Raw genomic sequence first — 55890 nt, forward strand, 5'->3', positions numbered from 1 at the left:
GAAGTTGAGGCGCACCACGTCGACGCCGGCGGCGATCATCCGCTCCAGCACGCCCTCCCGGTCGCTGGCGGGGCCCAGGGTGGCGACGATCTTGGTGCGGCGAATCGGCTCGTGGATCGGAGCATGGGGCGGCAGTCGCGTCATGAGCGCCTCGGCAGTATCAGGATGGCACGGAAATCGTTGACGTTGGTGCGCGTCGGCCCGGTCACGACCAGGTCATCGAGCGCCTCGAAGAAGGTATAGGCATCATTGCGTGACAGATAGGCCGCCGGGTCAAGGCCGAGCGATGCCATGCGCGCCCAACAGTCGGGGCCGAAGATGGCACCGGCGTTGTCCTCGGAGCCGTCGATGCCGTCGGTGTCGATGGCCAGGGCGTGGATCCCCTCGGCGCCCTCGAGGGACGTGAACAGCCCCAGCAGATACTCGACGTTGCGCCCGCCGCGGCCATCACCGGCGACCGTCACGCTGGTCTCGCCCCCGGACAGGATCAAGAGCGGACGCTCGAGCTCGGCTTGAGCGGCGAGCGCCATGCGCCCGTGCTCGCCTCCCAGCTCCCGGGCCTCACCCTCGAGATCATCGCCCAGCAGGCGCACCTCGACCCCATCGGCCTCGGCGGACTCGCGGCCGGCCGCCAGGGCATCCCGGGCGCGGGCCAGGATCTCGTGGACATCGCGGGAAAAGCCCGGATCTTCCGGGCGCGGCGCCTCATGATTGGCTTCCAGCTGATGGCGCACCGCCGCGGATACCACGATGCCGTAGCGCTCGAGGATCGCCAGCGCCTCGGCCGGCTTGGTGGCATCGGGCAGGGTCGGCCCGGAGGCGATCAGCGAGGCCTCGTCGCCGGGCACATCGGAGATCAGCCAGGTCAGCACCTGGGCCGGGTGCGCGGCCGCGGCCAGGCGCCCGCCCTTGATCGCCGACAGGTGCCGCCGCACGGCGTTGATCTCGCGGATCGGTGCACCGCTCCTCAGCAGTGCCTTGTTGATGGCCTGCTTCTCGTCAAGCGGGATACCCGGCGCCGGCAGGGTCATCAAGGCCGAACCGCCGCCGGAGACCAGCGCGATGACCCGATCCTCCTCACCCAGCGTCTCGACGGCCTCGAGCATGCGTCGGGCGGCTCGCTCGCTCAGGTCGTCGGGCATCGGGTGCGCGGCCTCGAGGACCTCGATATGGCGACACTCGGTGCCCCGACCTTGAGGACCATGGCCGTAGCGGGTCACCACCAGGCCGGACAGCGGCGCCTCGGGCTGACGCGCCATCCATGCACGCTCCAGGGCGCTTGCCATGGCCGCCGCCGCCTTGCCGGCCCCGACCACCAGGGTGCGGCCGGCCGGGGGATCGGGCAGCCGGTCGGGCAGCAGGGTGTCGGGATGCACGGCCGCCACGGCGGTATCGCCGAGCCGCCTGAGCCAGGCGCGCGCCGTCTCGGGGCGCACACGGGGAAACGGAGGGGAAGGGGCATTCATTCGGGGGTCTCCTTGGCAAAAGGGCCCGGTGACGAGCCAGGGTCTATAGGGGAAGGCTCGATACCGGGCAAGGGACCGTCAAGCGACGATCCAGGTAGACGACGACCCGACGCCTACCCGCAGGGAGCAGTCACCTCCCCTGTCTCCCGCCGAGCATCGCTCGATGCACGGCGGGACAAACTCAGTGGCTGCCGATCTCATGGTCGGCGAGCCGCTCCAGGGCACGGGCGATGCCGGCGTGATCCCAGTCGGCGCCGCCGTTGGCGGCACAGGCCTGGAACAGCTGCTGGGCATTGGCGGTGCCGGGCAGCGCGAGGTCGAGGCTGCGCGCGCCTTCGAGTGCCAGGTTGAGGTCCTTCTGATGCAGCTTGATCTTGAAGCCGGGATCGAAGGTGCGGTTGATCATGCGTTCGCCGTGCACGTCGAGGATCTTCGACTGGGCCAGGCCGCCGAGCAGCGACTCGCGAACCTTGGCCACGTCGGCGCCGGCCTTGGAGGCGAACAGCAGGCCCTCGGAGACCGCCTCGATGGTCAGCGCGACGACGATCTGGTTGGCCACCTTGCAGGTCTGGCCGGCGCCCTGATCGCCGATGTGGGTGATGGTCTTGCCCATGATCTCGAGCAGCGGCTCGGCCCGAGTGAAACCTTCCGGGGTCGCGCCGACCATGATGGTCAGGGCGGCGTTGATGGCGCCGCCCTCGCCGCCGGAGACCGGGGCGTCGACGTACTCGCCGCCGGCGTCCTGGATGCGCTTGGCGAACTCCTGGGTGGCCAGCGGGGCGATCGAGCTCATGTCGATCACCAGGGTGCCGGGCTGGAGGCCCTCGATGACGCCGCCCTCGCCGAACAGTACCTGCTCGACGTCGGGGGTGTCCGGCACCATGGTGATGACCACTTCGGAGGCCTCGGCGACCGCCTTGGGATCATCGAGTTCCTGCATGCCCTTGGAGGCCAGGGTCTCGTCCAGGCTGCCACGCTTGACGGTGGCGAGGGTGTGGCCGGCGTCCAGCAGGTGGCCCGCCATGGGGCGGCCCATGATGCCAAGGCCGATAAAACCGATCTTGCTCATGATGATTCTCCTGTCACTTGCGTGGTGCGTCGCATCGTCTCTCGATCTGTCCTGGTGCGAAACGCGTTACGCGCGATGGCGGGTCGGTCGCCGCCGGCGCGGAGGAGCCGGCATATACGTCCGTACATGAGGACTCCGAGCACCGCCGGCGATCGAGATGCCGAGCGCCGTCGCGTTTCAGCGTACGGCATCCAGCCAGCCCAGGCCTTCCTGGGTCGAGCCGGCCGGCTTGTACTCGCAGCCGATCCAGCCCTGGTAGCCCAGGCGCTCGAGGTGGCCGAACAGGAAGGGATAGTTGATCTCGCCGGTGCCCGGCTCGTGACGGCCCGGGTTGTCGGCGATCTGAACGTGGGCGATGCGATCGAGGTGCTTCTCGATGGTCGGCGCCAGGTCCCCTTCCATGATCTGCATGTGATAGATGTCGTACTGCAGCTTGAGGTTGCTCGAGCCCACCTCGTCGAACAGCGCCAGCGCCTGCTCGGTGCGGTTGAGGTAGAAGCCCGGGATGTCGCGGGTGTTGATCGGCTCGGCGATCAGCAGCAGGCCGGCGGCCTCGAGCTTCTCGGCGGCGAAGCGCAGGTTGTCGACCAGCGTCTTGCGGGCCTCGTCATCGCTCACGTCCTGCGGCTGGATGCCGGCTAGGCAGTTGACCTGGGTGTTGCCGAGCACCTTGGCGTACTCGATGGCGCGATCGACCCCGGCGCGGAACTCCTCGACGCGATCCGGATGGCAGGCGATGCCGCGCTCGCCGGCGCCCCAGTCACCGGCCGGCAGGTTGAACAGCACCTGGGTCAGGCCGTTGTCGTCGAGGCGCTGCTTGATCTCGGCGGCCTCGAAGTCGTAGGGAAAGAGGTACTCCACGCCCTTGAAGCCGGCCTGGGCGGCGGCCTGGAAGCGGTCGAGGAAGTCGACCTCGGGGAACAGCATGCTGAGATTGGCGGCAAACTTGGCCATGTGAATCTCCCTGTGTCTTCTCGTGTATGTCAGCGTACGTCGCGGGCCGCCCGGCCACCGGTCCCCACCGATGGCCGGGCGACCACCGTCCTCAGCGCAGGGCGGCGATGGAGCTCGGGGCGTCGGCTTCGTTCTCGGCCAGCGCCTCGAACTCGTTGACGGTGCTCAAGTCCTTGCCGCTCATCGAGATGTTGGTGACCCGCTCGAGGATCACCTCCACCACGACCGGCACCTGGTGCTGGTCCTTGAGCTGCTTGGCCTCCGCCAGTGCCGAGGCGATTTCCTCGGGGTCGGTCACGCGGATCGCCTTGCAACCCAGGCCCTCGACCACGGAGACGTGATCCACGCCGTAGCCGTTGATCTCCGGGCAGTTGATGTTCTCGAACGACAGCTGGACCTGGTAGTCCATGTCGAAGCCGCGTTGGGCCTGGCGGATCAGCCCCAGGTAGGAGTTGTTCACCAGCACGTGGATGTAGGGCAGGTTGAACTGCGCCCCCACCGCCAGCTCCTCGATCATGAACTGGAAGTCATAGTCGCCGGACAGCGCCACGATGTCAGCCTGCGGATCGGCGCGACGCACCCCCAGTGCGGCCGGGATGGTCCAGCCCAGCGGGCCGGCCTGACCGCAGTTGATCCAGTGGCGCGGCTTGTAGACGTGCAGGAACTGGGCGCCGGCGATCTGCGACAGGCCGATGGCCGTCACGTAGCGGGTGTTCTTACCGAACGCCTGGTTCATCTCCTCATACACACGCTGCGGCTTGACCGGCACGTCGTCGAAGTGGGTCTTGCGTAGCATCGTGCGCTTGCGCTCCTGGCACTCCTCGGCCCACTGGCTGCGATCCTTTAGCTTGCCTTCGGCCTGCCATTGCTTGGCCACCTCGACGAACAGCTCGAGGGCCGCCTTGGCGTCGGAAACGATGCCGAGATCCGGGCCGAAGATGCGGCCGATCTGGAACGGCTCGATATCGACGTGAACGAAGGTTCGGCCTTCGGTATAGGTGGCCAGATCCCCGGTGTGACGGTTGGCCCAACGGTTGCCGATGCCCATCACGAAGTCGGCTTCGAGCATGCTGGCATTACCGTAACGGTGCGAGGTCTGCAGCCCCACCATGCCGGCCATCAACTTGTGATCGTCGGGAATGGTGCCCCAGCCCATCAGCGTCGGGATGACCGGCACCCCGGTGATCTCGGCGAACTCGGTGAGCAGGTCGCTGGCATCGGCGTTGATGATGCCGCCCCCGGCCACCAGCAGCGGTCTGTCGGCCGCGTCGAGCATGCCCAGCGCCTTCTCGACCTGGCCACGGGTCGCGGCGGGCTTGTAGCCCGGAAGCGGCTCATAGGTATCCGGGTCGAACTCGATCTCGGTCATCTGCACGTCGATCGGCAGGTCGAGCAGCACCGGTCCCGGGCGGGAGCTACGCATGATCTGGAAGGCCTGCTGGAAGGCCCGCGGCACCTGGGCCGGCTCACGCACGGTGATCGCCCATTTGGTGACCGGGTCGGCGATGGCCTGGATGTCGACCGCCTGGAAGTCCTCCTTGTGCAGCTTGCTGGCCGGCGCCTGGCCGGTGATGCACAGGATGGGGATGGAATCGGCGATGGCCGAATAGAGCCCGGTGATCATGTCGGTGCCGGCCGGGCCTGAGGTGCCGATGCACACGCCGATGTTGCCAGGCTTCGTGCGGGTGTAGCCCTCGGCCATGTGCGAGGCCCCCTCGACGTGGCGCGCCAGCACGTGATCCACACCACCGACCGTGCGCATGGCGGCATAGAAGGGATTGATGGCGGCGCCGGGCAGGCCGAAGGCGACATCGATACCTTCCTTGCGCAGCACGTGAACGGCGGCTTCCGCAGCAGTCATGCGAGCCATGGCGAGCTCCTCCAGTCGATTGTTATGTTTTTGGAAACATTTTCTGTATACAAAGACTAGGCGGATGGGCGACATTTCGTCAATGGCCTATGGAAAATTTTTCCAATTTATTTATCGACTACAAAAAACCATTATTTTCAGCATCTTGAAGGAAAAAGCCATGTTTCCCTAAGGAACGACCCAAGGGCTCGCCCCTGGCTGCCACCACTCGCCGGCCTCGAGCCGCCCCCTGCGCGGCTCGAGGCCACCAACGACGACACCCGCCGAAGGGCGGGTGTCGTCTGGATGCAGCCTCTTTCCGCGCGGGGCATGTCACGCGCCCGAGCGATGCCGTTGTGTGACGCGCCGACTCAACGACGCTGGCTGTAGGGCAACGCCATGTGCCGATTCACGTCCTTGTACAGCAAGTAACGGAAGGGCCCCGGACCGCCGGCATAGCAGGCCTGCGGGCAGAAGGCGCGCAGCCACATGTAGTCGCCGGCCTCGACCTCGACCCACTGCTGATTGAGATGGTAGACCGCCTTGCCCTCGAGCACGTAGAGGCCATGCTCCATCACATGGGTCTCGTCGAAGGGGATCACGCCACCCGGCTGGAAGGTGACGATGGTCACGTGCATGTCGTGGCGCAGATCGTCTTGGTCGACGAAACGCGTGGTCGCCCAGACCTCGTCGCAGTCGGGCATCACCGTGGGCGCGATGTCGTTCTCGTTGGTGACGAAGGCCTCCGGCACCTCGATCCCGTCGACGAACTCGTAGGCCTTGCGGATCCAGTGGAAGCATACCGGGGCATCGGCCTCGTTACGCAGCTGCCAGTCGCTGCCCGGCGGGATGAAGGCATAGCCCCCCGGCACCATGCGATGCGCTTCGCCGTCGAGGGTCAGCGTCATCTCGCCGTCGACCACGAACAGCACGCCCTCGGCGCCGGGGTCGGTCTCCGGCCGCTCGCTGCCGCCACCGGGGGAGACCTCCATGATGTACTGGGAGAAGGTCTCGGCGAAGCCGGACAACGGCCGCGACAGCACCCACAGCCGAGTGTTCTCCCAGTGCGGCAGCTTGCTGGTGACGATGTCGCGATACACGCCCTTGGGGATCACCGCGAAGGCCTCGGTGAACATGGCCCGGTCGGTGGTCATCACCTGCTGGCTCGGGTGACCGCCCCGGGGGGCGTAGTACTGATGAGAGGACTGGCGTGGCTGACTCATGGAGTGGGCTCCTGTGCGCGGTGGCTCGGTGCGACGGCCTCGCCTGGTGGCAGGGTCACGCGGAGTTCGATCGGATGTTCATCGCAGTTGTTGCCCTCGCCGCCGCGGTCGACGACCAGGAACTCGCCCTCGCGCTCGAGCACCGATTGGATGGCGTGCCAGGTGCCGGCCGCATAGTTGACGCCCTGGCGGCCGTCGGTGACGAAGGCCCGCACCTCGGCGGGATCGATGGCCTCGCCCGCTGGCGCCACCACGACGATGAAGCGCTCCTCGTGCAGCGGCATGAAGGCCTGGCTGCCCTGGGGATGGCGCTCGAGGAAGGCGAGCTCCAGCGGCACCGCGACCGGCTGGCTGACGAAGATGCTGATCAGCGTGCGCGCCTGTTCGCCGAGGGTCTCGACCCGGGCCAGGTCATGGTGGCGCCGCGTGCGGCCGGCATTGATGGGAAAATGATCGGACGTGCGAGCATCGAGCACCTCGCCGAACGGGGCGAAGGCCTCCGGCGTCAGGGGCCGAGCTTGGAGGTCGAACATGCGGATGTCTCCTGCTGAAACGCCTGGCGGGGAGGCGCGATGCTCTGCCCCGACACGCATCGGATGACTCAGGTGGCCGAATGATGCTCGGCCCAGTGGCGGGCGATGTCCACGCGGCGGGTGACCCAGACGCGATCGTGGGCCTCGATGTGGTCGAGGAAGCGCTGCAAGGCGCGGAAGCGACCGGGGCGCCCCAGCAAGCGGCAGTGCATGCCCACGGAAAGCATCTTCGGCGTGTCCTCGCCTTCCGCGTAGAGCACGTCGAAGGCATCGCGCAGGTAGCTGAAGAAGTGGTCCGCGGTGTTGAAGCCCTGGGGCGCGGCGAAACGCATGTCGTTGGTATCCAGGGTGTAGGGCACCACCAGGTGGCGATGCTCCTGGCCCTGGCTGTCGGCCTCGCGGGTCCAGAACGGCAGGTCATCGCCATAGTAGTCGCTGTCGTAGAGGAAGTTGCCTTCGTCGAGCACCAGGCGGCGGGTGTTGGGGCTGTCGCGCCCGGTGTACCAGCCCAGCGGCTTCTCGCCGTAGAGCGACTGGAAGATCTCGATGGCACGACGCATGTGCTCACGCTCGACGCTTTCCGGCACGTTCTGGTAGTGGATCCAGCGATAGCCGTGGCAGGCGACCTCGTGACCCAGCTCCTTGAAGGCGTGGGCTACCTCGGGGTGGCGCTCCAGCGCCATGGCCACGCCGAACACCGTCAACGACAGGCCACGCCGCTCGAATTCACGCAGGATCCGCCACACGCCGGCCCGCGAGCCGTATTCGTAGATCGACTCCATGCTCAGATGGCGATCGGGGAAGGCCGGGGCGCCGATGATCTCGGAGAGGAACTGCTCGGAGCCCTCGTCGCCATGCAGCACGCAGTTCTCGCCGCCCTCCTCGTAGTTGAGCACGAACTGCACGGCGATCCGCGCCCTGCCCGGCCACTTGGCCTCGGGCGGCGTGCGGCCGTAGCCGATCAGGTCGCGCGGATAGTCGCGTGTCGGGGTCATGGCGAGGCCTCTTGTTGTTGTCGAGAGTTATCGAGAGTGGCGGCCGACCGCTGTCGCGAGATGACAACCGATGGCGAGCGCGCGGCGTCCACGGCCCGGACAAGCATCGATGCGGGGCACCCTCATGAACGACATGAAGTGTATACAATAAGATTGTAGAGCTGTACCCAATCGACTTGCAAGCCACTCGATAGTCGACCCCGATAGCGTCACGCGCAGCCAGCCTCATGGCGGTCGCTCAGGCCAGCGGGCGCCGACCTCGCAGGCGGCATACACGCCACCCGCGGCTCGCCAAGGGGCTCAGTCGGAGAAGATCTCGTAGAGGTCCGGCGCTTCATCCTCGGGCTCATGGATCGCGAGCGAGGCCTCGATCGCCTGGAGGTGACGGCTCATGAAGTCGCGGGCCCGCTCGCCATCGCCGCGCTCCAGGTGGCGCAGCAGGCTCTCGTGGTCGTGAGTCTCACAGCCCAGATGGCCGGCATTGCCGTAGACGGCGAGGATCAGCGAGGAGCGTGAACAGAGCTGCTCGACGAAGGCCGCCAGGGTGGCGTTGCCGGAGAGCTTCGCCAGCACGCCATGGAAGGCGGCGGACAGCTTGATCGCGGCGCTCTGCTCGCCGGCCTCCAGGGCCTCGCGCTCGCGACGCTCCATGTCATGCAGTCGCTCGAGGTCGGCGGCGTCGATGCGTCGCGCCACGTCCGGCATCAACCCGCACTCGACCATCTGACGCGCCGCGAAGACATCTCGGGCCTCCTCGGCGGTGGGCCGTGTCACGCTGGCACCGCGCCGTGGGGTCAGCGTAACCAACTGCTCCAGGGCCAGTTGCTGCAGGATCTTGCGGATGCCCGTACGGCTGATGCCGAAGATCTCCGACAGGGCATCCTCGCGCAGCCGCGCCCCCGGCTTGAGACGATGCTCGATGATCGCATCGCTGATCGAGCGATGGATCGCCGCGTGGCGTTCGTCGCCGTGCTGCCCGGATGACTCGTTACCCGAAGCCGGCTGGCTCGCGGCGTCGACCTGACGCTGACTCATGGATGACTCACCTTGTGACGATTCCCGAGCCTCATTGTATACGCCTTGCTTGCCACGACACGACCGGCGCATGGCGGCGGCGGGCTCAGGGGGCCCAGCCGGCGATCGTCGCACGCTCCTCGTCGGTCATCTGGGTCATGTTGCCAAGCGGCATGTAGCCGCTCGCGATCACCTGCTTGACCTGCGCGGCCTGGCGCCGCAGCTGGTCCTCGGTCTCGAGGCTGACCCCGGCGGGCGCCGCCGCGAAGCCTGCATGCTCGGGGTGCTGGGCATGGCAGGACACGCAGCGCTCCTCGATGATCGCATGAACCTCGCCCATCGCCCCCTCGGCCGCGATCTCGCTACCGCTCCCGGCGGCCTCATCGCCGCCGGGAGCGGAGGCTTCTTCACCGACCGTGGGCGACTCGGTGCTGGCGCTGGCGGCGTCGTTGCTGCCGGACGGCGCCCCGATCCACACCGCCACCAGGATCAGCGCCACCCCGGCGGCCGGATAGGCCGGCTTCGTCTGGCCGGCGTGCATCAGCACGAAGAACTGGCGGATCAGCGCCCCGGCGAAGATGAACAACACCATGATCAGCCAGGACAACTCATGGGTGTAGGCGAAGGAATAGTGGTTGCTGAGCATCAGCAGTACCACCGGCAGGGTGAAGTAGGTGTTGTGCACCGAGCGCTGCTTGCCGCGCTTGCCGTCGATGGGGTTCGGCGTCTCGCCGGCCTTCATCGCCTTCACCATGCGTCGCTGGCCGGGGATGATCCAGAAGAACACGTTGGCCGACATGGCGGTGGCCATCACCGCGCCGGTGAGCAGGAAGGCCGCGCGGCCGGCGAATATCTGGGTGCTCAGGTAGGCGACGACCACCATCAGCACGGCCACGCCCAGGCTCAGCAAGCCATCGCGCTCCATGTTGGGGCTGATGCGCTTGCACATCTCGTTGTACACGACCCAGCCGCCGAGCAGGAAGATCAGCGCCACGACGTTGGCCTGCCAGCCGCTCAGGCTGGCGGCCCATTCCCAGCTGCTGCCCGGGTTGACCAGGTAGAAGCTCGGGTTGGCCATGTAGAGCAGCATGAACAGCCCGAAGCCCGACAGCCAGGTGGTATAGGCCTTCCAGAACGACCAATGCAGGTCCGCGGGCAGCTTGGCCGGGGCACTGGCATACTTCTGGTTATGGTAGAAACCGCCGCCATGCACGGCCCACATTTCACCGAACACGCCCTTGTGCTGGTCTTCCGCCGCCTTGGGCGAGCGCAGGCCGTTGTCCAGCATCACGAAATAGATCGACTCACCGATCCAGGCCACGGCGGCGATCACATGCAGCCACCTCAAGAGCAGGTTGGCGAAGTCGAGTAAGTAGGCTTCCATCGGTCAGGCCTCGTTGGAATTATGTGATGGTTGTCTCGATTCGAGCGCTACAGGAAACGGCTGATTCATGTCACGAGCGCGGGAAGGCGGGTCGCCGCCGGATCGTCGTCACCGGAATGTCGCCTGCCACATGAGGATGGCGAGCACCGCCGACGGCCAGGATGCCCAACGCCGTCATGAATCAGCGTGTCCTCAGCTGCCCCGATAGGTGGAGTAGCCATACGGCGACAGCAACAGGGGGACGTGATAGTGCTGGGTGGCATCGGCGACGCCGAAACGCAGCGGGATCGCGTCGAGGAAGCGTGGCGCCGTTGCGGCGACACCCCGGCGATCCAGGTACTCGCCGACATGGAAGACCAGTTCATACTCGCCGGCGACGAAGGTCTCGCCTTCCAGCAGCGGCGCGTCACAGCGACCATCGTCGTTGGTCACGACCTCGCCAAGCCGTCGATGCTCGCCATCCGTCAGGCGATAGATCTCGATACGGATGCCCTCGCCCGGAAGGCCCAGGGCGGTGTCCAGCACGTGGGTGGTGAGATAACCCATCGTCGTCTCCTCAATGATGTGCATGGTGTCGGCCGCCTGCGCCGTCGAAGGCTCGCGGCATCGGGCGCCCGTCCGGCGGGCATATCATCGCGAACGATGGGCCTGCCGCCCGGACGCCATATCTAGCAACAGTTCTAGCTTTATATGGAGTACATTTCAAATACTTTATTGTATACACTTTTGGCTGATACCCTGAGCTTCACCTGTCGCGCCACTCTGGAGACCGATGCATGACCTCAAAGACGCTATCCCCACGCCCCAGCCAGCTGGACCACGCGGCCTTCGTCGAGCAATTCGGCGACATCTACGAGCACTCGCCCTGGGTGGCCGAGCTGGCCTGGCAACACGGCCTGGGCCCCGAGCAGGACAGCCCCACAGGGCTGGCCGTCGCCATGGGCCGTGTGCTCGACGAGGCCGCCCCCGAGCGCCAGCTCGAGGTGATCCGCGCCCACCCCGACCTGGCCGGCAAGGCGGCCATCTCCGGGGCGCTCACCGACGACTCCACCCGTGAACAGGCCGGCGCCGGCCTCGACCAGTGCACGCCCGAGGAGATGGCCCGCTTCGAACGTCTCAACGCCGCCTACAAGCAGCGCTTCGGCTTTCCCTTCGTGATGGCGGTCAAGGGCAGCGACCGCCACGCCATCCTGGCCGCCTTCGCGACACGCCTGGAGCATGGCCTCGACGAGGAACGCCGCACCGCCATCGAGCAGATCAACCACATCGCCGCCTTCCGACTGGAAGCACGCGCCGACTGATCGACACCGTCCGCACCAAGAGGCGCCGCCGGATCCCCGGCGGCGCTTCTTGCTTATCGACCCGAGGGGCTCATGACCCTGGCTCGACCGCCATCAGCGCTGCCAGCTCGCCGCGGCGCCCGACATTCGTGCACCGGATGACCTCGACTCGGGGGACGCTTGCGACGCGGAAGAGGCCTGAGGCTCCGAAGGCTCTTGCGCCTTTGCGTCCGAGCCCGCCTCGGAGGCCGCATCCGCCTCGGCGATCGCCTCGCGCTCCCGCGCCTCATCCGCCAGGGTGGTACGCGGCAGCACCAGGTTAAGCACGAAGGCGGTGATCGCCGCGACCACGATCGGCGCCCCGCCGATCACGCTCTGCAGGGTCTCGGGAAACTCGGCGATCGCCGAAGGCACCGCGGCGATGCCCAGGCTCAGCGCCAGGGCCAGGCCGACGATGGTCATGTTGCGCGCCGACAGCTCGTCCTTGGTCAACAGCTGGATCCCGGTCATGGTGATCATCCCGAAGACGGTGATGGTGGCGCCGCCCAGTACCGGGTAGGGGATGGTCGTCATCAGCGCGCCGAACTTGGGGCTGAAGCCGGCCACCAGCATGAACACGCCGGCGATGCTCAGCACCACCCGGCTGACGACCTTGGTCATCGCCACGATGCCCACGTTCTGGCTGAAGGTGGAGGTCGGCAAGGCACCGAAGAAGGCGCTCACGGCGGTCGTCAGGCCATTGCCCAGCAGGCCGCCGGTCAACTCCCGGGTCTTCAGCTCGCGGTTCATGCCGGCCACGCTGGTCGCCGACAGGTCGCCGATGGTCTGCACCGAGTTGATCACACAGATCACCACCAGCGAGACGATGGCGGCGGAGTGAAACTCCATCTCGAATGGCATCAGCGTCGGCACGGCCAGCCAGCGGGCCCCGGCCACCTGGCTGAAGTCGACCATGCCCAACGGCAACGCGACCAGGTACCCGACCAGCAGGCCGACGATGATCGCCGACAGCTTGACCACCCCGCGGCCGAACTGGGAGGCCAACAGCACCGTCACCAGGGTCAGCCCTCCCACGCCCCAGTTCTTAAGCTCGCCGAACTGCGGCGCATCGACGTTGCCGCTGCCGGCGATGTAGCGGATGGCGATGTCGTACAGCGACAACCCGATCACCAGCACCACGGTGCCCGCCACCACCGGCGGGAAGAGGTGACGGATGTACTGGATGAAATAGCCCACCACCATCATGGTGATGCCGCCGACCAGTTGGGCACCGAGGATGCCCTCGATGCCGAACTGACCGCCCACGGCGATCAGTGTCGGCACATAGGCGAAGCCCACCCCGAAGATCGCCGGCAGCCGGGCGCCAAACTTCCAGACACCGTAGAGATGGAAAAGCGTGCAGACCCCGGAGGCCAATACGGCGATCTGGATCAGTTGCAGCTTCTCTGCCGGGGACGATCCCACGACCCCGGCGATGATGATCGGCGGAGTAATGACGCCGGCGATCATCGCCAGCACGTGTTGCAGGGAAATCGGCAGGGCCTTGATCAAGCGCGGCCTGCCGTGGAAATCGAATAGCGACGTCTTGCTGGCATTGCTCTGCATGGTTTCGGCCTTCGGTGTGATGTTGTTGTGCGTTCAGCCGTCATCGTCTCGTCGGGGGTCTTACGCCGACGCATTGGATACATGGTTATCTTTATCGGAAACACCATAAATCCTAAAACTGTATACAATCAATAAAACATTCGCCTCACAACTCGCCGATAGTCCCGGCCTGGGCTTAAAACTCGATAGCCAGCACAAAAAAAGGCCACCGCATGGCGGTGGCCCTGAAGGCCCGGTCGGGCCTGTCGATGTCCGGCAGGTGCCGAACATCGCGTTAACCTTCTGGCGGCGCCTGCCGCCCCGGTTCGCCTAGCGGTAGGCCCCTTCGATATCGGTGACCCTCAATGCGTGACGGCCCACCCCGTCATGCAGATCGAGCATGCGTTCGCGCCAGGCGTAGACCGGATCGGCATTGGAGATCAGGTCGGCGCTGGACACGCAGTACGCCCACATGAAGAAGCCGAACACCAGGTAGTCGGCGCCACCGGGGGCATCACCATCCAGGAAATCGCTCTCCGACAGGCGGCCGCGCAGCGGCTCCAGGGCCGTATCGAGCTGCGAGAGTCCCTTGGCCGGCGAATGGAACTCCTCGAGGGTACACCCCAGGCGCGCCTCGCGGGTCTCGCGGAAATAGCTGCGATCGTCGGGATGGATGGCGTTGAACAGATCCATGACGATGGTACGCAGGATGGCCGGTGCCAGGGCGCGCTCGGAGTAGTGCTTGAAGAAGCGGGCGCGCGCCTCGGCCGCGCCGTCGCCGAGCAGCGGCGATTCGGGATAGGCGCGATCCAGGTATCGCATGATCTCGTAGCTGTCGTGGACCACCTCGTCGCCGTCCGCCAGCACCGGGACCTGCCCCTGACCGGAGAACGTCAGGGCCTCCTTCTCGGTGAAGTGCCAGGGACGCGTCTCCAGCGCCAGCCCCTTGTGGGCCAAGGCGAGACGGGCCCGCCAGCAGAAGGGGGAGAAATATAGCCGATCGTCGATACCACTCAGGTCATAGAGCACGCGTGTCATGCCGTCTCCTTAAGTCGCCGTTGGGAGGAAGGCCTCGATGGTGACAGGCCAGCGCCACGCTCGCCATAGTGCGGGCACCTCACCTTCTCTTGTCTATTGGTCGAAGCGGTGCATCGGCCAGGCGGTACACCGCACTCGCTAGCCATTTATCAAGTTGCTGAAAAATAACGGCATCTTCGCATGAAGCTGCGCAATGTCCACCCTCTCGATACTGGTAATACCAATTTACCTTGAATAGTCAGCCCCGTCATAGCCCCGTAAGATTCTCAAGGATCGTCGCCCACCAGCGGCCCACGACAACAACCATCATCACCGATGAGGGACCTCATCCATGCATGACTCATTACTGGCGCTATTGGCCTTCACTCCCCTGCTGCTGGCGGGGGTCCTGCTGATTGGCCTGCGCATGGCCGCGCGGATCGCCATGCCGATCGTCTTCGCCGTTACCGCCGTCATCGCCTTGCTCGTCTGGGACATGACCGCCACGCGGGTCCTGGCCTCGACCCTGCAGGGCCTGATGCTGACGGTGGCGATTTTATGGATCATCTTCGGTGCCATCCTGCTGCTCAACACCCTCAAGCATTCCGGCGGCATCACCGCCATCCGCAACGGCTTCTCGGGCATCAGCCCCGACCGACGCGTCCAGGCGATCATCGTCGCCTGGCTGTTCGGCTGCTTCATCGAGGGCGCCTCGGGCTTCGGCACGCCGGCGGCGGTGGCCGCACCACTGATGGTCGCGCTGGGCTTCCCGGCATTGGCCGCCGTGGTGGTCGGCATGATGATCCAATCCACGCCGGTGTCCTTCGGCGCAGTGGGCACACCGATCGTGGTCGGCGTCTCGGGCGGCCTCGACCAGGGCGGCATCAGCGCGGCCCTGGAGGCCGGTGGCGGCGGCTGGCTCGACTACTTCCACCTGATTGCCGGCGAGGTGGCGGTGATCCATGGCATCGTCGGCATGCTGATGCCGCTGATCATGGTGGTAATCATGGTGCGCTTCTTCGGCGCCAACCGCTCCTGGAAGGAAGGGCTCTCCATCACCCCCTTCGCGCTGTTCGCCGGCATCAGTTTCGTGGTGCCCTACGTCCTGGCCGGCGTACTGCTAGGGCCGGAGTTCCCGTCGATGATCGGTGCCATGGTGGGTCTGGCCATCGTCGTACCGGCGGCCCGTCGCGGCTTCCTGCTCCCCAAGGACACCTGGGACTTCCCGCCCTCCTCCGCCTGGCCGGATCAGTGGATCGGTAAGCTGGTGATCAAGACCGATGACGTGGTGGGCAAGACCCCCATTTCCACTTTCATGGGCTGGGTGCCCTACGTGCTGCTGGCCGTGCTCCTGGTGGCCTCGCGCACCATCGAGCCGCTCAAGAGCGCGCTGACCTCGCTCGCCTTCGGCTGGACCGACATCCTCGGCGAGGCCGGCGTGTCCGGCAGCATCCAGCCACTTTACCTGCCCGGCGGCATCCTGCTGGCGGTGGTACTGCTCACCGCGCTGCTGCACCGCATGCGCCTGAGTGAGCTGCGCGCCGCCTTCGGCGAGTCGACCCGCACCCTGGCCGGCGCCGGCTTCGTGCTGGTATTCACCATTCCCATGGTGCGCATCCTGATCAACTCCGGCGTCAACACCAGCGACCTGGTATCGATGCCGGTGGCCATGGCGAGCCTGGTGGCCGACGGCGTCGGTGGTATCTACCCCCTGTTCGCCCCTGCCGTGGGTGCCCTCGGCGCCTTCATCGCCGGCTCCAACACGGTCTCCAACCTGATGCTGTCGGACTTCCAGTTCAACATCGCCCAGCAGCTCGGCGTTTCCACCGCGTTCATGGTGGCCCTGCAAGCCGTGGGCGCCGCCGCGGGCAACATGATCGCCATCCACAACGTGGTCGCGGCTTCCGCCACCGTGGGCCTGCTCGGCCGCGAGGGCGAGACCATCCGCAAGACCCTACTGCCGACGATCTACTACGTGCTGGCGGCCGGGCTGATCGGCCTGATCGCCATCCAGCTGTGGGGCATCTCCGACCCCCTGCTGCGGATAGGCTGAGCCATTCCCCACCCGCGGCACCGGCCGCGGGTGGCCATCCCATCCATTGGTCTAAGGCACCACACACACCCTCTTCACCCCCTGCGATGCCATCCCTACTAAGCTATTGTTTGTCCACGGGAATGAATCGGGTCACTGGGTCGTTCCTCGTCGAGAGTCTTGGTCATACCAATGATCCACGGTAGCCACCCGAAGTCCTCGGAACGTATCGTTCTTGTCTCAAGCCTCCCCCGATGCCATCACGGTGAACCGCCTTCGCGGTCGTCTCGATGTGACCGGGGATGCCAATGGAAAATGTTTCTGCAAAAATACGAGGCGTATCCTGAACGCGGATTGCCTCACAAGCCGGAGCCGTCATGAACATCCATTACGACGCACGACTCGATGGCGAGCTGCCTTCCCGGGACAAGGCGGAGGTCCTCAACCGTCTCCAGCAGGATGTCCCCGGCCTGACGCTGCTCCACCGCGAGGAAGACCTGCACCCCTTCGAGTGCGACGGCCTGGCGGCCTATCGCGTGATGCCCATGCTGGTGGCGCTGCCGGAAACGCTCGACCAGGTGGTGGCCCTGCTCGAGGGCTGCCGTGAGCTCGGCGTGCCGGTGGTGACCCGCGGCGCCGGCACCGGTCTCTCCGGGGGCGCCCTGCCCCTGGAGCAAGGCGTGCTGCTGGTGATGTCACGCTTCAGCCGCATCCTCGAGGTCGACCCCGATGCTCGCATCGCCCGGGTACAGCCCGGTGTTCGCAACCTGGCGATCTCCGAGGCCGCCGCGCCCTTTGGCCTCTACTACGCCCCGGATCCCTCGTCGCAGATCGCCTGTTCGATCGGCGGCAACGTGGCCGAGAACGCCGGCGGCGTGCACTGCCTGAAGTATGGGTTGACCGTGCACAACGTGCTGCGGGTCGAGATCATCACCCTCGCGGGCGAGCGCATGACGCTGGGCAGCGAGGCGCTGGACGCCCCCGGCTTCGACCTGCTGGCGCTGTTCAACGGCTCCGAGGGCATGCTCGGCGTGGTCACCGAGATCACCGTCAAGCTGCTGCCCAAGCCGGAGACCACCAAGGTGCTGATGGCAAGCTTCGACGACGTAGGCAAGGCCGGCAGAGCCGTGGGCGACATCATCGCCGCCGGCATCATCCCCGGCGGGCTGGAGATGATGGACAACCTGGCGATCCGCGCCGCCGAGGACTTCATCCATGCCGGCTACCCGGTCGAGGCCGAGGCCATCCTGCTGTGCGAGCTGGACGGCGTGGAGGCCGACGTCGACGACGACTGCGAGCGGGTGCGCGGCGTGCTCGAGGCGGCCGGCGCCACCGGCATTCAGCAGGCCCGCGACGAGGCCGAACGCGCGCGTTTCTGGGCCGGACGCAAGAATGCCTTCCCCGCGGTGGGCCGCATGTCGCCGGACTACTACTGCATGGACGGCACCATTCCGCGCCGCGAGCTGCCGCGGGTGCTCGAGGGCATCCGCGAGCTGTCCGAGGCCTACGGCCTGAAGGTCGCCAACGTCTTCCACGCCGGCGACGGCAACATGCACCCGTTGATCCTGTTCGATGCCAACCGCGAGGGCGAGCTCGAACAAGCCGAGGCGCTGGGCGGCAAGATCCTCGAGCTGTGCGTCGAGGCCGGCGGCTCGATCACCGGCGAGCACGGCGTGGGCCGCGAGAAGATCAACCAGATGTGCGCCCAGTTCGGCAGCCGCGAGCTGACCACCTTCCACGCGGTGAAGGCGGCCTTCGATCCCGACGGCCTGCTCAACCCCGGCAAGAACATCCCGACCCTGGCGCGCTGTGCCGAGTTCGGCGCCATGCACGTGCATGGCGGAGAGCTGCCACACCCCGAACTGCCCCGTTTCTGAGGAATGATCATGGCCACCACTACATCCCCGCAGGATCGGGACATCCGCGAGGCCCTGGGTGAACGCATCCGGCAGGCCAACGCCGAAGGCACCCCGCTGCGCATCGTCGGCGGCGACACCAAGGCCTTCTATGGCCGGAAAGTTCAAGGCCGACGGGGCGAGCAAGCCGAGGCGCTCTCGACCCGCGAGCACCAGGGCATCACCGGCTACGACCCGGTGGAGCTGATCGTCTCGGTGCGGGCCGGCACGCCGCTGACCACGCTGGAAGCGGCGCTGGCCGAGAACGGCCAGATGCTGCCCTTCGAGCCGCCCCACTTCGGCGCCGACGCCACCGTCGGCGGCATGGTCGCCAGCGGGCTATCCGGCCCGCGCCGCCCCTGGGCCGGCGCCGTGCGCGACTTCGTGCTGGGCGCCCGGGTGATCACCCATGGCGGCGACGAGCAGCGCTTCGGCGGCGAGGTGATCAAGAACGTCGCCGGCTACGACCTCTCGCGGCTGATGGTCGGCGCCCAGGGCAGCCTGGGCCTGCTCACCGAGGTCACCCTCAAGGTGCTACCCCGGCCCTCGGCCAGCCACGGCCTGCGCCTCGAGATGACACTGGATGAAGCCCGCCGCCGCCTCGCCGAATGGGGACGCCGGCCCCTGCCACTGAGCGCCGCGACCTGGCAGGACGGCGCCCTGCACCTGCGCCTGGAGGGCGGGCCCGGCTCGGTAGCCGCCACCCGCGAGCGCCTGGGTGGCGAAGACCTGGACGCCGGCTACTGGGAGGCCCTGCGCGAACAGCGGCTGCCGCTCTTCGCCGGCGAAGACGACCGCCCGCTGTGGCGGCTCTCGCTACCCCAGCGCGCGCGGCTCGAGGTCGACGGCCTCGACGAGTCGGCCATGCTCCACGACTGGGCCGGCGCCCAGCGCTTCCTGCGCAGCGACCTCTCCGCCGCCACCCTGCGTGCGGCCTGCACCGCCGCCGGCGGGCACGCCACCTGCCTGACGCCCGGCGCCGCCGAGCCCTTCACGCCGCTGCCCGAGGCGCTGGCCAAGTACCATCGCCGCCTCAAGGCCGAGCTGGACCCCAAGGGGATCTTCAATCCGGGCCGACTCTACGCGGAGCATTAAGATGCAGACGCACTTCACCGAGCAAGACCTGCAGCAGCCTCACCTTCGCGAGGCCGAACGCGTGCTGCGCAGCTGCGTGCACTGTGGCTTCTGCAACGCCACCTGCCCCACCTACCAGCTGCTGGGCGACGAACGCGATGGCCCACGCGGACGCATCTACCTGATGAAGCAGATGCTGGAGAACCCCGAGGATGACAACGTCACCGAGCAGACTCGGCTGCACCTGGACCGCTGCCTGACCTGCCGCAGCTGCGAGACCACTTGCCCGTCCGGAGTCGAATACCACACGCTGCTCGACATCGGCCGCGCCGAGATCGAACGCCGCGCGCCACGCCCCGCCGCCGAGCGCGCGCTGCGCTTCGGCCTGCGCAAGGCGCTGGTCGACCCGACCCGCTTCCGGGCGCTGCTCAGGCTCGGCCAGGTATTCCGGCCGTTGACGCCCGGTGCGCTGCGCGACAAGCTGCCCGCCACGCCGGTGGATGCCGGCGAGCGCCCCGTGGGCGCTCGCCATGAGCGCCAGATGCTGATCCTCGAAGGCTGCGTGCAACCGGGGCTCTCGCCCAACACCAACGCCGCCACCGCGCGGGTGCTCGACCGCCTCGGCATCGGCCTGACGCCGGCGCCGGAAGCCGGCTGCTGCGGGGCCATCGACTTCCACCTCAACGCCCAGGACGCCGGTCGCGCGCGGATGCGCGCCAACATCGATGCCTGGTGGCCGCATATCGAGAAAGAGGGCGAGACCGGGGTTGAAGCCATCGTCCAAACCGCCAGCGGCTGCGGCGCGATGGTCAAGGAGTACGCCGAGGTACTGGCCGACGATCCCGATTACGCCGAGAAGGCCGAGCGCATCAGCGCCCTGGCCAAGGACCTGGTGGAGGTGCTGGGCGACGAGGACACGGAGCGCCTGACACTGCGCGAGCACAAGCGCCTGGCCTTCCACTGCCCCTGCACCCTGCAGCACGCCCAGAAGCTCGGCGGCAGCGTCGATGCCCTGCTCACCCGGCTCGGCTTCGCGCTGACCCCGGTACAGGACGCCCACCTGTGCTGCGGCTCGGCGGGCACCTACTCGGTGACCCAGCCCGAGCTCGCCACCGAGCTGCGCGACAACAAGCTCGACGCCCTGGAGGCCGGCGACCCGGAGGTGATCGTGACCGCCAATATCGGCTGCCAGACCCATCTGAACGGCGCCGGCCGCACGCCAGTCAGGCACTGGATCGAAATCGTCGACGAAGCACTCGCATGACGCCTGCCTGGCACGCATGACGAGGGACGACGGGGCAAGCCACAGGGGAAATCCTACGCCTGGGAGGGCGCCGGTAGCGTAAGCCGGTCTTCACGGCGCCTCCCCTAAGGCTTGCCGCCGCTAAAGCCCCGAGCCAGCCACATTCCCCACTAGCGTTTCATCCAACAAAAGGACGACCGAGAATGAAGACCAAACCCGTACTGACCCTGGACGACGTCAATCTCCTGCTCGACGCCGCCGAGCAGGAAGCCACGACCAACGACTGGGCCGTGACCATCGCCGTGGCCGACGATGGCGGGCATTTGCTCGGCCTGCGTCGCCTGGACGGGGCGCCGCCCTTCAGCGCCGGCGTCGCCGGCGAGAAGGCACGCAATGCCGCCATCGGCCGCAAGGACACCCAGGCCTTCGAGGACATGATCAACAACGGTCGCACCGCCTTCGTCACCGCGCCGATGCAGGCCCTGTTGGCGGGCGGCGTACCGGTGATCGTCGACGGCCAGGTCGCCGGCAGCATCGGCATCTCCGGCGTCAAGCCCGACCAGGACGTACAGGTCGCCAAGGCCGCCGTGGCGGCCCTGGCCTGACGGCCTCGAGCCACCTCGCGCGATCGATGACCGCCCCTCGGCCAGGCCGGGGGGCGGTCGTTTTCGGTCACAAGTTTGCATCATCGGGAATTATTGCATAGATTTTGTATAGCATTCGCTGGATGCACGGATGCCTAACACGCCCATCACCGGACGAGAGGTACACCATGAAACGTATCGCGACTGCTGCCATCACCCTCAGCGCCCTGATGCTGTTTTCCGGCGGCGCCCTGGCGGCGCACCACGAGGAAGGCGAGATGGCCAACGAGCATGGCGTCGATAGCGCCAACGAGGTGGAACAAGACACCATGGATGGCCACAAGGACGCCATGAGCGATGAGGCCATCGTCGAAGAAGGCGGTACGGATAGCGCCAACGATCCGTCGAAAGAAACCGACACACATTCCGAGCACGACGTCGCCGACGACATGAACGACGCAGACGGCGTGGATTCTGCCAACGACCCCGAAGACTAAAGGGCCGGCAAAACAGACACGAACGCTCCAAGACCCGGCTACGGCCGGGTTTTTTCATGCCCCCCGGCGCGCCCTACCCGCCCCCCGCCATGCCATGCGGGCCGCCTGGCCGCGCGCCCTTATCCGCCTTATCATCGATGGTACCTTGCCGGTCGTCATCGACCGCTGCCTTCGCCGACTCGAGGATGCCATGCCACCGTTCGTCTTCCTGCTGCCGCTCGGCGCGGTGCTGATCTGGTCGGGCAACATGACCGTCAACCAGCTGAGCGTCGACGCCATCGCCCCCAGCAGCATCGCCTTCCTGCGCTGGCTGCTGGCGCTCGCCGTGATGACGCCCTTCGTCGCTCCCGCCGCCTGGCAATACCGCGACACGCTGCGTCGCGAGTGGCCGAAGCTGGCGACACTGGGCCTGCTGGGCATGGGGCTGTGGCAGGGCCTGGCCTACATGGCCGCCGAGACGACCTCGGCCACCAACATGGGCATCCTGGCCGCCATGGTACCGCTGATCACCGTGCTGCTCAGCGCCTTGATCCTGCGCGAGACGCCGAGCCTCGGCAGCATCGGCGGCGGTCTGCTGGCACTCGGCGGCGTCAGCGTGCTGCTGGGACGTGGCGACCCGCTGTCGCTGCTCGAGCTCTCCGTGGCCGGCGGCGACGCGCTGATGATGGTCGCCGCGACCTGCTACGCGCTCTACGGCGTGATGCTCCGCCGCTGGACCCTCGACCTGCCCCCCTGGGTGCTGCTCTACGCCCAGGTGGTCTGCGCCGTGATCTGGCTGCTGCCGCCCTACCTGGCAGGCCCGATGACGCCGGTCGGCGGCGACAATATCGGCCTGATCCTCTACGCCGGCATCCCTGCTTCCATCGTCACCACCTACCTGTGGATGCATGCCATTCGCCGCATCGGCGCCAACCGTGCCAGCATCTTCATCAACCTGATGCCACTGTTCAGCGCCCTCATCGCCATGCTCGTGTTGGACGAGAGCGTGGCCCGCTTCCACTTGCTGGGCGGCGCATTGATCCTCGCCGGGGTGCTGATGGCCCAGACGCTGACCCGCCCGCTGCTCCACCGGGCCCGCGGCACGCCCGGGCAGCCGGGCTAGGCGCTCGAGACACACGCAAGACACCACCACACGTAGGGGGGGCACCGACATGGCAGGCGGCTGGTCGAAGGATGGTGATGTTCAGCAACAGATCGACGACAGCGTGCGCGATGAGTTGGAACGGGCTCGGCGCGACATGCCGCGGGGCGAGAGCGCCCACCACTGCGACGAATGTGGCGAGCCGATTCCCGAGGCGCGACGCCAGGCCGTTCCCGGGGTACGGCTGTGCCTCGCCTGCCAGGCCGAGCGCGATGCGCACTCGGGGCCAGGCGGCGGCGTCAATCGCCGCGGCAGCAAGGACAGCCAGCTACGCTGAGGCGCTAGCATACCGGCCCGGGAGTGATGCCTCTCGACAACGAACCACCGCCGCCACGCCTGTCGGCGCCGGCGCGACGGGCTGCTAAACTGCGAGTTTCGTTATCCGACCGGAGAGCCCGCGGCATGTCCCTCGATGACCTGCATCTCAATCTGCGCAACCTGACGCAGGACGACTATCCGCAGCTCAAGACGCTGATGGATGCCGTCTACCATGATATCGGCGGCGCCTGGCCCGAGCTCACCATCGACAAGCTGATCGAGGCGTTCCCGGACGGCCAGATCGTCATCGAGGACGATGGCCGCCTGGTCGGCGTGGCGTTGACCGTGCAGGTCGACTACGACGACTTCTCCAACCCCCACCAGTACGACGACCTGATCGGCCAGCGCGAGATCATCCTCAACGACGCCGAGGGTGACGCCATGTACGGCCTCGACGTGCTGATCCATCCGGACTACCGCGGCTACCGCCTCGGCCGGCGGCTCTACGAGGCGCGCAAGGAACTGTGCAAGTCGCTGAACCTGCGCGCGATCCTGGCCGGCGGGCGTATCCCGCAGTACCACCAGTACGCCGCTGAGCTCTCCCCGGCGGAATACATCGACAAGGTCGCCCGCAAGGAGATCCACGACCCCATCCTGTCGTTCCAGCTGGCCAACGACTTCCAGGTCAAACGCCTGCTACGCAAGTACCTGCCCGAGGACGCGAAGTCCCAGGGCTACGCGACCCTGCTGGAGTGGAACAACATCCTCTTCGAGCCCGCCGAACGGGTACTGGAGAGCCGCCGCACCCAGGTGCGGGTCGGCGCCGTGCAGTGGCAGATGCGCGAGTTCGACTCGGTGGAGGCGGTGCTGCAACAGGTCGAGTACTTCGTCGACGCCCTGGCCGACTACCAGAGCGACTTCGCGGTCTTCCCGGAACTGTTCAACGCGCCGCTGATGGGCCTTCAGGATCGCGCCGCCCAGCAGGACCAGCTGGCCGCCATCCGCTTCCTGGCCGGCTTCACCGAGCGCTTCAAGACCGAGCTGTCACGCATGGCGGTGGCCTACAACATCAACATCGTGGCCGGCTCGATGATCGAGGTGGGCGAGCAGGACCGGCTCTACAACGTCGCCTACCTGTGCCACCGCGACGGCTCCGTCGAGCGTCAGGCCAAGCTGCACATCACGCCCCAGGAGCGCCGCGACTGGGTGATCGAGGGCGGCGACGAACTGCAGGTATTCGATACCGACGCCGGCCGGGTCGGCATCCAGATCTGCTACGACGTCGAGTTCCCCGAGCTCTCGCGGCTGCTCGCCGAACAGGACATGGATATCCTGTTCGTGCCGTTCTGGACCGATACCAAGAACGGCTACCTGCGGGTGCGCCACTGCGCCCAGGCGCGGGCCATCGAGAACGAATGCTACGTGGTGCTGTGCGGCAGCGTCGGTAACGTTCCCTCGATCGAGAACCTCGACATCCAGTACGCCCAGTCCTCGGTCTTCTCGCCCTCGGACTTCTCCTTCCCCCACGACGCCGTGCTCGCCGAGACCACACCCAATACCGAGATGATCATGTTCTCCGACCTCGACCTGAACCGCCTCAAGGTGGTGCGCAACGAGGGCTCGGTGACCAACCTCAAGGACCGCCGCCAGGACCTGTTCGACCTGCGCCTGCGCGACTGGTCATGGAAGTCCGGCGGCCGCGACGTGGAGGACAGCTGAGGCCGTGTTGGAACGGTTCAAGCGCTGGCGGGCGGCGCGCTTCGCGGCGCGTCACCCCTTCCCTGCGGCCGAGTGGGCCGAGGCCCGGGCACGCCTGCCGCTGCTCGGCGCGCTGCCCGACGAGGCCGCCGAACGCCTGGGGCATCGCGCCTGGCGCTTCGCCCATGCCAAGCGGCTGAGCCGCCACCCCGAGCTGGACGCGAGCATCGACTTCGACGCCCCGGCGCGGCTGGCCATCGCCGCCCAGGGCTGCCTGCTGACGCTCGGCTGGGACGACGCCACCCATCGCCAGGCCTTCGCCGGGCTCCACGAGATCCTGATCGTCCCCGATGCCTTCCATCGCCGGGTCGAGGAACTCGACGAGTTCGGCGTGATGCACGAGTACGACGACGAACGCGCCGGCGAGACCTCCCACCAGGGGCCGGTGGTGGTGGCCTACCCGGACCTGATGGAAAGCGGGTGTCGGGATGGCTTCAACGTGCTGATCCACGAATTGGCCCACAAGATCGACATGGCCAACTCCCTGGACGCCGACGGCTTCCCGCCGCTGCCCGGCGACATGGACCCGCACGACTGGCACCGGGTATTCACCGCCGTGTGGGACGACCTCCAGGCACATCTCGCGCGTGGCGAGCCCACGCCCATCGACGACTACGCCGCCAGCCATCCCGGCGAATGCTTCGCGGTCGCCTGTGAATACTTCTTCACCGCGCCCGAGGCACTGCACGCCGCCTACCCCGAGCTCTACGCCCTGCTCGGCCGCTACTTCCGCCAGCACCCGCTGGCCTGGTGTCCCTCCGCCCCCGGCTGAGCCTAGGGGCGACCCGCCGGCGCGCCATCGAGATGTCCCACCAACCATTCCCACAACCGCGTCGCCTCCGGGCGTGGCCGCCGACGCACCGGACGCACCAGCCAGAAGCCTTCGCCGCTGGGCAACGCCGGTTCTAGCGCCACCGCCAGGTCATCGCGTTCCTCCACCAGCCGTCGATGGGTCAGGGCGACACCCGCGCCACTGGCGGCCAGCGCCAGGCTCATCACCTGGTTGTCGCAGGTGAGGGCCGCGCAACGCGATTCCAGCCCCGAGGCCCCCACGGCCTCCAGCCAGCTCGGCCAGCCCACCGCGAAGCCCACCGCATGCAGCAGGGTCTGGCCGGCCAGGTCCGCCGGCACCCTGAGGCGCTCGGCCAGCGCCGGGGCGCACACCGGGATCATCATCTCGTCGCCCAGCGACAGCGCCTCGACCCCCGACCAGTCGCCATGACCATAGCGAATCTCCAGGTCGGCGCCCTCGGGGCCGAAGTCGTCCGGCCAGATGGCGCTGACCAGGCGCAGCGGGATCTCGGGATGCTCATGGCAGAAGGCCGACAGGCGGGGCGCCAGCCAGTTCTGCTGCACCACCGGGGTGGTGCGCAGGGTCACCGGGGTCTCGCCGGCCTCGCCGAACACCTCCTGGGTGCCCTCGACCAGCCGCGTGAAGGCATCCTGCAGGCTCGGCAACCAGGCTTGGCCGGCCGGCGTCAGGCTCAGGCTGCGCGGGTGGCGAACGAACAGCCGCTGGCCCAACCGATCCTCGAGCAGGCGCACCCGCTGGCTGATCGCGGCCTGGGTCACGCCGAGCTCATGGCCGGCGGCGGTGAAGCTCAGGGTACGGGCGGCGGCCTCGAAGGCCTGCAACCAGGCCAAGGGGGGAAGCGTGCTCATGAAAAAGCCTGTCATAAGTTTTATCGGGTCATAGCCGCCAGATTAATCGTTTGTCGCCACGCCGGCCAGCCGCCATCCTCTCGACATTCCACCCCGAGGAGGCCGACATGAGCCCGACGCCGATCGCCGCGACACGCCCCACCCTGCCGATGGGTGAGCTCACCGACCATGCCCGCGGCCCGAGCCTGGTCGAGGCCAGCCCCGGCGACGACCGTCTGGCCTTGCGCTGGGACGACGACGCCCGCGCCCGCTTCCCGCTGACCTGGCTGCGCGACCACTGCGCGTGTGCCGAATGCCGCCACCCGCTGACCCGTGAGCGCCTCTACATGGGCCTCGAGGTGCCGGAGAGCGCCCCCGCGACAGGCCTCGAGGACGGCAACCTGACGCTGCACTGGGCCGATGGCCATGTCAGCCGCTACGATGCCGGCTGGTTGTACCAACGCCGCCCCGGCGAGGTTCGCCACGACCCGGTACCGACACGCCAACCCTGGGCCGTGGGCTTTCGCCCCGTGCATGTCGCCCATGGCGACTTCGCCGCCGGCGCCGACGGCGAGCGCGCCTGGCTCCGCGCCCTGCTGCGCGACGGCCTGGTACTGCTCGACGACGGCCCGCTGGCCGACGAAGAGGTCAGCCGCCTGGCCGCACGCATCGGCCCGCTGCGCGCCACCAACTTCGGCGCCCGCTTCGACGTGCGCTCCAAGCCCAATCCCAACAACGCCGCCTACACGGCCATCGGCCTGGCGCTGCACAGCGACCTGCCCAACTGGCGCCAGCCGCCGGACATCCAGCTGCTCTATTGCCTGGAGAACGACGCCGAGGGTGGCGAATCGACCTTCGTCGACGGCTTCGCCGCCGCCGAGACCCTGCGCCGCCAGGCTCCCGAGGCCTTTCGCCTCCTCGCCGAGACGTCGATCGACTTCCGCTTCCAGGACGAGGACCACGACATCGTCTGGTGCGCCCCTCTGCTGAGCCTCGACGCGGCCGGCCGGGTCACCGAGGTACGCCTCAACAACTGGATCCGCGACACCCTGCGCCTGCCGCTCGAGGAGATCGACGCCTGGTACGACGCCTACCGCGTCTTCTGGCGACTCGTCCAGGACCCACAGCACCGGCTCGAGTTCGCCCTGGCCCCCGGCCAGATGGTGGCCTTCGACAACCGCCGCGTGCTGCATGGCCGCCGCGCCTTCGACCCGAACACCGGCCGCCGCCACCTTCAGGGCACTTACCTCGACCTGGACATGTGCGAGTCGCGGCTACGGGTGCTGGCACGCCAGCGCTGAGCCACCCTCAACACGCCGTGGCGCCGGCGGCTTTCCCCCCACGCGCCACGGCCCTCACCCTGACAAGGAGATCGCATGACCATCGCCCCACGCTTCGCTCCCCTCGCCCTGCCGCTGCTGGGCCTGTCGTTCGCCGCCCAGGCCGACGACGCCACCCTCGACTTCGGGGTCCCCGCCTGGCCCGGCATCACCGTCAAGACCGAGATCGCCGAGCAGCTGCTCGCACCGCTGGGCTACGAGACCCGCACCCATGAACTCGGCCTGCAGGTCATCTACCAGGGGCTGGACGGTGGCGACATCGACGCCTTCCTCGGCGGCTGGATGCCCGCGCAACAGAACCTGTTCGCCCCCCGCGAGGAAAGCGGCGCCATCAGGAGCCTGGGCAACAACGTCGAGGGTGCGCGCATGACCCTGGCGGTGCCGGAGTACCTCTACGACGACGGCATCCAGAGCTTCGCCGACCTGGACGCGAACCGTGAACGCTTCGACGGCGAGATCCACGGCTTCGGCGCCGGCTCGGCGGCCAGCGAAGTCCTTCACGGCGCCATCGATGAAGACACCTGGGGGCTGGGCGACTGGCAGCTGGTCGATACCAGCGTGGTCGGCATGCTCGGTGCCGCCCGCGCCGCCATCTCCCGCGAGGAACCCATCGTCTGGGTCGGCTGGACGCCGCATTGGATGAACCTGGACCTGCCGATGCGCTACCTCGACGACTCCAAGAATCTGTTCGGCGAGAACAACGGCAAGACCGATGTGCTGACGGTGCTGCGCGGCGACTACGCCGAGGCCCACCCCAACCTGGTGACCTTCTTCGAGCAATTCAGCTTCTCCGCCGAGGAGCAGAGCTGGATGATCCAGGCGTTCGGACAACAGGAGCGCGATGCCGACGAGATCGCCAGCCAGTGGATCAACGACCACCGTGAGCGGGTCCAGGCCATGCTCGAGGGCGTCGCGACCCATGGTGGCGAACCCGCCTGGCCGGCGGTACAGGAAAGCCTCTGACGTCTTCCCGGCGGCGCCGGCCCTTTGGCCCGCGCCGCCACTGCCGTATGCTAAGGCCTGAGCTGACCAGGAACCCCGTGCCCCATGTCTCGACCCCTCGGCCTCGTCGCCCTGACCCTTGCCTTGCTCGTCGCCCTGGGCCTGCTGTGGCAATGGCTGGCCATGCAGGACCTGCTCACCGTCGATAGCCTGATGGCGCTGGCTCAGGGCTCCGTGGCCTGGCGCCATGCCCCTTGGGCAGTGCTGGTGGTGATGGCGATCTACGCCGGGGCCTCGTTGGTGATGTTCCCGCTGAGCCTGCTGGTGGCGTTGACCGGGCTGCTGTTCGGCCCCTGGTGGGGCTTCGGCTACGCACTGGCCGGCACCCTGACCGCATCAGTGTTGACCTGGTGGGTGGGCCGCCGGCTGGGCCGCGACGCCCTGTTGCGCTATGGCGGCAAGCACCTCAACGGCCTGTCACGTTACCTCTCGGGGCGCGGTATCCGCACCATGACAGTGATCAACCTGCTGCCGCTGGCCCCCTTCACCCTGACCAACATGATGGCCGGGGCCTTCCATCTGCGTTTTCGTGACTACATGATCGGCTCGACGCTGGGCATCCTGCCGGGGCTCGCCGGCGTGACCCTGCTCGGCAGCCAGCTCGGCGAGCTGGCCACCGCCGAGAGTCGTCAGGAGGTGCTGGTGGCACTAGGCGGCCTGGTGCTGGGTGCGGGGCTGCTCTACGGGCTCAAGCGCTGGGCCGAACGCCGCCGCCGGCGCTGAGGCCCGGTGGCTCGTCGCGCAGGCTACTTCGAGGGCAGTTCGGGCTCGTCGGAACGCCCGCCGGGCCACCAGGAGGGGCGCTCCTGTTCCCACTCCTCCTGCACCAGGTGACGCAGGATCCGGCCGCGATAGCGCAGCATGCGCCATTCCGCGCCGAGCCGACCACGCACCCGGTCCCAGCCGCCGTCATCGGCGTGGGTGAAGGGCCCGCCGCTGGCGATCGCACGCCGGTAGACGGCCAGGCAGCGTTCGGCGCAAAGCCGTTCATCATAGTCGGCGGCGGTGGCCAGGGCCGCATGGTGAAGCGGCTGGCGCCGCGCCGCATCGCCGAGTTCGACCAGCGCCGCCGCCAGGGCATCGACGTCGTCTGCATCCAGCAATCGGCCATTCTCGCCGTCCGTCACCACCTCCACGACGCCCGGTGCCCGCACCGCCGCCACCGGCAGGCCGGCGGCCATGGCCTCGGCCACCACCATGCCCTGGGTCTCGCTGTGCGAGGCGAAGGCGAAGACATCCATGGCGTGATAGGCATCGATCAACGCCTGGCCCTGAAGGCGCCCGGTGAAGTGGACCCGCGCCTCGACCCCCAGCTCCTCGGCGATCATCGCCATGCCCTCGGCGGCATCGCCCTCACCGACCACCAGGAAGTGGGCATCGGGCCGCTCGACCAGCGCCTGACAGACGGCCTCGGCGAGAAACACCAGGTTCTTCTCATGGGCCAGGCGTCCGACATGGCCGATCACATAGGCGGCCTCGGGAATCGCCCGCGCCTCGCGGCAGTCGGCGCCTTGCCCCGCGGTGAAGCGTGAGGTGTCCACCCCGCTCGGCACCACGCGGACCTCGGGATTACCATCGCGTGCCAGCAACAGGTCGCGGATGCTCTCGCTGGGCGCGATGACCGCATCGCACAACCAGGTGTACTGGGTCGCCAGGGCCACGGCGAAACGCTGCATGCGCGGCGAGTCGCCCGGCACGTAGTGGGTGTAGTGCTCGTAGAGGGTATGGTGGGTAAAGACCAGCGGCAGGCCATAGGTCTCGGCGGCCCGGGCCGCGGTATCGCCGAGCAGGAAGGGATGATGGGCATGCACCAGGTCGGGCTCGAAGGCCTCGATGGCATCGAAGAGCTGGCCGGGAATCGGCACCGGCAGCGAGAAGTCGCTGCCGTTGAAGTGCTGGACCGCGGCCACCCGCACCACATCGGCCTCGAAGTCCGGCTGCCCCTCGAGGCGCGGGGCCACCACCAGCACCTTGTGGCCGGTGACCTGAAGCTGCCGCTTGAGCCGCTGAACCGACTCGCTGACGCCGCCGACGATGGGCAGATAGGTATTGGTGAACATCAGCACATTCACGGTGGCGACTCTCCTTGCCTGGCTTCCTTAGGCACATTCAGCGGCGACACGCGTCCAGGCATCTCCTGTTCAAGATAGGCGATGAAGGCACGCACTCGCTGCGCAACGTGGCGGCGTCGATCATACACGGCATGGAAGTCGGCACGCACGCCCCGCCAGCCCGGCATCAGCTCCACCAGCCGCCCCGCCGCCAGCTCCTCGTGAACGTCCCACCAGGAACGCAGGGCGATGCCGTGGCCGTCGCAGGCCAGGCGGCGAATCACCTCGCCGTCGTTGCTGGCCATGGGACCGGTGACCTTGACCGCGCGTTCCTCACCCGAGGCGTCGCGGCGGACGAAGCGCCACACCGTGTAGTCGCTGTCGATCTCGCGCAGCACCAGGCAGGCATGACGGGCCAGATCGGCCGGCTCGTCCAACGCTGGCATCTCGGCCGCGTAGCGCGGCGCCGCGCACAGCACCCGCCGATTGGCCAGGATGCGCCGGGCGACCAGCCGCGAGTCCGGCGGCTCGCCGACCCGGATGCCGATGTCGACGCCCTGGTCGGCCAGGCCGAGCGGGAAATTGGTCAGCTCGAGGCTCGCCTCGAGGCCCGGATGCCGGGCGCAAAAGGCCGACAGCAGCGGTGCCACGTGGCGACGTCCGAAGCCGAAGGTGGCGTTGATACGCAACGGCCCGGAAAGCTCGGTGCGGCGATCACCCAGGGTCTCCTCCAGCTCCGTCAGGTCGTCGAGGATCCCCGCGCCGCGCATCAGGTAACGCTCGCCCTCGGCGGTCAGCGTCAGGCGCCGGGTGGTGCGCGCCGCCAGCGATACGCCCAGGCGCGCCTCGAGGCGCTGCAGGCGCTTGCTCACCGCCGACAGCGAAAGCCCCAGCTCCCGGGCGGTGGCGGTGAGGCTGCCGGCCCGGGCCAGGCGCTGGAAGAAGGCCAGATCGTCGAGGGGTGTCACCGCATTCTCCACTTGAGATCAACAATGGATTGAATATTACCCCGATTATCTCGCCTTCGTGCAGGGATAGACTGGCGCCTCGTTCACGCATCGACAGGAGTCCCCATGACCCAACGCATCGCCGTGCTCGCCGGCGACGGCATCGGCACCGAAGTCATGCCCGAGGGGCTGCGCGCCCTCGAGGCCGCCGCTCGCCGCTTCGGCCTGGACCTCGCCTTCGAATCCTTCGACTTCGCCAGCTGCGACTACTACCTCGAACACGGCCAGATGCTGCCCGACGACTGGCAGACGACCCTGGCCGCCTTCGACGCCCTCTACTACGGCGCCATCGGCTGGCCCGACAAGGTGCCGGACCACGTCTCGCTGTGGGGCTCGCTGCTCAAGTTCCGCCGCGAGTTCGACCAGTACGTCAACCTGCGACCCTGCCGCCTGCTACCGGGCATCGAGAGCCCCCTGGCCGGCCGCCAGCCGGGCGACATCGACTTCTACGTGGTGCGCGAGAACACCGAGGGCGAGTACTCGAACGTCGGCGGCACCATGTTCGAGGGCAGCGAACGCGAGGTGGTGATCCAGGAGACGGTGATGACCCGCCACGGCGTCGATAGGGTGCTGCAGTATGCCTTCGAGCTGGCGCAATCACGGCCGCGGAAGAAGCTCACCTCGGCCACCAAGTCCAACGGCCTCGGCATCACCATGCCGTGGTGGGACCGGCGCGTGGCGGCCATGGGTGAGCGCTACCCGGAGGTCGCGGTCGACAAGTTCCACATCGACATCCTGACCGCCAACTTCGTCATGCATCCGGACTGGTTCGACGTGGTGGTGGCCTCGAACCTGTTCGGCGACATCCTCTCCGACCTGGGCCCGGCCTGCACCGGCACCATCGGCGTGGCACCCTCGGCCAACATCAACCCCGAGGGCCGCTTCCCGAGCCTGTTCGAGCCGGTCCATGGCAGCGCCCCGGACATCGCCGGGCGCGGCATCGCCAACCCCATCGGCCAGATCTGGTCCGGCGCCATGATGCTCGAGCACCTCGGCCACAAGGCAGCGGGCGCGGCGATCCTCGCCGCCATCGAGGCGGTACTCGCCGAGGGCGACGCCAGCGTGCTGACACCGGACCTCAAGGGCCACGGCTCCACCGAACGTCTGGGCCGCGCCATCGCCGAGCTCATCGAGGCCGACGGCTGAAGGACCGATCCGGCTGACACGCCACCGGCCCGGCCCTATGCTGGCAGGGAACATGGATGAAGGAGAGCCAGGATGCCCGCCGCGCATCACGCCAGCCTGCCGCGCCTCGCCCGCCCCTTGCTCGGCGCGCCGCTACTTGCCCTCGGGATCGCCGCCTGCACCGGCATGCCCGAGGGTACACGGGTCGTCGACGACTTCGACGCCGAACGCTACCTGGGCCGTTGGTACGAGGTCGCCCGGCTCGATCATTCCTTCGAGGAGGGCCTGGACTGCGTCACCGCCGATTATTCGCAGCGCGACGACGGCCGCATCCGGGTCACCAACCGCGGCATCGACCTGGCCGCCGGCGAGGCCGACATCGCCGAAGGCAAGGCCTACCCGATCGGCGAGCCCGGCCAGGGGCGCCTCAAGGTCAGCTTCTTCGGCCCCTTCTATGCCGGCTACAACATCCTGGCGCTGGGCGACGACTACGACTGGGCGCTGGTCGCCGGACCCGACCGCGACTACTTGTGGATCCTCTCACGCACCCCCGAGCTGCCGGCGTCTACCTACCAGGCGCTGGTCGAGCGCGCCGCCGCGCTGGACTTCCCGGTGGACGAACTGATCGAGGTCGAGCAGGGCGAAGCCGCCTGCGCGCCCTGGCGCCGCGACGCCTGAACGCCACTCCGCGGGCATCGCGCGTCATCCGGGCTTTTCATCCAAGCACCGGGCATTTTCATCATCTCGACAGCCGCCCTTGCGGCGGCCGAGCCGGCACCGGAAGGTAAGGCCAGATTCCGCCCCCACAACGATAACCGGATGTCTGCCTCATGCCCCTCTTCATGGTGCCCCTGGCCCGAAGCGCCGCGCTTCCCCACCCGTTCACATCACGAGGTCGACATGCTGGATGAGTGGCTCTCCACCACCCTGGACGGCGTCTCCGCCGTCCCCTCGGGGCGACTGCCCGGCGGCCGCTACCGTATCCTCGGCCCTGGCCTGCTCGAGCTGGAACCCGACTCGGCCGCCCCCTCGGCCCCGGCCCTGGTCTTCTCGGCAGGCATCCACGGCAACGAGACCGCGCCCATCGAGCTGCTCGGCGACCTGCTCGCGCAACTGGAGACTGGCCGGCTGACGCTCGCCGCCCCGACGCTGGTGATCCTCGGTAACCTCGAGGCCCTGCGCGCCGGCACCCGCTTCGTCGAGACCAATCTCAACCGGCTGTTTCGCCGCGACCTCGACGCCGAAGGCCGAGAAGCGGACCGCGCCCGCGAACTGATGGCGACGATGGATGCCTTCTTCGAGCGCCACGCCGAGCGCCGGCGGATCCATCACGACCTGCACACCGCGATCCGCGACAGCCAGTACCCACGCTTCGCCGTCGAGCCCTTCGCCGAGGCCGTCACCCCGGCCGAACAGTGGCGCCAGCTCGCCGACGCCGACATCCAGGCGGTGCTGCACCAACACAGCCATAGCTGGACCTTTTCCCACTATTCGAAGCACTACCATGGCGCCGCGGCCTTTACCCTGGAGCTGGGCCGCGCCCTGCCCTTCGGGCACAACGACCTGGCGCCCCTGGCGCCGATGGCCGCACTGCTCGCGGCGCTGGTCGCGGACCGCCCTCCGGCCGAGCGCCCGGCGAGCGACATGGCCTTCTTCCGCGTCGAGCATGAGCTCAAGCGCCACGCCGTGGACTTCCGGCTGTGCTTCGACGAGGCGACGCCCAATTTCACCGAGTTCGCCCCCGGCACACGGTTGGCCGAGGACGCCCTCGAGGGACCCTTCACGGTCGGCGAGACGCCGCTGCGGGTGGTGTTCCCCAACGCCGCCGTGGAAGTCGGCGCCCGTGCCGCGCTGCTGATCAGTGCGGTCGAGCCCCCACACGCGGACGGCTGAACGGTGCCGGGAGTGGCGCGGTGCGCCGCGCCTCACTATAGGACCAAGGTTTAATGCCCCGATGGGCAACAAGGCCTGCCGCTCGCGGACGAGACTGGTAGAATCGCCCCCTTTTTCTTTCACGCCGAACCGTCTCGAACGGTGCCCGGGGCCCTGCCGGACGCCGCGTCGCTGAAGCGACGCCCGACCGCGCCCAGGGAATCCCTTCGAACTGGAGCCTTTTCCATGGCCGACACCCCGATTCCGCTGGAAGTGCGCAACATCACCAAGCGCTTCGGCGACACCGAGGTCCTCAAGGGCCTCTCGCTGCAGGCCCACAAGGGCGACGTCATCACCCTGATCGGCGCCTCCGGCTCCGGCAAGAGCACCTTCCTGCGTTGCATGAACCTGCTCGAGCAGCCCAACGCGGGCGAGCTGATCGTTCACGGCGACCCGATTCGCTTCAAGGAAACCAAGCACGGCCGTGAACCGGCGGACTGGAACCAGGTCGTCAAGATGCGCGCCAAGCTGTCGATGGTCTTCCAGAGCTTCAACCTGTGGGCCCACATGACGCTGCTCGAGAACGTCATCGAGGCGCCGGTGCACGTGCTCGGCAAGTCACGCCAGGAGGCCATCGCCCACGCCCGCGAGCTGCTCGAGCGTGTCGGCCTGGGCGAGCGCGCCGACTATTACCCGGCCCAGCTGTCCGGCGGCCAACAGCAGCGCGGCGCCATCGCCCGGGCGCTGGCCATGGACCCGGAGGTGATGCTGTTCGACGAGCCGACCTCGGCGCTCGACCCCGAGCTGGTCGGTGACGTGCTCAAGGTCATGCGCGGCCTGGCCGACGAAGGCCGCACCATGATCGTGGTCACCCACGAGATGGCCTTCGCCCGCGATGTCTCCAACCAGGTGATCTATCTGCACCAGGGGCAGGTCGAGGAAGCCGGGCCGCCCGAACAGGTGCTGGGCAACCCGCGTTCCGAGCGACTCAAGCAGTTCCTGGCGCCCAAGCACTGACGGGCTATCCCGGGAATAGGAGACCCTTATGATCGATCTGCACGGCTACGGCCCGCGCCTGTTCGAAGGCGCCCTGATCACCGTCGAGCTAGCGGTGCTGTCGCTGATCCTGGCCATCGTGCTGGGGCTCGCCACCGCCAGCGCCAAGATGTCCCGCCACTGGGGCCTGCGCCGGCTCGGCACCCTCTACACCACGCTCATCCGCGGCGTGCCCGACCTGGTGCTGATGATGCTGCTGTTCTTCGGCGGACAGATCGGCATCAACATGATCACCGACTGGCTCTATGCCCAGTTCGACATCGATATCTTCATCAACGTCAACGAGTTCGTCGCCGGCGTCATCACCATCGGCCTGATCTTCGGGGCCTACATGGGCGAGACCTTCCGTGGCGCCTTCATGGCCGTGGACGATGGCCAGATCGAGGCCGGTCGCGCCTACGGCATGCGCCCCTGGCTGGTGTTCCGTCGCATCCGCTTCCCGCAGATGATGCGCCACGCCCTGCCCGGGCTCTCCAACAACTGGATGGTGCTGCTCAAGACCACCGCCCTGGTCTCGGTGATCGGCCTGTCGGACATGGTCCGCGTCGCCTCCGAGGCCTCCAAGGCGACCCGCGAGCCCTTCACCTTCATGCTCATCGTGGCGGCCGTCTACCTGCTGATCGCCAGCGTCTCCGAATGGGGCTTCGCGCGTCTGCAGAAGCGCTATGACATCGGCTACGGGGAGGAGAACTGATGGAAGCCCTGATCAACTGGTTCGAGACGCAGCTGGCCGACAACAGCATCTTCACCCTGCAGACGCTCTCCTACTACGGCGACGGCCTGACCACCACCGTGCAGCTGGTGTTCCTGTCGCTGATCATCGGCCTGCTGCTGGCCGTGCCGCTGGCCCTCGGTCGCGGCTCGAAGAAGGCCTGGGTACGGCTGCCGATCTTCTTCTACTGCTACGTGTTCCGCGGCACCCCGCTGCTGGTGCAGCTCTACCTGATCTACTATGGCGTGGTCTTCATCGAAGGCATCCAGGACACCTGGCTGTGGGTCCTGCTCGAGAAGCCCTTCGTGCCGGCCCTGCTCGCCTTCACCCTCAACACCGGGGCCTATACCACCGAGATCTTCCGCGGCGCCATCAAGTCGACCCCCAGGGGCGAGATCGAGGCCGCCCGGGCCTACGGCATGTCCTGGCCGCTGATGATGCGACGCATCGTGCTGCCCAGCGCCTTCCGCCGTGCCTTGCCGGCCTACGGCAACGAGGTGATCTTCATGCTCCACGCCAGCGCCATCGCAAGCGTGGTGACCATCATGGATCTCACCGGGGCGGCGCGCTTCGTCTATGCCCGCTTCTACGCGCCCTTCGACGCCTTCCTGTTCGTGGCGGCGATCTACCTGTGCCTGACCTTCACGATCATCTACTTCTTCCGCCACCTGGAGAAGCGCCTGCTGGCCCATCTCAAGCCGGCCGGCGGCTGAGCCGAGCGTCAAACAAGCGTTGGGAACTGACGTTCGTTCTCAACCTTTCGGCCCGTCCGGCCTTCCGCTAAGGTAGGCGGGTCGTCACCCTGGGGGAGCGCCGAGCGGCGCAACGGCATGCACCACGCTTCCCGCGGTGATCCATCAACAACAAGGGGAAAGCCCTCATGAAGATCCATCAGGTCCTGAGTTGCGGCGTGCTGAGTGCCGCCATGATCGCCGGCGTCGCCAACGCCGAGGTCCGCGATATCCGTATCGGCGTCGACGTGCCCTACGAGCCCATGGAATTCCGCACCCCGGACGGCGAACTGACCGGCTTCGACATCGATCTGGGCAACGCCCTGTGCGCCGAGATCGGCATCCAGTGCGAGTGGGTCGTGCAGGGCTGGGACGGCATCATCCCCGGCCTGCAGGCGCGCAAGTACGACGCCATCATGTCCTCGATGACCATCAACGAGCAGCGTCGTGAGCAGGTGTTGTTCTCCGACCCCTACATCACGCCGCCCTCCGCCTGGTTCGCCCCGTCGGATAGCGAGATCACCACTCCCGACACCGAGAGCCTCGACGGCCAGTCCATCGGCGTGCAGCGCGGCACCCTGCAGGACAACTACGTCACCGACATGTACGGCGACGTGGCCGATGTGAACCGTTATGCCACCGCCGACGACATGGTGCTGGACATGGACGCCGGTCGCCTCGACATCGCCTTCCTCGACTTCCCGATCGGCAAGTCTACCCTGATCGACAGCGAGGCCGGCGACTACCAGACCGTGGGCGAGAAGATCAGCGAGCCGGTGGAATACTTCGGCGAAGGCTTCGGCATCGCCTTCCGCCAGCGCGACGGCGAGCTGGCCGAGGCCTTCAACGAGGCTCTCTCCACCCTCCAGGACAACGGCACCTACGACGAGATCGAAGCCAAGTACTTCGAGGAATAAGCCGACACCGCCCCGGCCCAGCCGGGGCGGTTCGTGCGGAGATCATGCCATGCCACGACTGCTAAGCGATCTCGAACCGTTCGTCCTCGGGCTCTCGCCCGCCTCGCGCTTCTACCTCAGCGAGTGGTTCGACGAATAAGCCTTGCCGACGGCCACCCCGGCCGTTGCGGCACGCCCGTGCCGCGCCTCTGATGGCGCCCCGCGCCGATCGCCTGTACGACGAATCGCCCCCAAGATGCCCCACACCGGAGAAGTCTCCATGCGCCACGCCAAGCGACTGCTGGCCGCCACCCTCGCGGCCGGCCTGTTCACCACCGCCGTCCACGCCGACGACCCCATCCGCCTCGCCGTGGACGTGCCCTACGAGCCCTTCGAATACAAGCAGGCCGACGGCACCCTGACCGGTTTCGAGGTCGAGCTGGGCAACGCCGTCTGTGACTATCTCGAGGAATCATGCACCTGGGTCGAGCAGCCCTGGGATGGCATGATCCCGGCGCTGATGGCGCGCAAGTTCGACGGCATCATGTCCTCGATGGCCATCACCGAGGAGCGCGCCCGCCGAGTCCTGTTCTCCGAGCCCTACTACACCACGCCCAGCGCCTGGATCACCGCCAAGGGCGAAGACATCGATATCGCCGATCGCGAGAGCCTCGAGGGCCTGAGCGTCGGGGTGCAGCGCGCCACGCTGCAGGACCGCTATGTCACCGACCTCTACGGCGATGATCTCGAGATCCGCCGTTACGCCAGCGCCGACGACGTCATCGCCGACATGCGTGCCGGCCGGCTGGACCTGACCTTCATGGACTACCCGATCGCCGAGGCGATGATCGACATCGACACCCCGGAGAGCGACTTCCAGCGCATCAGCGACTTCATCAAGGAGCCGCAGAAGTACTTCGGCCAGGGTGTCGGCGTGGCCTTCCGCAAGCGCGACCGCGAGCTCGCCGAACGCTTCAACGAGGCCCTTCAGGCGCTGAAGACCGATGGCACCTACGACGAGATCATGGCCAAGTACTTCAGCTACGACATCAAGCTGTAAGCCCTCGGCCCCCGCCTGTCACGACGCCGGCGACCCGCCGGCGTCTTCGTCCCGCGAGGAGCGATGATGCTGACCCTGCTCAAGAATGCCCGCGTACACGCCCCCGAGTCGCTGGGCCTATGCCACCTGTTGATCGCCGACGGCCGCATCGCCGCCATCACCCCGGCCAGCGATGCCAGCGAGCTGCCCGCCCATGGGCCGGCGGTCGAGGTCCATGACCTGCAAGGCCGACGGGTGATCCCGGGGCTGGTCGACCCGCTGGTGCACTTCATCGGCGGCGGCGGCGAAGGGGGCTTCGGCACCCGCACACCCGAGCTGCCCCTCGACGAGGCCCTGGCCTCAGGGGTCACCACCCTGGTCGGCGCCCTGGGCACCGACGCGCTGACCCGCACCCCCGCCAACCTGCTGGGCAAGGCCCGGGAACTGGCCGCCGGGGGCCTGACCACCTACTGCTACACGGGCTCCTACCAGCTGCCCCCGGTGACCCTGACCGGCTCGGTGGCCGGCGATCTCACCTTCGTCCCCGACTTCATCGGCCTCGGCGAGGTCGCCATCAGCGACCACCGCGGCTCCCAGCCGAGCCGCGAGGAACTCACCCGACTGGCCGCCGAGACCCGCACCGCCGGCATGCTGGCCGGCAAGGGCGGCATCGTCTTCATCCACACCGGCGATGCCGAGGGCGGGCTCGAACCGCTGCGCGAGGTGGCCCGTCACAGTCCCATCCCGCTGGCGCAATTCCTGCCCACCCATGTCAACCGCACCGCCGAGCTGTTCGAGGATGGCCTGCGTTTCGGCCGCGAGGGTGGCCGGATCGATTTCACCACCAGCACCACCCCGGCCCTGCTGGCCGACGGCGAGGTGCCCGCCGCCCACGCCGTGGCCCGGGCGCTGGAGGCCCGCATCGAGCCATCGCGGATCACCCTGTCCTCGGATGCCAACGCCTCGCTGCCCCACTTCGACGCCGAGGGCCGCTTCTCGGGGCTCGAACCCGGCCGCCTGGCCAGCCTGTTCGAGACCCTCGGCGAGTGCATCGAGCAACACGGTGTGGCGCTCGACAAGGCCATCGGAGTCGCCAGCACCCATGCCGCCGAGGCCCTGGGGCTGCCCCGCAAGGGGCGGCTGCGAGCCGGTCACGATGCCGACCTGATCGTGCTCGCCGAGGATGCCTGGGCCATCGACGAAGTCTGGGCACGGGGCCGGCGGGTGCACCGCGCCTGACCCACGAGGCGCAAGCCTCATCGGCGAGGATGAACGCCCGGCACGTGATCGGCCCCGGCCGGCTCGACGACCGGCGCCTGCGCCGGGGAATGTGCCAGGGCATCGAGGATGCCGCACTCGGCGGCGGAACGCTCCCCCTGGCAGCGCGCCCGCAGCGTCAGCAGCGCACGCTCCAGGGTCTGGAGCTGCGCGATACGCGCCGCCACGTGACCGAGATGCTCGTCGATCAGCGCATCGGCCTCATGACAGGGCCGGGCGGGGTCGTCGTGGCAGTCGAGCAGGGCGCGGATCTCGTCGAGGGTCATGTCCAGCGCCCGGCAGTGGCGAATGAAGGCCAGCCGTTCGACGTGCCCCTCGCCGTAGAGGCGGTAGTTGGCATCGCTGCGCGCCGGCTCGGGCAACAGTCCTTCACGTTCGTAGTAACGGATGGTGACGACGCGGCAATCGGTACGCCGCGCCAGTTCGCCGATCTTCATGGGCAGGCTCCCTGGGGTTCACGCTCGAGATCTCATGCCTATAGTGACTATAGACATGAAATGAGACAAGCCGCTCCCTGGAAGGTTCGTCGCGTGAAGCGATGCCAAGCGGCGACACTCGGTGCAGCAAATCGACAAACGGCGCGATGCGTCGAACCCCTGGGGCCCGCGCCGGTCATCGACAGGAGCACTCACCAAAGGAGATCGCGATGCCGCTCGCCGACGCCGCCACCCCCGACACCGCCGCCCGCCCTTCCTCGAACTGGGCCGGCTGGGGGCAATGGCTGGCGCTGATCACCATGACCCTCGATCATCTGGCCCGCTACGCGTTTCCCGAGGCCTGGGGGCTGGGCTGGATCGACTCCTCGCTCGGCCGCATCGCCTTCCCGCTGTTCGCCGGCATGGTCGCCTGGCACGGGCTCTTCAACACCCGTGATCCGCTGCGCTACGCCCGTCGCGTGCTGGTGATCGGCCTGGTCGCCCAGCTGCCCTACGCGCTGATGCCCCGCGACATCGACGGCCTGATCCTCAACATCTGCTTCACGCTGTCGCTGGGCCTGATCGGCGGCGCCTGGCTGTTGAACCTGCCACCGCGGCTGGCGAAGGGCCTCGCCGCCTGGCGGACGGCCGCCGAATCGCTCGCGGTGCTGGGCGTCTGGGCGCTGGCCGGCAGCGTCGTCGAATATGGCCACCTGGGCCTGCTGCTGATCCCGTTCTACATGCTGGCCATGCAACGCCTGCACCTGAGCGCCGGCGCCTCGGCCGGGTGGCGCACGGCGGCCCTCGCGACGCTGCCATTGCTGTTGGCCGCCGGGCTGATGAACAGCTCCGAGATGGCCAAGAGCGTGACCGTCGCCACCTGCCTGACGGTTCTCTGCCTGGCCGCCGGCGCCCACCGGCTGCCGTCGAAGGTGCCGTTCGCCATGCCACGCCGCCTGTGGCTGGCCTGGTATCCCGCGCACTTCGCCGCCATCGCGCTATGGTTGGGGCTTTCCTGAGCCCCGCGCCTCGACCAGAAACACCTTGAAGGCCTGCCACAATGGGCTGCGGTAACGCTCGGGATGCCAGATCAACGAGAAGGTGCGGCGCAGGGTCAGCCCGCCATCGAGGGCCACCAGCTCCCCCCGCGCGAGCTCCCCGGCCACGCTGAGCGCCGATAGGCAGCCGAGCCCCAGCCCCGCGAGTACCGCCTGCTTGATGGCCTCATGCTGGTCGAGCGCCATGCGCACCCGCGGGGTCACGCCGCGGCGCTGCATGGCCTGCTCGAAGACCTCGCGGGTGCCGGAACCCGGCTCGCGCAGGATCCAGGCAGCCTCGCCCAGGCCGTGCTCATCGAGCCGGCCCCGAGAGGCCAGCGGATGGCCCGGCGCGGCCACCACCACCAGGCGATCCTCGCACCAGGGCTCGCTGACCAGTTCCGGCTCCCGGCATTCCCCCTCGATCAACCCCAGATCGGCCTCCAGGCGCAGCATGTCGCCGATCACCTCATGGGTATTGCGCAGCCGCAGGCGCAGATCGGTGCGCGGATTTTCCTCGCTGAAGCGCCCCACCAGGTCGGGCAGCAAGTAGGTGCCGACGGTCGCGCTGGCCGAGATGCTGAGCGTGCCATACAGATCACCATCGGGCTCACGGGCCGCGGCGACGAAGGCAGCCATGCCATCGAGCAACTCCTCGGCTCGAGGCAACAGCCCGCGGCCCAGCTCGTTGATCACCAGCCGGCGGCCGGGACGCTCGAACAGCGCCACGTCGAGCTGGCGCTCCAGGTCCGCCAACGCCTGGCTGGTCGCCGACTGGGAGAGCGCCAGCTCGGTGGCGGCGGCACTCACCGTGCCGAGTCGCGCCACCGTGGCGAAGACCTGTAGCTGACGAAAGCTGACCTGTGGCGACATATCGTTTTTTCCGAAGAGACGTTTCGTTATTAACTGATAACCATATGAGTTATTAGGACATAGCATGGCCGGCATCGACAATCTCCGGAGCACGACACCATGCGGCAAGGCCTCGCGATCTGCATCCTACTCACCGCCTTCGGCACGGCCCTTGCCCGGCTGCCGGTGCTCGCCGAGGCTGGCGTGAGCCCCCTGGTGCTTGCCCTGTTGCTGGGCATTGTGGTCGGCAATACCCCACTGGCCCGGCGCCTGACGAAGGCCGGCCCGGGGCTCGCCTTCGCCACCCGCCGGCTGCTGCGCGGCGGCATCGTGCTGTTCGGCCTGTCGCTGACGCTCCAGCAGGTGGTCGGCCTGGGGCCCAAGGTGCTGCTGCTCGACATGCTGGTGATCACCGTCGTGCTGGTGTCGGGCTACCTGATCGGCACCCGAGTGCTGGGCATGGACCGCGAGACCACCCTGCTGACCAGCGCCGGTAGCGCCATCTGCGGCGCCGCCGCGGTGCTGGCCACCGAATCGACCATTCGCTCGCGCCCCGCCGCCACCTCCATGGCCGTGGCCACGGTGGTGCTGTTCGGCTCACTGGCGATGCTGATCTATCCGCTGCTTTACCCGCTGCTGGGCATGGATGAGCACCTGTTCGGCATCTATATCGGCGCCACCATCCACGAGGTCGCCCAGGTGGTGGCCGCCGGCGAGGCGGTGGGCCCCGACGCCCTGGCCAACGCGGTGATCGTCAAGCTGGTGCGGGTGATGCTGCTGGTGCCCTTCCTGCTGATCGTCGGCCAATGGTGGCTGCGCAATCACGCAAGCGCCGACACCGGCGAAGGCAAGACCCAGCTGGTCATCCCCTGGTTCGCCTTCGGCTTCATGGCCATGGTGGTCTTCAACAGCGTCGTCAGCCTGCCCGCCCCGCTCCACCAGGGCCTGGTGCTGGCCGGTCAGCTGGCGCTGACCATGGCCATGGCCGCGCTGGGCTACGAGACCCGCCTGGAGAAGCTCAAGGCGCTGGGCATCAAGCCCTTCATCCTGGCGCTGACGCTGTTCGCGCTGCTGATTGTCGGCGGCGCGCTGGCCAGCTCCCTGATGATGGGGTAAAGCATCGCGAGTCACGTGGCGTGACAGGCGACCCCTCACGCAAGAGGCCGCGCCCGATGGGCGCGGCCTCGTCGTATCAGGGGGCCCTCAGTGGTCTACCTCGCTCACAGAGCCTCGAAATCCTGCTGCAACGCCTGCGCCGCATGAAACACGAAGCTCTGGTCGGAGCCGATCAGGAAGAAGCTCATGCCCGCCTCGAGCCAGCGAGGCGCTTCTTCGAGGTTGGGAAGGAACATTCCCAAAGCCCGGCCATGGCGCTTCGCCGCGGCGCAGATCCGCTCGACGGCCTCCTCGACCCTAGGGTCGCTCGTGGAATCCGCGCCCAGGGCCACGGTGAGGTCGACGCGGCCGATCAGGAAGGCATCGATATCCTCCACGGCCATGATCTCGTCGAGGTGATCGAGGGCCTCGGCATCTTCGAGCTGGGCGATCACCGCCGTCTGGGCACGCTGCTCGCGCAGGTGGTCGTGCATCGGTTTACCGTTGTAGTCCGCGGCCCGGGTGGAGCCCGCATAGCCGCGGCCACCGGGGCCGTAGTGGGCGGCTCTGGCGAGCCGCCTCGCCCCGTCACCGGTACACAGGTGCGGCACCACGACACCGGTGGCGCCCGAATCCAGCGCCTGCAGGATCGCGGCATCGTTGAGCTCGGGAACGCGCACCAGGGCCGGCAACCGCATGGCCCGCGAAGCGAGCAGGCAGGCGTCGAGGGACTCCCGGTTCCAGGGAGCGTGCTCGGCGTCGAAGCACACGAAGTCGAGCCCCGAGAGGCCAAGCACCTCGGCCTGGGCGTGACTCGGAGTCTTGACGAAGGTGGCGACCAGTCGCCGGCGAGACCCCAGGGCCTCGCGGAAGTTGTCGGGCATGATGCGGCGTGTCATGGCTGACCTCGTCCTGTGGTGGTTCTATGCATCCAAGGATGGCTCAGTATCTGGTGTCGCGGCTGGAATCAGCTCCCGGCCACGGCGTCGTCTCGAGGGGCGGCGGGCGGTGCCGCCCGACGGGCACTGACGAACATGGCCAGGGTCAGGGCGGCGCCGGCCAGCGACGTCCACCACTCGCCATACAGGGTGAGCCCCATGGGCAGCAGCCACAGCGCCCAGGACGGGTTGTCGCGGCCGATTACCGGCGAGGCGGCGAAGAACGAGGCCGCCGCGAGGATGAAGCCGAGGCCCGAGACCAGCGCCAGCAGCACGGCCTCGGTGCCTCCCTGGCCGATCAGCCCGGGGTAGAGCAGGAACAGGAAGGGCATCACGTAGGCGGTGGCCCCCAGGCGCAGCGCGTACTTGGCGACCTGGATCCACGGGCAGTCGGCGATCATCGCGGCGACGAAGACGCCGACGCAGACCGGCGGCGTCACCACCGAGAGGGCCGCGTAGTAGAGCACGAAGAGATGGACGGTGAGGGCGTCCAGCCCCTGCTGGATCAGGGCCGGGGCGAACACGGCGGCGACCAGCACATAGGCCGCCGAGGTCGGCAGCCCCATGCCGGCGATCAGGCAGACGAACGCCATGATGATGGCGATGAGCCAGATGTTGTCGCCGCCCACGCTGAGGATCGCGTTGGTGATGGTGACCCCGACCCCGGTGAGGTTGATCATCGCCACGAACACCTGAGCGGCGATCAGCAGGATGCCGACGATCACGATGCCTCGGCCACCGGTCTGCAGGGCGTGGCTGAGGCTGGTCAGTATCTTGCGCAGCGGTACGCCTTCGGTCAGCGAGGCGACGGCATAGGCGCCGATGATGCCGATCATGCCGAAGCAGGCGGTCAGCTCGATGGAGTTGCCCCGGGCGATGCCGATCCCCAGGCCGACGATCGCCGCCACCAGGGGCGCCAGGCGCCGCCAGTTGAGCGCCGAGCGCCAGTCCGGCAGCTCATCGGCGGACATCCGCCCGTAGTCGCCGCGCCGAGCGATGAAGTGCACGGTCATGAAGATGCCCACGTAGAGCAACACCGCCGGCAGCAGCGCGGCGAGGGCGATCTTCCAGTAGTTCATGCCCACCAGCTCGGCCATGACGAAGGCCGCGGTGCCCATGATGGGCGGGGCGAGCTGGCCACCGGTGGAGGCGATCGCCTCGACCCCGCCGGCCAACGCCGAGGGGTAGCGCAACCGCTTCATCAGCGGGATGGTGAAGTTGCCGGTGGTGGCGATGTTGGCCACCGAGCTGCCACTGATGGCGCCGAACAGGCCGGAAGCCACGGTGGCGATCTTGGCCGCGCCGCCGGGGCTCGAGCCCCCGGCACGGGCCGAGAGGTCGAAGAAGGTCTGGCCGACCCCGCTGTGCAGCAACAGGCTGCCGAACAACACGAAGGCCGCCAGCGTCGTCGAGGCGATGCCCACCAGCATGCCCCACAGGCCGCGATCGGAGAGGAAGATGACCTCGGCGATATAGGAGCTGTCGAGTTCGCGGTGCCCCAGGGAGCCGGGGATCAGGTGCCCGAGGAAGGCGTAGGCGACCATCAGGCCGACCAGCACCGGGAAGACCAGGCTCGCCGAGCGCCGCGCCAGCTCGAGGATCACCAAGAGGGTGCCGTAGCCCAGGAACAGGTCCAGCGAGGTGGCGAAGGGCAGCTCCGTCATGATCGTTTCGAAGTGGTAGATCACATAGACGGCGGCGGCGATCACCAACCCGCCGATGGCGGTATCGACGAGCGCCCCCAGCGGTCGCCAGGGCCGGCCGAGGCCCAGCGGGAACATCAGCAGGCCGAGGACGGTGACCAGGGCGACGAAGATGGCGCGCTGGATCAGCGTCTCGAAGGCGCCGAAGAAGGACGTATAGAAGATGAACAGGCCAAGGGCGATGGAAACCACCGCCGCCGCCACCTTGAGGTGGCGCGGCAACGCAGTCGACTCGCCCTGTTGCGGGGAGTCGTCTCGGGATTCGGTCATGACACCCTCCGAAGGGTGGAATTACGTCGCATATCGCGGGTCAGGACAATGGCGGCCCGCAGCGGGCCGCCGGCAGGCTTACTTGAGGCGTTCGGGGACGTCGTACCCGGCTTCTTCGAAGTAGCGAATGGCGCCGGGGTGCAGCGGCGTATTGGCGTACTCGAGGGTCAGCTCGGCGAGGTCGGCGCCCTCGACCGGCGGGAAGGCCGAGGCCTGCTCGACGTCGTCTTCCATCACCGCCTTGACGATCCGGTAGGCGGTCTCCTCGTCGAGCTCGGGCGAGGCGGACACCCCGATCATGAAACCCCAGGTGGTGTAGGGGCCGGAGTTCTCCATGTCACCGCCGGGCATCTCGACGATGGAGAGCTCGGGCAGCTGCTCCTCGATCACCTCACGCTGGTCATCGTCGATGCCTAGTACCTGCACGGGGGTGAAGGTGGCGATATCGGTGGTCAGGGCGTCGAACCGCTCGCCCACCGAGGACTTGATGAAGCCGTTGGCACGATCATCCTTGATGGCGGCGGCGAGCTCGCCATTGCTGCCCCGCACCCAGTCGGGCTCGACCCCCAGGGCCTCGAGGACGGCCAGCGAGGTCGCCTCGGTGGAGGAGCCACGCTGGCCCGGGCCGAAGCGCTTGCCCTCCAGGCCGGCGATGCTCTCGATCCCGCTGTCACGGCGCACGATCACGTTCTGGGGCGCCAGGTTGTAGGCCCACAGCAGTTTGGACTCGATGGGCCGACCCTCGAAGTCGCCCTGGCCGTTATAGGCATGGTAGAGCGTACTGGTGGTCACCAGGCCAAGGTCGAGCTGATCGCGGGCCATGCGACGCAGGTTGTCGACCGTGGCGCCGGTTTCGACGACGGTCGCGTCCACGTCGTCGTAGGCGTTGTTGACCACTTTGGTCAGCGAGGCGAAGTAGGCGTAGTGCGCCGACTGGGAGTTGGTCGAGCCGAACGCCAGGCGCGTCTGTGCCTGGGCGCCGCTGGCGAGGGTGGCAGTCAGCACGGCGATGGCGCCGGCAGTCAGCAGGGAACGAGACATCATGGTGGGGGCTCTCTATTGTTTTTGAATACGTAGTCTTTCTAGCATGAGTCCCCCCTCGCGGCAAATCAGACCTTATGGATAGATCGCGCATCAGGCGTCACAGGAAGCCATGGCTCCGGGGCGAGCGGATACCGCATCGGGGAGGTTGCGAGCCCCTCACGCAAGAGGCCGCGCCCGATGGGCGCGGCCTCTTGGTGTCGGCGGGTGGCGCTTTCGTCACTCGAAGCTGAAGCGTGGCGCCGGGGCGTCGGGCAACAGGGCCGCACAGGCGCGGACCTTCTCCAGCAGCGCCTCATGGGTCGGCGCCATCAGGTTGACGTGAGCCAGCTTGCGGCCGGGACGCTCGCCCTTGTCGTAGCGGTGCAGGTGCGCGTCGTCGATCGCCAGCAGCTTCGCCGCCTCGCCTTCACGGCCGATGACGTTGACCATGCAGGTCGGCGCGCGGGCGGCGGTAGAGCCCAGCGGCAGGCCCTGGATGGCACGCAGATGGTTCTCGAACTGGCTGGTCAGCGCGCCATCCTGGGTCCAGTGGCCAGAGTTGTGCACCCGAGGCGCCATCTCGTTGGCCAGCAGGCCGCCGTCACGGGTCTGGAACAGCTCCAGGGTCAGCACGCCGACGTAATCGAGCTCATCGAGCAACGCACGGATATAGCCGTCGGCGGTTTGCTGGACGGCCGCGTCCAGGTCCGGCATCGGCGCCACCGAGTAGCGCAGGATGCCGTCGACATGGACGTTCTCGGCCATCGGATAGAAGACCACCTCACCGTCGCGGCCACGCACGGCGATGATCGACACCTCGCGCACGAAGTCGACGAAGGCCTCGACGATCAGCCGCGGGTGGCCGATCGAGCGCCAGGCATCGGCGGCCTCGGCCGGGTCCTTGATCACCGCCTGGCCCTTGCCGTCATAGCCCTCGGTGACCGACTTGGCGACCACCGGCACGCCCAGCTCGCGCACCGCGACGGCGAGCGATTCGGCGCTGTCCACCAGGCGATAGGCCGGGGTGGGGATCGTCAGGCGGTCGAACAGCGCCTTCTCCTCGGCGCGATGCTGACAGACCCGGATCGCCTCGCTGCCGGGATACACCGGCTTACGCTCCTCGATCGCCCGCACCAGCGACACCGGCAGGTGCTCGAACTCATAGGTGACCAGGTCGACCTTCTCGAGGAAGTCCTCGAGATGCTGCTGGTCGGTATCCACCATCACCTCGCCGATCCCCGCGCTGGGATGGCCCGTGGTGTCGAGGAAGGTGAAGCGATTGCCCAGCGGGTAGCCCGCCAGGGCCAGCATCCGGCCCAGTTGGCCGGCTCCCAGTACGCCGATATTCATCGTGATTGCCTCGCTCGTCGCTCTCGGTCAGGGATAGGGGCGCGGGTCCGGATTATCCAGCACCGTCTGGGTCTGCTCGGCACGGAAGGCCTCCACCGCCTCGCGTACCGTGGCGTCCTGCAGGCCGATGATCTGCGACGCCATCAGCCCCGCGTTGGTGGCCCCGGCCTTGCCGATGGCCAGGCTGCCCACGGCGATGCCGCCGGGCATCTGCACGATCGACAGCAACGAGTCCAACCCCTTGAGGGACTTGGACTCCACCGGCACGCCGAGCACCGGCAGCGCGGTCTGGGCAGCCACCATGCCGGGCAGGTGGGCGGCGCCGCCGGCACCGGCGATGATCACCGAGAGGCCACGCTCGGCGGCGGTCTTGGCGTAATCGAACAGCAGGTCCGGGGTGCGGTGGGCCGAGACCACGCGAGTCTCGTAGGCCACGCCGAGGCGTTCGAGCATGCTGACCGCATGCTCCATGACCGGCCAGTCGGACTTCGACCCCATGATCACGCCGACCCGCGGCGCCTCCTTCGATGCTGGCATCCTGAGCTCCTGATAAAGGGAATGACGCCACCACACGGCACGCACCGCGGGCGGATGATGAACGTTGGAAGCCGGCTATTCTAACAGAGCCACACCGCGCCTACCTCTCCCCTGCCCGCGAGACGAGGGGAAATCATGGCACGCCACGCCAGCCCCTACGCCAGGCGTCGCCAGCGAGCGACATCGGGTTTCAACCTTCCTGCAGATTCCCTTGTTAGAGTAGTCATCGAAGCGGTCGACAAGGACGCGACCACACACCCACACACGGAACACGTGTTGAAGGAGACCGACCATGAAGCGTCAACTTTTCATTGCGGCAGCCCTGACCGGCACCCTGGCGCTGGCCGGCTGCGACCAGGCCGATGACAGCGACCAGAACGCCTCGGCCGATACCGCCACCCAGACCGAACAAAGCACCGCCAGCGATCAGGCGGGCCAGGGTGAGCAGGACGGCGAGCAGCAGGCCAGCAAGACCCTCGAGGGCGTGCTGGAATTCGTCGCCACCGAAACGCCGGTGTCGGATGACGCCGAGGTCACGGTCAGCCTGCTCGACGTGGCTCGGGCCGATGCACCGGCCACCACCATCAGCGAGACCACGGTCGATGTGGCGAGCAGCGGCCCGGTCGAATTCAGCATCGACTATCCGACCGACCAGGTCGACCCCGGCCACGCCCACGCCGTGCGCGCCGAGGTTCGCGATGACCAGGGCGACCTGCAGTGGACCAGCCCGCAACGCCATCAGGTCGATGTCGGCCCGGACGCCGAGCAGGGTCCGATCACCGTGACCCTGGAACCCGTCGCCAGCCAGGGCGCCATCGCCGGTCAGGCCATGGAAGACACCGAAACCGCGATGAACGAGGCCGGCAACGCGGTGAGCAATGCCACCGGCGATGCCGTCGACGCCGCCAGCGAAGGCGCCGAAGCGGCCCAGAACACGGCCGGTGATGCCGTCGACGCGACCCAGAACGCCGCCGGCGACGCCGCCGAGGCCACTCAGAAGGCCGCCGAGGAAACCACGCAAGACGTCGGCGAGATGGCCGAGGGCGACACCTCCTCCAACCAGTAAGGCCATCGTGCACCACGACGCGGCCCCGCCCGGATGAACCGGGCGGGGCCGCGTGTCGTCAGGCCACCAGGGCCTGAAACCGGCCAGGCTTCAGCCGGCCATGGCGGCCTCCTTTCTGCTCGCCCACCAGTTGCCGCCCAGCGCCAGCACCATCACCAGCGCCCCGGCGGCCTCCGCGACCAGGCTCGGATAGAAGACGCCGACGATGGCCGGCAGCATCACCAGCCGCACCGGCGCCGACATCCGCGTGAACAGATACCCCTCCAAGGCCGCGGCGAAGGCGCCCAGCGCCAGGAAGGCGGTCAGCGTCGTCCAGGCCAGCAACGGCAACGGGCCGCCCATGATCAGCTCTGGATTGAAGACCATGAACAGTGGGATCAGATAGAGCCCCTTGGCGAACTTCCAGGCCTGGAAGCCGGTATCCATCGGCTTGGCCCCGGCGATCGCCGCCCCCGCGAAGCCGGCCAGCGCGATGGGCGGGGTGACGTTGGAGTCCTGGGAGTACCAGAACACCACCAGGTGGGCGATCAGCAACGGCACGCCGAACTCCGAGGTCAGCGCCGGCCCCACCAGCACGATCAGCACGATGTAGCTGGCGGTCACCGGCAGCCCCATGCCCAGCACCAGGCTTGCCAGCAGCACCATCACCAGCGCCAGCAACAGGTTACCGTCGGAGAAGGCCAGCATCATCGCCGAGAACTTGAGCCCCAGGCCGGTCAGCCCCACCACCCCGACGATGATCCCGGCCACCGCACAGGCCATGGACACCGCCACGGCATTGCGCGCCCCGAGCTCCAGACCCGCAATCACCTTCGATGCCCCGCGTTTCAGCGCCTCCCAAAGCGCCGCGGCACTGGCCGGCTCGCCGTGCTTCGGGGCGACGAAGAAGAACCACACCGCGAAGCGCGCCGCCGCCACCGCGAGCATGGTGAGGATGGCGTAGTAGCCCACCCGCATCGGCGACAGGTTGATCGCCAGCAGCCACACCAGCACCGCCAGCGGCAGCAGGAAGTGCCAGCCGGCCCCCATCACGTCGCGCAGCTTTGGCAGCTCGCCCTTGGTCATGCCCTGCATGCCCTGCTTCAGGGCGATGATGTGCACGAACAGGTAGACGGTGGCGAAGTACATGATCGCCGGCAGGATGCTGACCTTGACCACCTCCAGGTAGGGCATGCGCGTGTATTCGGCGATCAGGAAGGCGCCGGCGCCCATCAGCGGCGGCATGATCTGGCCACCGGTGGAGGCCGCCGCCTCGATGCCGCCGGCCTGGTGGGGCTTGTAGCCCAGGCGCTTCATCAGCGGGATGGTGAAGGCGCCGGTGGTCACCACGTTGGCGATGGCGCTGCCGGAGATCGAGCCCATCCCCGCCGAGGCGATGACCGCGGCCTTGGCCGGCCCGCCGCGCTGGCGGCCGGTGGCGGCGTAGGCCAGGTCGATGAAGAAGCGGCCGGCGCCGGTGATCTCCAGGAAGGCGCCGAACAGCACGAAGATGAAGATATAGGTGGCCGCCACGCCCATGGGCAGCCCGAAGATGCCCTCCTGGCCGAGGTAGAGTTGGCCGACCAGGCGATCCAGCCCGTAGCCGCGGTGCTCGAGGATTCCGGGCAGGAACTCGCCGAGCCAGGGCAGCTCGCCGCGCGGGCCGGCGAAGGCATAAAGAATCGCCAACAGGCCGATCACCGTCATCCCGAGCCCCACCGCGCGACGGCTGGCCTCGAGCACGGTGACGGTGGCGATGATGCCGACCAGGATATCGGTCTGGCTCCAGAAACCGGCGCGGTTGATGATCTCATCGAGGAACAGCGCCATGTAGCCGCCGGTGATCACCGCCCCGGCGAAGAAGGCCAGATCGATCAGCCCACCGACCGCGCCCCGCTTATGGTGGGGACCGAACACCGGAAACATCAGAAAGGCCAGCATCATGACCAGCGCCAGGTGAATGCTGCGCTGGTAGAACAGTCCCAGCGGCTGGATGCCGGCGGAATACAGCTGGAACAGCGATAGTGCCACGGCCACCAGGCCGATCAGCCATAGCACCGGGCGCGAGTGCGGCGCCTGGCTGCCGGGGACGATGGGGGAAGTACCCTCTTCGCTCATGGGCGTCTCTCTCGAAGTCTCGCTCGAAAATGGGGCATCGCGTCAGGGAGACGCGGCGTCCAGTGGCGCGAGCGCCAGGGTCACGCGCCGATTGGCGGCACGCTCGCTCAGGCTGATCACCGTCGGCGTCTCGGCGGCCGGCGGATAGCGATCGCCGCTGCCGCAGTCGCGCGCGTCGTCCAGCAGGGTCGCAAGGCTCGGCGTGGCATGGCGCACCAACCGATGATCGACACGCATCGCGCCGACCCTCAGCCGGTAGGCGTCGCCGGGCACCGCTTCATCGATGTCCTCGATCCAGTAGCCGCCGTGGCCATCGGAGACCTGGCGCCCACGCCCGGGGATATGATCGAGGCCGGCGGCGAAGTCTGGCAGGTGGCTGCGCTGCAGCACCATCCGACCCGCGACGTTGCGATAGCAGTCGTGAACGGGGAAGCCCTCCACCGAATGGTTCCAGGCCAGGCACCAGCCGGCGCCCTCCGGCATCGGCAGGCGCGCCAGCATCCGGCCCTCGGCGCCCAGCACCCGTAACTCATGGCTGGGGCAGGCGGCCAGCGCCGGTGGCGCCATCGATGCCAGGCCCAACGCCAGGGCCAGCCACGGCAAGGGGGCGAGCCGCCTGGCTCGCCCCTCGGTCATCGTCGACTCGGCCACGCCCTCAAGGCCGCTGGCGGTCGGCGATCTCGGCGCCACTTTCCTCGTAGTAGCGCAGCGCCCCGGGGTGGAAGGCGATGGGCGTGGAGTCGACGCTGAACTCGACGGTGGTGTCGTTGGCCGCCGGATGGATGGCGATCAACTGGTCGGTCTGCTCGAACAGCGTCTGGGTGATCTGGTAGGCCAGCTCTTCATCCATCTCGCTGCTCACCGCCAGCACGTTGGGAATGCCGATGGTCTGCACCGCGTCTTCCATGCCCTCGTAGAGCCCCGACTTGAGCTCGTAGGCGGCGAACACCGGGGCCTCGCCCTTGGCGTTGGCGATCTCTTCGTCGGTCAGGCCGATCAGGCGGATGTCACGCGTGGTGGCCAGGTTCATGATCGAACTGGTGGGCGGCCCCACGCTCCAGAAGCCGGCGTCGATGTCGCCGTCGCGGATGGCATCGGCGGTCTCGTTGAAGTTGAGGCGGCGGGCGTCGATGTCGTCATAGCTGATGTCGTTGGACTCGAGCACCGCGCGGGCATTGAGCTCGGTGCCGCTGCCCGGCGCCCCCACCGAGACGACCTTGCCCTCGAGATCGGAGAGCGATTCGATGCCCGAGTCCGCCATGGTGACGATCTGCACGGCGTTGGGGTAGATCGAGGCCAGCGCGCGGATGTTCTCGAGCTTGCGGTCCTCGAAGTCGCCGGTGCCGTTGTAGGCCTGATAAACGGTATCCGCCAAGGCCAGCGCCAGGTCGGAATCACCCCGCCAGACCAGCCCCATGTTCTCCACCGAGGCCCCGGTGACCTCGGCCACGGCGTCATAGCCGTCGACATGCTCGTTGATCAGCTCGGCCAGGCCGCCGCCGTAAGGGTAGTAGGTGCCGCCGGTGCCACCGGTGGCGATGGACAGCTGCTGCTGGGCCAGGGCCGCGGGCGCGGCCACCAGCAGGGTGGCCGCGAGTGCCGTCTTGAGTGCGCGCATGAAGCTACCTCCAGGCGATACGAGAATCATTGTGTTTGTGGGAGCACCGGGGCGTCGCTCAGCGCCCGGTGCGCCTGCCTGAAGCTAGCAGGCTCGCATCGCGTCGACCAGACCACCAACGTCGATACGCACGACGACGCTCGCCATCCACGGGGCGGCCCTACGCCAGGTCGCCGGCCTGCTCCTTCACCTTCGCCACGATATGCGCACCGATCGGCAGCGCCGAGGTCGCCGCCGGCGACGGCGCGTTACCGACGTTGATCGTGCGCGGCGTGTTGACGAACAGGAAGTCGTCGACCAGCTTGCCGTCCCGTGACACCGCCTGGGCCCGCACCCCGGCCGGATAAGGCTCCAGGTCGTCGAGGGCGAGGCTCGGGCAGTACTTGCGCACCAGCTCCAGGTAGCCACGCTTGTGCAGCGAGTTCTTCATCTCGACCAGCCCCGGGCGCAGGTTGCGGCCCAGCACCTTGAGGATGCCCGGGTTGGTGAACATCTGTGCCAGGTCCCGCGGCGAGATGTCGCGCCGACGGTAGCCCTCACGCTTGAAGGCCAGCACGGCGTTGGGGCCCACGGTGACCGAACCATCGATCATGCGCGTGAGGTGCACGCCGAGAAACGGCATCGCGGGGTCCGGGATCGGGTAGATGAGGTGGTTGACGATGTCGTTGTGCTGCGCGGGCAGCCGATAGTACTCGCCGCGGAAGGGACAGATGGTGAAGCCCGGGTCCTGGCCCAGCATGCGCACCACCCGATCGGCCATCAGCCCCGAACAGCTCACCAGGTAGCGACCGCTGAAATCGCCCGCGGAGGTGGAAACCACCACCTCCTGGCGGCGCTCCTCGAGACCCGTGACCTCGGCCTGGAAGCGGATCTCACCGCCCAGGCGCTCGAATTCGGCGGCCATGGCCCGGGTCACGGCGGCATAGTCGACGATGCCGCTGGACGGCACGAAGATGCCACCGACCCCGGTGATATTGGGCTCTCGCTCGGCCAGCGCCTCGGGCCCCAGCCACTCGCGCGTGAGGCCATTGGCCTCGGTACGCTCCCACAGCGCCTGCATGCGCTGCATCTCCAGGTCGTTGGTGGCCACCAGCAGCTTGCCGCAGCTCTCATAGGGAATGCCCTGGGCGTCGCAGAAGGCCTTGGTGGCGCGATTGCCCTCGAGGCAGAAACGCGCCTTGAGGCTGCCCGGCGTGTAATAGACCCCGGCGTGAATCACCCCGCTGTTATGGCCGGTCTGATGGCAGGCCGGCTCACGCTCCTTCTCCAGCACCAGCATCCGTCGGTC

General features: G+C 67.8%; 53 protein-coding genes (1 of these 53 only partly in view). 26 read left to right on the forward strand and 27 right to left on the reverse strand.

All coding sequences use genetic code 11. The features are described 5' to 3' along the window. The 11 genes from ETC07_RS09375 to uraH all read right to left on the reverse strand — a co-directional run. On the reverse strand, positions 1-144 hold a 144-nt coding region (locus ETC07_RS09375; RefSeq protein WP_136248257.1), incomplete at its 3' end, for a pyruvate kinase. Continuing rightward, the gene (locus ETC07_RS09380) at positions 141-1466 is read right to left on the reverse strand and encodes a glycerate kinase type-2 family protein (protein ID WP_136248258.1); all 1326 of its coding nucleotides are present in this window, start codon (positions 1464-1466) and stop codon (positions 141-143) included. The genes ETC07_RS09380 and ETC07_RS09375, both read right to left, overlap by 4 nt. 181 nt (positions 1467-1647) lie before the next feature. After that, positions 1648-2535 carry a 2-hydroxy-3-oxopropionate reductase gene (locus ETC07_RS09385; RefSeq protein ID WP_136248259.1) on the reverse strand — a complete coding sequence of 296 codons (888 nt, stop codon included), beginning with the start codon at positions 2533-2535 and terminating at the stop codon, positions 1648-1650. A gap of 177 nt (positions 2536-2712) precedes the next feature. Next, positions 2713-3489, reverse strand: a complete 777-nt coding sequence (gene hyi / locus ETC07_RS09390; RefSeq protein ID WP_136248260.1) for a hydroxypyruvate isomerase — start codon at positions 3487-3489, stop codon at positions 2713-2715. 91 nt (positions 3490-3580) lie between these two features. Further along, positions 3581-5359 carry a glyoxylate carboligase gene (gene gcl / locus ETC07_RS09395; RefSeq protein ID WP_136248261.1) on the reverse strand — a complete coding sequence of 593 codons (1779 nt, stop codon included), beginning with the start codon at positions 5357-5359 and terminating at the stop codon, positions 3581-3583. 350 nt (positions 5360-5709) lie between these two features. Further along, positions 5710-6561, reverse strand: a complete 852-nt coding sequence (locus tag ETC07_RS09400) for a bifunctional allantoicase/(S)-ureidoglycine aminohydrolase (protein WP_136248262.1) — start codon at positions 6559-6561, stop codon at positions 5710-5712. After that, the gene (locus tag ETC07_RS09405) at positions 6558-7094 is read right to left on the reverse strand and encodes an ureidoglycolate lyase (RefSeq protein ID WP_136248263.1); all 537 of its coding nucleotides are present in this window, start codon (positions 7092-7094) and stop codon (positions 6558-6560) included. The genes ETC07_RS09400 and ETC07_RS09405 overlap by 4 nt, the downstream gene beginning before the upstream one ends. Before the next feature lie 68 nt (positions 7095-7162). Beyond that, on the reverse strand, positions 7163-8089 hold the full coding sequence (gene puuE / locus ETC07_RS09410) for an allantoinase PuuE (protein ID WP_136248264.1): 927 nt from the start codon (positions 8087-8089) through the stop codon (positions 7163-7165). A gap of 300 nt (positions 8090-8389) precedes the next feature. After that, positions 8390-9124 (reverse strand): GntR family transcriptional regulator, encoded by a 735-nt coding sequence (locus tag ETC07_RS09415; RefSeq protein ID WP_136248265.1) that lies wholly within the window; start codon positions 9122-9124, stop codon positions 8390-8392. 85 nt (positions 9125-9209) lie between these two features. Further along, positions 9210-10487, reverse strand: a complete 1278-nt coding sequence (locus ETC07_RS09420) for a urate hydroxylase PuuD (RefSeq protein ID WP_136248266.1) — start codon at positions 10485-10487, stop codon at positions 9210-9212. 192 nt (positions 10488-10679) lie between these two features. After that, on the reverse strand, positions 10680-11033 hold the full coding sequence (gene uraH / locus ETC07_RS09425) for a hydroxyisourate hydrolase (RefSeq protein ID WP_136248267.1): 354 nt from the start codon (positions 11031-11033) through the stop codon (positions 10680-10682). A 230-nt stretch (positions 11034-11263) separates the two neighbouring features. Between uraH and uraD the strand changes: the two genes are divergently transcribed. After that, complete coding sequence (uraD, locus tag ETC07_RS09430; RefSeq protein ID WP_136248268.1) at positions 11264-11788, forward strand: 2-oxo-4-hydroxy-4-carboxy-5-ureidoimidazoline decarboxylase; 525 nt, start codon at positions 11264-11266, stop codon at positions 11786-11788. Between the two features lie 93 nt (positions 11789-11881). Here uraD and ETC07_RS09435 read toward each other — a convergent pair whose 3' ends face one another. Further along, positions 11882-13372 carry a uracil-xanthine permease family protein gene (locus ETC07_RS09435; protein ID WP_240724609.1) on the reverse strand — a complete coding sequence of 497 codons (1491 nt, stop codon included), beginning with the start codon at positions 13370-13372 and terminating at the stop codon, positions 11882-11884. 309 nt (positions 13373-13681) lie between these two features. Next, entirely contained in the window at positions 13682-14389 is a 708-nt protein-coding gene (locus tag ETC07_RS09440; RefSeq protein WP_136248269.1) for a glutathione S-transferase N-terminal domain-containing protein, read from the reverse strand. 331 nt (positions 14390-14720) lie between these two features. Between ETC07_RS09440 and ETC07_RS09445 the strand changes: the two genes are divergently transcribed. The 10 genes from ETC07_RS09445 to ETC07_RS09490 all read left to right on the forward strand — a co-directional run bounded on the left by ETC07_RS09445 (position 14721) and on the right by ETC07_RS09490 (position 25622). Then, positions 14721-16421, forward strand: a complete 1701-nt coding sequence (locus ETC07_RS09445; RefSeq protein WP_136248270.1) for an L-lactate permease — start codon at positions 14721-14723, stop codon at positions 16419-16421. 356 nt (positions 16422-16777) lie between these two features. Then, positions 16778-18277: a glycolate oxidase subunit GlcD gene (glcD, locus tag ETC07_RS09450; protein WP_136248271.1), complete on the forward strand. Its 1500-nt coding sequence runs from the start codon at positions 16778-16780 to the stop codon at positions 18275-18277. A gap of 9 nt (positions 18278-18286) precedes the next feature. Next, a complete protein-coding gene (gene glcE / locus ETC07_RS09455) occupies positions 18287-19390 on the forward strand; it encodes a glycolate oxidase subunit GlcE (RefSeq protein ID WP_136248272.1) in 1104 nt (367 codons plus the stop codon). A 1-nt stretch (position 19391) separates the two neighbouring features. Next, positions 19392-20633, forward strand: a complete 1242-nt coding sequence (glcF, locus tag ETC07_RS09460) for a glycolate oxidase subunit GlcF (protein WP_136248273.1) — start codon at positions 19392-19394, stop codon at positions 20631-20633. A gap of 182 nt (positions 20634-20815) precedes the next feature. Further along, entirely contained in the window at positions 20816-21217 is a 402-nt protein-coding gene (locus ETC07_RS09465) for a heme-binding protein (RefSeq protein WP_136248274.1), read from the forward strand. A gap of 167 nt (positions 21218-21384) precedes the next feature. Next, positions 21385-21693, forward strand: a complete 309-nt coding sequence (locus ETC07_RS09470) for a hypothetical protein (RefSeq protein ID WP_136248275.1) — start codon at positions 21385-21387, stop codon at positions 21691-21693. A 190-nt stretch (positions 21694-21883) separates the two neighbouring features. Next, positions 21884-22795 carry a DMT family transporter gene (locus ETC07_RS09475; RefSeq protein ID WP_136248276.1) on the forward strand — a complete coding sequence of 304 codons (912 nt, stop codon included), beginning with the start codon at positions 21884-21886 and terminating at the stop codon, positions 22793-22795. Between the two features lie 49 nt (positions 22796-22844). Continuing rightward, positions 22845-23111: a DksA/TraR family C4-type zinc finger protein gene (locus tag ETC07_RS09480; protein WP_136248277.1), complete on the forward strand. Its 267-nt coding sequence runs from the start codon at positions 22845-22847 to the stop codon at positions 23109-23111. 125 nt (positions 23112-23236) lie between these two features. Then, positions 23237-24811 carry a bifunctional GNAT family N-acetyltransferase/carbon-nitrogen hydrolase family protein gene (locus tag ETC07_RS09485; RefSeq protein ID WP_136248278.1) on the forward strand — a complete coding sequence of 525 codons (1575 nt, stop codon included), beginning with the start codon at positions 23237-23239 and terminating at the stop codon, positions 24809-24811. 4 nt (positions 24812-24815) lie between these two features. Next, entirely contained in the window at positions 24816-25622 is an 807-nt protein-coding gene (locus tag ETC07_RS09490; RefSeq protein WP_136248279.1) for a M90 family metallopeptidase, read from the forward strand. A gap of 2 nt (positions 25623-25624) precedes the next feature. On the opposite strand, the gene ETC07_RS09495 is transcribed toward ETC07_RS09490, so the two are convergent. Continuing rightward, positions 25625-26512, reverse strand: a complete 888-nt coding sequence (locus tag ETC07_RS09495; RefSeq protein WP_136248280.1) for a LysR substrate-binding domain-containing protein — start codon at positions 26510-26512, stop codon at positions 25625-25627. A gap of 107 nt (positions 26513-26619) precedes the next feature. Here ETC07_RS09495 and ETC07_RS09500 point away from each other — a divergent pair, with 107 nt between their 5' ends. The 3 genes from ETC07_RS09500 to ETC07_RS09510 all read left to right on the forward strand — a co-directional run bounded on the left by ETC07_RS09500 (position 26620) and on the right by ETC07_RS09510 (position 29556). Then, entirely contained in the window at positions 26620-27792 is a 1173-nt protein-coding gene (locus tag ETC07_RS09500) for a TauD/TfdA family dioxygenase (protein WP_136248281.1), read from the forward strand. A gap of 75 nt (positions 27793-27867) precedes the next feature. After that, complete coding sequence (locus ETC07_RS09505) at positions 27868-28794, forward strand: ABC transporter substrate-binding protein (RefSeq protein ID WP_136248282.1); 927 nt, start codon at positions 27868-27870, stop codon at positions 28792-28794. 84 nt (positions 28795-28878) lie between these two features. Continuing rightward, a complete protein-coding gene (locus ETC07_RS09510) occupies positions 28879-29556 on the forward strand; it encodes a TVP38/TMEM64 family protein (protein ID WP_136248283.1) in 678 nt (225 codons plus the stop codon). 23 nt (positions 29557-29579) lie between these two features. On the opposite strand, the gene ETC07_RS09515 is transcribed toward ETC07_RS09510, so the two are convergent. Then, complete coding sequence (locus ETC07_RS09515; protein WP_136248284.1) at positions 29580-30905, reverse strand: glycosyltransferase; 1326 nt, start codon at positions 30903-30905, stop codon at positions 29580-29582. Beyond that, a complete protein-coding gene (locus tag ETC07_RS09520) occupies positions 30902-31852 on the reverse strand; it encodes a LysR family transcriptional regulator (protein WP_136248285.1) in 951 nt (316 codons plus the stop codon). Before ETC07_RS09520 ends, ETC07_RS09515 begins: the two co-directional genes overlap by 4 nt. Before the next feature lie 105 nt (positions 31853-31957). Here ETC07_RS09520 and ETC07_RS09525 point away from each other — a divergent pair, with 105 nt between their 5' ends. The 9 genes from ETC07_RS09525 to iadA all read left to right on the forward strand — a co-directional run bounded on the left by ETC07_RS09525 (position 31958) and on the right by iadA (position 40561). Further along, a complete protein-coding gene (locus tag ETC07_RS09525; protein WP_136248286.1) occupies positions 31958-33037 on the forward strand; it encodes a tartrate dehydrogenase in 1080 nt (359 codons plus the stop codon). Positions 33038-33109: 72 nt separating this feature from the next. Further along, positions 33110-33694, forward strand: a complete 585-nt coding sequence (locus ETC07_RS09530; RefSeq protein ID WP_136248287.1) for a lipocalin family protein — start codon at positions 33110-33112, stop codon at positions 33692-33694. Between the two features lie 222 nt (positions 33695-33916). Beyond that, positions 33917-34909, forward strand: a complete 993-nt coding sequence (locus ETC07_RS09535; protein WP_136248288.1) for a succinylglutamate desuccinylase — start codon at positions 33917-33919, stop codon at positions 34907-34909. A gap of 225 nt (positions 34910-35134) precedes the next feature. Further along, on the forward strand, positions 35135-35905 hold the full coding sequence (locus tag ETC07_RS09540) for an ABC transporter ATP-binding protein (protein ID WP_136248289.1): 771 nt from the start codon (positions 35135-35137) through the stop codon (positions 35903-35905). 28 nt (positions 35906-35933) lie between these two features. Beyond that, positions 35934-36638, forward strand: coding sequence for an ABC transporter permease (locus ETC07_RS09545; RefSeq protein ID WP_136248290.1), 705 nt, complete (start codon positions 35934-35936; stop codon positions 36636-36638). Continuing rightward, positions 36638-37369 carry an ABC transporter permease gene (locus tag ETC07_RS09550; RefSeq protein WP_136248291.1) on the forward strand — a complete coding sequence of 244 codons (732 nt, stop codon included), beginning with the start codon at positions 36638-36640 and terminating at the stop codon, positions 37367-37369. The genes ETC07_RS09545 and ETC07_RS09550 overlap by 1 nt, the downstream gene beginning before the upstream one ends. Before the next feature lie 212 nt (positions 37370-37581). Further along, positions 37582-38304: a transporter substrate-binding domain-containing protein gene (locus ETC07_RS09555; protein ID WP_438590660.1), complete on the forward strand. Its 723-nt coding sequence runs from the start codon at positions 37582-37584 to the stop codon at positions 38302-38304. Positions 38305-38563: 259 nt separating this feature from the next. Then, positions 38564-39343 (forward strand): transporter substrate-binding domain-containing protein, encoded by a 780-nt coding sequence (locus tag ETC07_RS09560; protein ID WP_136248292.1) that lies wholly within the window; start codon positions 38564-38566, stop codon positions 39341-39343. 66 nt (positions 39344-39409) lie between these two features. Beyond that, positions 39410-40561 carry a beta-aspartyl-peptidase gene (iadA, locus tag ETC07_RS09565; RefSeq protein ID WP_136248293.1) on the forward strand — a complete coding sequence of 384 codons (1152 nt, stop codon included), beginning with the start codon at positions 39410-39412 and terminating at the stop codon, positions 40559-40561. A gap of 17 nt (positions 40562-40578) precedes the next feature. Here the strand turns inward: iadA and cadR are convergent, their stop codons facing one another. Beyond that, on the reverse strand, positions 40579-41037 hold the full coding sequence (gene cadR / locus ETC07_RS09570) for a Cd(II)/Pb(II)-responsive transcriptional regulator (protein WP_136248294.1): 459 nt from the start codon (positions 41035-41037) through the stop codon (positions 40579-40581). Between the two features lie 209 nt (positions 41038-41246). On the opposite strand from cadR, the gene ETC07_RS09575 reads away from it, so the two are divergent. Beyond that, positions 41247-42035: a TraX family protein gene (locus tag ETC07_RS09575; RefSeq protein ID WP_136248295.1), complete on the forward strand. Its 789-nt coding sequence runs from the start codon at positions 41247-41249 to the stop codon at positions 42033-42035. Here ETC07_RS09575 and ETC07_RS09580 read toward each other — a convergent pair. Continuing rightward, positions 42015-42926: a LysR substrate-binding domain-containing protein gene (locus ETC07_RS09580; RefSeq protein WP_136248296.1), complete on the reverse strand. Its 912-nt coding sequence runs from the start codon at positions 42924-42926 to the stop codon at positions 42015-42017. The two genes, ETC07_RS09575 and ETC07_RS09580, sit on opposite strands and share 21 nt — an antisense overlap. Before the next feature lie 99 nt (positions 42927-43025). Between ETC07_RS09580 and ETC07_RS09585 the strand changes: the two genes are divergently transcribed. Then, a complete protein-coding gene (locus tag ETC07_RS09585) occupies positions 43026-44021 on the forward strand; it encodes a YeiH family protein (protein ID WP_136248297.1) in 996 nt (331 codons plus the stop codon). 104 nt (positions 44022-44125) lie between these two features. Here ETC07_RS09585 and ETC07_RS09590 read toward each other — a convergent pair whose 3' ends face one another. The 5 genes from ETC07_RS09590 to purE all read right to left on the reverse strand — a co-directional run bounded on the left by ETC07_RS09590 (position 44126) and on the right by purE (position 49821). After that, complete coding sequence (locus tag ETC07_RS09590) at positions 44126-44899, reverse strand: HpcH/HpaI aldolase family protein (protein ID WP_205742532.1); 774 nt, start codon at positions 44897-44899, stop codon at positions 44126-44128. Between the two features lie 68 nt (positions 44900-44967). Further along, positions 44968-46911: a TRAP transporter permease gene (locus ETC07_RS09595; protein ID WP_136248298.1), complete on the reverse strand. Its 1944-nt coding sequence runs from the start codon at positions 46909-46911 to the stop codon at positions 44968-44970. Positions 46912-46989: 78 nt separating this feature from the next. Continuing rightward, positions 46990-47955: a TAXI family TRAP transporter solute-binding subunit gene (locus ETC07_RS09600; protein ID WP_136248299.1), complete on the reverse strand. Its 966-nt coding sequence runs from the start codon at positions 47953-47955 to the stop codon at positions 46990-46992. A 216-nt stretch (positions 47956-48171) separates the two neighbouring features. Further along, positions 48172-49284, reverse strand: coding sequence for a 5-(carboxyamino)imidazole ribonucleotide synthase (locus ETC07_RS09605; RefSeq protein WP_136248300.1), 1113 nt, complete (start codon positions 49282-49284; stop codon positions 48172-48174). A gap of 27 nt (positions 49285-49311) precedes the next feature. After that, a complete protein-coding gene (gene purE / locus ETC07_RS09610) occupies positions 49312-49821 on the reverse strand; it encodes a 5-(carboxyamino)imidazole ribonucleotide mutase (protein WP_136248301.1) in 510 nt (169 codons plus the stop codon). Between the two features lie 292 nt (positions 49822-50113). Between purE and ETC07_RS09615 the strand changes: the two genes are divergently transcribed. After that, entirely contained in the window at positions 50114-50887 is a 774-nt protein-coding gene (locus ETC07_RS09615; RefSeq protein ID WP_136248302.1) for a YbaY family lipoprotein, read from the forward strand. 90 nt (positions 50888-50977) lie between these two features. Here ETC07_RS09615 and ETC07_RS09620 read toward each other — a convergent pair whose 3' ends face one another. The 4 genes from ETC07_RS09620 to lhgD form a co-directional block, all read right to left on the reverse strand. Then, on the reverse strand, positions 50978-52984 hold the full coding sequence (locus ETC07_RS09620) for a TRAP transporter permease (protein WP_136248303.1): 2007 nt from the start codon (positions 52982-52984) through the stop codon (positions 50978-50980). Positions 52985-53026: 42 nt separating this feature from the next. Beyond that, positions 53027-53620, reverse strand: a complete 594-nt coding sequence (locus tag ETC07_RS09625) for a DUF1850 domain-containing protein (RefSeq protein ID WP_136248304.1) — start codon at positions 53618-53620, stop codon at positions 53027-53029. Between the two features lie 19 nt (positions 53621-53639). Then, complete coding sequence (locus tag ETC07_RS09630; protein ID WP_136248305.1) at positions 53640-54602, reverse strand: TAXI family TRAP transporter solute-binding subunit; 963 nt, start codon at positions 54600-54602, stop codon at positions 53640-53642. A gap of 160 nt (positions 54603-54762) precedes the next feature. Beyond that, positions 54763-55890, reverse strand: partial view of an L-2-hydroxyglutarate dehydrogenase gene (lhgD, locus tag ETC07_RS09635; protein WP_136248306.1) — the 3' portion only. It continues 75 nt past the right edge of the window; 1128 of the gene's 1203 nt are visible here — the last part of the coding sequence; the start codon falls outside the window, past its right edge — the gene reads right to left on this strand; the stop codon is at positions 54763-54765.

It is taken from the genome of Halomonas borealis, from assembly GCF_004798905.1.
Taxonomy (GTDB): Bacteria; Pseudomonadota; Gammaproteobacteria; order Pseudomonadales; family Halomonadaceae; genus Halomonas; species Halomonas borealis.

What these genes read in the sequence shown, in the direction of transcription:
- ETC07_RS09380 (WP_136248258.1), bottom strand. Translation starts at nt 1,466, where the DNA reads ATGAATGCCCCTTCCCCTCCGTTTCCCCGTGTGCGCCCCGAGACGGCG.
- ETC07_RS09385 (WP_136248259.1), bottom strand. Translation starts at nt 2,535, where the DNA reads ATGAGCAAGATCGGTTTTATCGGCCTTGGCATCATGGGCCGCCCCATG.
- hyi (WP_136248260.1), bottom strand. Translation starts at nt 3,489, where the DNA reads ATGGCCAAGTTTGCCGCCAATCTCAGCATGCTGTTCCCCGAGGTCGAC.
- gcl (WP_136248261.1), bottom strand. Translation starts at nt 5,359, where the DNA reads ATGGCTCGCATGACTGCTGCGGAAGCCGCCGTTCACGTGCTGCGCAAG.
- ETC07_RS09400 (WP_136248262.1), bottom strand. Translation starts at nt 6,561, where the DNA reads ATGAGTCAGCCACGCCAGTCCTCTCATCAGTACTACGCCCCCCGGGGC.
- ETC07_RS09405 (WP_136248263.1), bottom strand. Translation starts at nt 7,094, where the DNA reads ATGTTCGACCTCCAAGCTCGGCCCCTGACGCCGGAGGCCTTCGCCCCG.
- puuE (WP_136248264.1), bottom strand. Translation starts at nt 8,089, where the DNA reads ATGACCCCGACACGCGACTATCCGCGCGACCTGATCGGCTACGGCCGC.
- ETC07_RS09415 (WP_136248265.1), bottom strand. Translation starts at nt 9,124, where the DNA reads ATGAGTCAGCGTCAGGTCGACGCCGCGAGCCAGCCGGCTTCGGGTAAC.
- ETC07_RS09420 (WP_136248266.1), bottom strand. Translation starts at nt 10,487, where the DNA reads ATGGAAGCCTACTTACTCGACTTCGCCAACCTGCTCTTGAGGTGGCTG.
- uraH (WP_136248267.1), bottom strand. Translation starts at nt 11,033, where the DNA reads ATGGGTTATCTCACCACCCACGTGCTGGACACCGCCCTGGGCCTTCCG.
- uraD (WP_136248268.1), top strand. Translation starts at nt 11,264, where the DNA reads ATGACCTCAAAGACGCTATCCCCACGCCCCAGCCAGCTGGACCACGCG.
- ETC07_RS09435 (WP_240724609.1), bottom strand. Translation starts at nt 13,372, where the DNA reads ATGCAGAGCAATGCCAGCAAGACGTCGCTATTCGATTTCCACGGCAGG.
- ETC07_RS09440 (WP_136248269.1), bottom strand. Translation starts at nt 14,389, where the DNA reads ATGACACGCGTGCTCTATGACCTGAGTGGTATCGACGATCGGCTATAT.
- ETC07_RS09445 (WP_136248270.1), top strand. Translation starts at nt 14,721, where the DNA reads ATGCATGACTCATTACTGGCGCTATTGGCCTTCACTCCCCTGCTGCTG.
- glcD (WP_136248271.1), top strand. Translation starts at nt 16,778, where the DNA reads ATGAACATCCATTACGACGCACGACTCGATGGCGAGCTGCCTTCCCGG.
- glcE (WP_136248272.1), top strand. Translation starts at nt 18,287, where the DNA reads ATGGCCACCACTACATCCCCGCAGGATCGGGACATCCGCGAGGCCCTG.
- glcF (WP_136248273.1), top strand. Translation starts at nt 19,392, where the DNA reads ATGCAGACGCACTTCACCGAGCAAGACCTGCAGCAGCCTCACCTTCGC.
- ETC07_RS09465 (WP_136248274.1), top strand. Translation starts at nt 20,816, where the DNA reads ATGAAGACCAAACCCGTACTGACCCTGGACGACGTCAATCTCCTGCTC.
- ETC07_RS09470 (WP_136248275.1), top strand. Translation starts at nt 21,385, where the DNA reads ATGAAACGTATCGCGACTGCTGCCATCACCCTCAGCGCCCTGATGCTG.
- ETC07_RS09475 (WP_136248276.1), top strand. Translation starts at nt 21,884, where the DNA reads ATGCCACCGTTCGTCTTCCTGCTGCCGCTCGGCGCGGTGCTGATCTGG.
- ETC07_RS09480 (WP_136248277.1), top strand. Translation starts at nt 22,845, where the DNA reads ATGGCAGGCGGCTGGTCGAAGGATGGTGATGTTCAGCAACAGATCGAC.
- ETC07_RS09485 (WP_136248278.1), top strand. Translation starts at nt 23,237, where the DNA reads ATGTCCCTCGATGACCTGCATCTCAATCTGCGCAACCTGACGCAGGAC.
- ETC07_RS09495 (WP_136248280.1), bottom strand. Translation starts at nt 26,512, where the DNA reads ATGAGCACGCTTCCCCCCTTGGCCTGGTTGCAGGCCTTCGAGGCCGCC.
- ETC07_RS09500 (WP_136248281.1), top strand. Translation starts at nt 26,620, where the DNA reads ATGAGCCCGACGCCGATCGCCGCGACACGCCCCACCCTGCCGATGGGT.
- ETC07_RS09505 (WP_136248282.1), top strand. Translation starts at nt 27,868, where the DNA reads ATGACCATCGCCCCACGCTTCGCTCCCCTCGCCCTGCCGCTGCTGGGC.
- ETC07_RS09510 (WP_136248283.1), top strand. Translation starts at nt 28,879, where the DNA reads ATGTCTCGACCCCTCGGCCTCGTCGCCCTGACCCTTGCCTTGCTCGTC.
- ETC07_RS09525 (WP_136248286.1), top strand. Translation starts at nt 31,958, where the DNA reads ATGACCCAACGCATCGCCGTGCTCGCCGGCGACGGCATCGGCACCGAA.
- ETC07_RS09530 (WP_136248287.1), top strand. Translation starts at nt 33,110, where the DNA reads ATGCCCGCCGCGCATCACGCCAGCCTGCCGCGCCTCGCCCGCCCCTTG.
- ETC07_RS09535 (WP_136248288.1), top strand. Translation starts at nt 33,917, where the DNA reads ATGCTGGATGAGTGGCTCTCCACCACCCTGGACGGCGTCTCCGCCGTC.
- ETC07_RS09540 (WP_136248289.1), top strand. Translation starts at nt 35,135, where the DNA reads ATGGCCGACACCCCGATTCCGCTGGAAGTGCGCAACATCACCAAGCGC.
- ETC07_RS09545 (WP_136248290.1), top strand. Translation starts at nt 35,934, where the DNA reads ATGATCGATCTGCACGGCTACGGCCCGCGCCTGTTCGAAGGCGCCCTG.
- ETC07_RS09550 (WP_136248291.1), top strand. Translation starts at nt 36,638, where the DNA reads ATGGAAGCCCTGATCAACTGGTTCGAGACGCAGCTGGCCGACAACAGC.
- ETC07_RS09555 (WP_438590660.1), top strand. Translation starts at nt 37,582, where the DNA reads ATGATCGCCGGCGTCGCCAACGCCGAGGTCCGCGATATCCGTATCGGC.
- ETC07_RS09560 (WP_136248292.1), top strand. Translation starts at nt 38,564, where the DNA reads ATGCGCCACGCCAAGCGACTGCTGGCCGCCACCCTCGCGGCCGGCCTG.
- iadA (WP_136248293.1), top strand. Translation starts at nt 39,410, where the DNA reads ATGCTGACCCTGCTCAAGAATGCCCGCGTACACGCCCCCGAGTCGCTG.
- cadR (WP_136248294.1), bottom strand. Translation starts at nt 41,037, where the DNA reads ATGAAGATCGGCGAACTGGCGCGGCGTACCGATTGCCGCGTCGTCACC.
- ETC07_RS09575 (WP_136248295.1), top strand. Translation starts at nt 41,247, where the DNA reads ATGCCGCTCGCCGACGCCGCCACCCCCGACACCGCCGCCCGCCCTTCC.
- ETC07_RS09580 (WP_136248296.1), bottom strand. Translation starts at nt 42,926, where the DNA reads ATGTCGCCACAGGTCAGCTTTCGTCAGCTACAGGTCTTCGCCACGGTG.
- ETC07_RS09585 (WP_136248297.1), top strand. Translation starts at nt 43,026, where the DNA reads ATGCGGCAAGGCCTCGCGATCTGCATCCTACTCACCGCCTTCGGCACG.
- ETC07_RS09590 (WP_205742532.1), bottom strand. Translation starts at nt 44,899, where the DNA reads ATGACACGCCGCATCATGCCCGACAACTTCCGCGAGGCCCTGGGGTCT.
- ETC07_RS09595 (WP_136248298.1), bottom strand. Translation starts at nt 46,911, where the DNA reads ATGACCGAATCCCGAGACGACTCCCCGCAACAGGGCGAGTCGACTGCG.
- ETC07_RS09600 (WP_136248299.1), bottom strand. Translation starts at nt 47,955, where the DNA reads ATGATGTCTCGTTCCCTGCTGACTGCCGGCGCCATCGCCGTGCTGACT.
- ETC07_RS09605 (WP_136248300.1), bottom strand. Translation starts at nt 49,284, where the DNA reads ATGAATATCGGCGTACTGGGAGCCGGCCAACTGGGCCGGATGCTGGCC.
- purE (WP_136248301.1), bottom strand. Translation starts at nt 49,821, where the DNA reads ATGCCAGCATCGAAGGAGGCGCCGCGGGTCGGCGTGATCATGGGGTCG.
- ETC07_RS09615 (WP_136248302.1), top strand. Translation starts at nt 50,114, where the DNA reads ATGAAGCGTCAACTTTTCATTGCGGCAGCCCTGACCGGCACCCTGGCG.
- ETC07_RS09620 (WP_136248303.1), bottom strand. Translation starts at nt 52,984, where the DNA reads ATGAGCGAAGAGGGTACTTCCCCCATCGTCCCCGGCAGCCAGGCGCCG.
- ETC07_RS09625 (WP_136248304.1), bottom strand. Translation starts at nt 53,620, where the DNA reads ATGACCGAGGGGCGAGCCAGGCGGCTCGCCCCCTTGCCGTGGCTGGCC.
- ETC07_RS09630 (WP_136248305.1), bottom strand. Translation starts at nt 54,602, where the DNA reads ATGCGCGCACTCAAGACGGCACTCGCGGCCACCCTGCTGGTGGCCGCG.